At 73.3% G+C, this 46,290-nt stretch carries 44 protein-coding genes and 1 pseudogene; 17 read left to right on the forward strand and 28 right to left on the reverse strand.

The window, feature by feature from the left end; all coding sequences use genetic code 11:
* Window positions 1–77 precede the first annotated feature (77 nt).
* A complete protein-coding gene (gene clpX / locus ACFO4E_RS15035; RefSeq protein WP_378575032.1) occupies window positions 78–1,382 on the reverse strand; it encodes an ATP-dependent Clp protease ATP-binding subunit ClpX in 1,305 nt (434 codons plus the stop codon).
* A 312-nt stretch (window positions 1,383–1,694) separates the two neighbouring features.
* On the opposite strand from clpX, the gene ACFO4E_RS15040 reads away from it, so the two are divergent.
* Complete coding sequence (locus ACFO4E_RS15040) at window positions 1,695–2,363, forward strand: hypothetical protein (protein ID WP_378575035.1); 669 nt, start codon at window positions 1,695–1,697, stop codon at window positions 2,361–2,363.
* A gap of 26 nt (window positions 2,364–2,389) precedes the next feature.
* Here ACFO4E_RS15040 and ACFO4E_RS15045 read toward each other — a convergent pair whose 3' ends face one another.
* Together ACFO4E_RS15045 and ACFO4E_RS15050 are read right to left on the reverse strand one after the other, a co-directional pair.
* Complete coding sequence (locus ACFO4E_RS15045) at window positions 2,390–2,884, reverse strand: hypothetical protein (RefSeq protein WP_378575037.1); 495 nt, start codon at window positions 2,882–2,884, stop codon at window positions 2,390–2,392.
* A 155-nt stretch (window positions 2,885–3,039) separates the two neighbouring features.
* A pseudogene (locus ACFO4E_RS15050) lies at window positions 3,040–3,378 on the reverse strand (aldehyde dehydrogenase family protein); the annotation flags it as partial.
* Between the two features lie 154 nt (window positions 3,379–3,532).
* On the opposite strand from ACFO4E_RS15050, the gene ACFO4E_RS15055 reads away from it, so the two are divergent.
* On the forward strand, window positions 3,533–4,102 hold the full coding sequence (locus tag ACFO4E_RS15055; RefSeq protein WP_378575040.1) for a carboxymuconolactone decarboxylase family protein: 570 nt from the start codon (window positions 3,533–3,535) through the stop codon (window positions 4,100–4,102).
* Between the two features lie 13 nt (window positions 4,103–4,115).
* Here the strand turns inward: ACFO4E_RS15055 and ACFO4E_RS15060 are convergent, their stop codons facing one another.
* A complete protein-coding gene (locus ACFO4E_RS15060) occupies window positions 4,116–4,682 on the reverse strand; it encodes a Scr1 family TA system antitoxin-like transcriptional regulator (RefSeq protein ID WP_378575042.1) in 567 nt (188 codons plus the stop codon).
* A 498-nt stretch (window positions 4,683–5,180) separates the two neighbouring features.
* Between ACFO4E_RS15060 and ACFO4E_RS15065 the strand changes: the two genes are divergently transcribed.
* On the forward strand, window positions 5,181–5,429 hold the full coding sequence (locus ACFO4E_RS15065; protein WP_378575044.1) for an ATP-binding protein: 249 nt from the start codon (window positions 5,181–5,183) through the stop codon (window positions 5,427–5,429).
* A 296-nt stretch (window positions 5,430–5,725) separates the two neighbouring features.
* Window positions 5,726–6,184 (forward strand): hypothetical protein, encoded by a 459-nt coding sequence (locus ACFO4E_RS15070; protein ID WP_378575045.1) that lies wholly within the window; start codon window positions 5,726–5,728, stop codon window positions 6,182–6,184.
* Between the two features lie 43 nt (window positions 6,185–6,227).
* Here the strand turns inward: ACFO4E_RS15070 and ACFO4E_RS15075 are convergent, their stop codons facing one another.
* The 14 genes from ACFO4E_RS15075 to ACFO4E_RS15140 form a co-directional block, all read right to left on the reverse strand.
* Complete coding sequence (locus tag ACFO4E_RS15075; RefSeq protein ID WP_378575047.1) at window positions 6,228–6,467, reverse strand: hypothetical protein; 240 nt, start codon at window positions 6,465–6,467, stop codon at window positions 6,228–6,230.
* 129 nt (window positions 6,468–6,596) lie between these two features.
* Complete coding sequence (locus tag ACFO4E_RS15080; RefSeq protein ID WP_378575048.1) at window positions 6,597–7,361, reverse strand: crotonase/enoyl-CoA hydratase family protein; 765 nt, start codon at window positions 7,359–7,361, stop codon at window positions 6,597–6,599.
* Window positions 7,362–7,371: 10 nt separating this feature from the next.
* Window positions 7,372–8,145: an SDR family NAD(P)-dependent oxidoreductase gene (locus ACFO4E_RS15085; protein ID WP_378575050.1), complete on the reverse strand. Its 774-nt coding sequence runs from the start codon at window positions 8,143–8,145 to the stop codon at window positions 7,372–7,374.
* Window positions 8,146–8,223: 78 nt separating this feature from the next.
* Window positions 8,224–9,150: a hypothetical protein gene (locus ACFO4E_RS15090; RefSeq protein WP_378575051.1), complete on the reverse strand. Its 927-nt coding sequence runs from the start codon at window positions 9,148–9,150 to the stop codon at window positions 8,224–8,226.
* 151 nt (window positions 9,151–9,301) lie between these two features.
* Window positions 9,302–10,306 carry a Gfo/Idh/MocA family oxidoreductase gene (locus ACFO4E_RS15095; protein ID WP_378575053.1) on the reverse strand — a complete coding sequence of 335 codons (1,005 nt, stop codon included), beginning with the start codon at window positions 10,304–10,306 and terminating at the stop codon, window positions 9,302–9,304.
* On the reverse strand, window positions 10,303–11,124 hold the full coding sequence (locus tag ACFO4E_RS15100) for an ATP-binding cassette domain-containing protein (protein WP_378575055.1): 822 nt from the start codon (window positions 11,122–11,124) through the stop codon (window positions 10,303–10,305). Before ACFO4E_RS15100 ends, ACFO4E_RS15095 begins: the two co-directional genes overlap by 4 nt.
* A 5-nt stretch (window positions 11,125–11,129) precedes the next feature.
* Complete coding sequence (locus ACFO4E_RS15105; RefSeq protein WP_378575057.1) at window positions 11,130–12,203, reverse strand: ABC transporter permease; 1,074 nt, start codon at window positions 12,201–12,203, stop codon at window positions 11,130–11,132.
* Between the two features lie 7 nt (window positions 12,204–12,210).
* Window positions 12,211–13,200, reverse strand: a complete 990-nt coding sequence (locus tag ACFO4E_RS15110; protein WP_378575060.1) for a substrate-binding domain-containing protein — start codon at window positions 13,198–13,200, stop codon at window positions 12,211–12,213.
* 114 nt (window positions 13,201–13,314) lie between these two features.
* The gene (locus ACFO4E_RS15115; RefSeq protein WP_378575063.1) at window positions 13,315–14,226 is read right to left on the reverse strand and encodes a TIM barrel protein; all 912 of its coding nucleotides are present in this window, start codon (window positions 14,224–14,226) and stop codon (window positions 13,315–13,317) included.
* A 34-nt stretch (window positions 14,227–14,260) separates the two neighbouring features.
* Entirely contained in the window at window positions 14,261–16,141 is a 1,881-nt protein-coding gene (iolD, locus tag ACFO4E_RS15120) for a 3D-(3,5/4)-trihydroxycyclohexane-1,2-dione acylhydrolase (decyclizing) (protein ID WP_378575065.1), read from the reverse strand.
* A gap of 5 nt (window positions 16,142–16,146) precedes the next feature.
* A complete protein-coding gene (iolB, locus tag ACFO4E_RS15125; protein ID WP_378575068.1) occupies window positions 16,147–17,067 on the reverse strand; it encodes a 5-deoxy-glucuronate isomerase in 921 nt (306 codons plus the stop codon).
* Window positions 17,064–17,939, reverse strand: a complete 876-nt coding sequence (locus tag ACFO4E_RS15130) for a Cgl0159 family (beta/alpha)8-fold protein (RefSeq protein ID WP_378575070.1) — start codon at window positions 17,937–17,939, stop codon at window positions 17,064–17,066. Before ACFO4E_RS15130 ends, iolB begins: the two co-directional genes overlap by 4 nt.
* A complete protein-coding gene (gene iolC, locus ACFO4E_RS15135; RefSeq protein ID WP_378575073.1) occupies window positions 17,929–18,957 on the reverse strand; it encodes a 5-dehydro-2-deoxygluconokinase in 1,029 nt (342 codons plus the stop codon). Before iolC ends, ACFO4E_RS15130 begins: the two co-directional genes overlap by 11 nt.
* Before the next feature lie 84 nt (window positions 18,958–19,041).
* A complete protein-coding gene (locus tag ACFO4E_RS15140; RefSeq protein ID WP_378575076.1) occupies window positions 19,042–20,055 on the reverse strand; it encodes a Gfo/Idh/MocA family protein in 1,014 nt (337 codons plus the stop codon).
* A 238-nt stretch (window positions 20,056–20,293) separates the two neighbouring features.
* Here ACFO4E_RS15140 and ACFO4E_RS15145 point away from each other — a divergent pair, with 238 nt between their 5' ends.
* The gene (locus tag ACFO4E_RS15145) at window positions 20,294–21,034 is read left to right on the forward strand and encodes a GntR family transcriptional regulator (RefSeq protein ID WP_378575079.1); all 741 of its coding nucleotides are present in this window, start codon (window positions 20,294–20,296) and stop codon (window positions 21,032–21,034) included.
* Here the strand turns inward: ACFO4E_RS15145 and ACFO4E_RS15150 are convergent.
* From ACFO4E_RS15150 to ACFO4E_RS15165, 4 genes are all read right to left on the reverse strand, one after another.
* Window positions 21,018–21,263: a hypothetical protein gene (locus ACFO4E_RS15150; RefSeq protein WP_378575081.1), complete on the reverse strand. Its 246-nt coding sequence runs from the start codon at window positions 21,261–21,263 to the stop codon at window positions 21,018–21,020. The two genes, ACFO4E_RS15145 and ACFO4E_RS15150, sit on opposite strands and share 17 nt — an antisense overlap.
* Window positions 21,264–21,414: 151 nt before the next feature.
* The gene (locus ACFO4E_RS15155) at window positions 21,415–22,476 is read right to left on the reverse strand and encodes an ROK family glucokinase (RefSeq protein ID WP_378575084.1); all 1,062 of its coding nucleotides are present in this window, start codon (window positions 22,474–22,476) and stop codon (window positions 21,415–21,417) included.
* A gap of 34 nt (window positions 22,477–22,510) precedes the next feature.
* Window positions 22,511–23,329: a hypothetical protein gene (locus tag ACFO4E_RS15160; protein ID WP_378575086.1), complete on the reverse strand. Its 819-nt coding sequence runs from the start codon at window positions 23,327–23,329 to the stop codon at window positions 22,511–22,513.
* A 198-nt stretch (window positions 23,330–23,527) separates the two neighbouring features.
* Window positions 23,528–24,904 (reverse strand): KamA family radical SAM protein, encoded by a 1,377-nt coding sequence (locus ACFO4E_RS15165; RefSeq protein WP_378575088.1) that lies wholly within the window; start codon window positions 24,902–24,904, stop codon window positions 23,528–23,530.
* Window positions 24,905–25,274: 370 nt separating this feature from the next.
* Between ACFO4E_RS15165 and plsX the strand changes: the two genes are divergently transcribed.
* From plsX to argS, 3 genes are all read left to right on the forward strand, one after another.
* A complete protein-coding gene (gene plsX / locus ACFO4E_RS15170) occupies window positions 25,275–26,372 on the forward strand; it encodes a phosphate acyltransferase PlsX (protein WP_378575090.1) in 1,098 nt (365 codons plus the stop codon).
* A gap of 134 nt (window positions 26,373–26,506) precedes the next feature.
* Window positions 26,507–27,853 (forward strand): hypothetical protein, encoded by a 1,347-nt coding sequence (locus ACFO4E_RS15175; RefSeq protein WP_378575091.1) that lies wholly within the window; start codon window positions 26,507–26,509, stop codon window positions 27,851–27,853.
* A 4-nt stretch (window positions 27,854–27,857) separates the two neighbouring features.
* Complete coding sequence (gene argS, locus ACFO4E_RS15180; RefSeq protein WP_378575093.1) at window positions 27,858–29,591, forward strand: arginine--tRNA ligase; 1,734 nt, start codon at window positions 27,858–27,860, stop codon at window positions 29,589–29,591.
* A gap of 169 nt (window positions 29,592–29,760) precedes the next feature.
* Here argS and ACFO4E_RS15185 read toward each other — a convergent pair whose 3' ends face one another.
* From ACFO4E_RS15185 to ACFO4E_RS15200, 4 genes are all read right to left on the reverse strand, one after another.
* On the reverse strand, window positions 29,761–30,360 hold the full coding sequence (locus ACFO4E_RS15185) for a hypothetical protein (RefSeq protein WP_378575095.1): 600 nt from the start codon (window positions 30,358–30,360) through the stop codon (window positions 29,761–29,763).
* A gap of 781 nt (window positions 30,361–31,141) precedes the next feature.
* The gene (locus ACFO4E_RS15190) at window positions 31,142–31,795 is read right to left on the reverse strand and encodes a hypothetical protein (RefSeq protein WP_378575097.1); all 654 of its coding nucleotides are present in this window, start codon (window positions 31,793–31,795) and stop codon (window positions 31,142–31,144) included.
* A gap of 149 nt (window positions 31,796–31,944) precedes the next feature.
* Complete coding sequence (gene rbsK / locus ACFO4E_RS15195; RefSeq protein WP_378575100.1) at window positions 31,945–32,856, reverse strand: ribokinase; 912 nt, start codon at window positions 32,854–32,856, stop codon at window positions 31,945–31,947.
* A gap of 64 nt (window positions 32,857–32,920) precedes the next feature.
* Window positions 32,921–33,730, reverse strand: a complete 810-nt coding sequence (locus ACFO4E_RS15200; protein ID WP_378575103.1) for an exodeoxyribonuclease III — start codon at window positions 33,728–33,730, stop codon at window positions 32,921–32,923.
* A gap of 541 nt (window positions 33,731–34,271) precedes the next feature.
* Here ACFO4E_RS15200 and ACFO4E_RS15205 point away from each other — a divergent pair.
* The 5 genes from ACFO4E_RS15205 (at window position 34,272) to ACFO4E_RS15225 (ending at window position 39,658) form a co-directional block, all read left to right on the forward strand.
* On the forward strand, window positions 34,272–34,997 hold the full coding sequence (locus ACFO4E_RS15205; RefSeq protein ID WP_378575105.1) for a response regulator transcription factor: 726 nt from the start codon (window positions 34,272–34,274) through the stop codon (window positions 34,995–34,997).
* Window positions 34,998–36,413, forward strand: a complete 1,416-nt coding sequence (locus ACFO4E_RS15210) for a sensor histidine kinase (protein WP_378575107.1) — start codon at window positions 34,998–35,000, stop codon at window positions 36,411–36,413.
* Between the two features lie 186 nt (window positions 36,414–36,599).
* A complete protein-coding gene (locus ACFO4E_RS15215; protein WP_378575110.1) occupies window positions 36,600–37,184 on the forward strand; it encodes a hypothetical protein in 585 nt (194 codons plus the stop codon).
* Between the two features lie 43 nt (window positions 37,185–37,227).
* Entirely contained in the window at window positions 37,228–38,445 is a 1,218-nt protein-coding gene (locus ACFO4E_RS15220; RefSeq protein WP_378575113.1) for a winged helix-turn-helix domain-containing protein, read from the forward strand.
* A 229-nt stretch (window positions 38,446–38,674) separates the two neighbouring features.
* Window positions 38,675–39,658 carry an ArsR/SmtB family transcription factor gene (locus ACFO4E_RS15225; RefSeq protein WP_378575116.1) on the forward strand — a complete coding sequence of 328 codons (984 nt, stop codon included), beginning with the start codon at window positions 38,675–38,677 and terminating at the stop codon, window positions 39,656–39,658.
* Window positions 39,659–40,061: 403 nt separating this feature from the next.
* Here the strand turns inward: ACFO4E_RS15225 and ACFO4E_RS15230 are convergent, their stop codons facing one another.
* Window positions 40,062–41,204 (reverse strand): acetyl-CoA C-acetyltransferase, encoded by a 1,143-nt coding sequence (locus ACFO4E_RS15230; RefSeq protein ID WP_378575118.1) that lies wholly within the window; start codon window positions 41,202–41,204, stop codon window positions 40,062–40,064.
* 110 nt (window positions 41,205–41,314) lie between these two features.
* Between ACFO4E_RS15230 and ACFO4E_RS15235 the strand changes: the two genes are divergently transcribed.
* The 4 genes from ACFO4E_RS15235 to ACFO4E_RS15250 all read left to right on the forward strand — a co-directional run bounded on the left by ACFO4E_RS15235 (window position 41,315) and on the right by ACFO4E_RS15250 (window position 44,646).
* A complete protein-coding gene (locus ACFO4E_RS15235) occupies window positions 41,315–42,502 on the forward strand; it encodes an ATP-binding cassette domain-containing protein (protein ID WP_378575120.1) in 1,188 nt (395 codons plus the stop codon).
* Window positions 42,499–43,167, forward strand: coding sequence for a hypothetical protein (locus tag ACFO4E_RS15240; RefSeq protein ID WP_378575123.1), 669 nt, complete (start codon window positions 42,499–42,501; stop codon window positions 43,165–43,167). Before ACFO4E_RS15235 ends, ACFO4E_RS15240 begins: the two co-directional genes overlap by 4 nt.
* 184 nt (window positions 43,168–43,351) lie before the next feature.
* Entirely contained in the window at window positions 43,352–43,480 is a 129-nt protein-coding gene (locus ACFO4E_RS15245; protein WP_378575126.1) for a hypothetical protein, read from the forward strand.
* A complete protein-coding gene (locus ACFO4E_RS15250) occupies window positions 43,477–44,646 on the forward strand; it encodes a methyltransferase domain-containing protein (RefSeq protein ID WP_378575128.1) in 1,170 nt (389 codons plus the stop codon). Before ACFO4E_RS15245 ends, ACFO4E_RS15250 begins: the two co-directional genes overlap by 4 nt.
* Before the next feature lie 1,323 nt (window positions 44,647–45,969).
* On the opposite strand, the gene ACFO4E_RS15255 is transcribed toward ACFO4E_RS15250, so the two are convergent.
* On the reverse strand, window positions 45,970–46,290 hold a 321-nt coding region (locus tag ACFO4E_RS15255; RefSeq protein WP_378575131.1), incomplete at its 5' end, for an HNH endonuclease signature motif containing protein.

Below are 46,290 nucleotides of genomic sequence, written 5' to 3' on the forward strand. Positions count from 1 at the left end.
GGATGACAGATGTCATCCGGTCGCCCCCGGGTGCGGGCGCGGGCGCCCGGGCCGGTCCCGGGTCGATCAGGCCGGGGTCAGGCGGACTTGTCGCGGCGGTCGCGGTCGCGGTCGGGGTGCTCGCGCGGTACCAGGGTCGGGTTGACGTTGTCGAGAACGGTGGCGCGGTCGACGACGACGCGTCCGACGTCGTCGCGGCTCGGGACCTCGTACATCACGTTGAGCAGGACCTCTTCGACGATCGCGCGCAGCGCCCGGGCGCCGGTCCGGCGCAGCAGCGCCTGGTCGGCGATCGCGCCGATGGCGTCGTCGGTGAACTCCAGCTCGACCCCGTCGATGTCGAAGAGCCGCTGGTACTGCTTGACCAGCGCGTTGCGCGGCTCGGTGAGGATCCGCATCAGCGCCGCGCGGTCGAGCGGCTGGACGGTCGCCACCACCGGGAGCCGGCCGGTGAACTCCGGGATCAGCCCGAACCGCACCAGGTCGTCGGGCATGACGCCGGCGAAGGGATCGGCCTTCTCGCGTTCGCCCCGCGAGCGGACGGGGGCGCCGAATCCGAGGCCGCCGCTGCCGGTGCGGCGGTCGATGACCTCCTCCAGCCCCGCGAACGCGCCGCCGACGATGAACAGCACGTTGGTGGTGTCGATCGTGAGCAGCTCCTGCTGGGGGTGCTTGCGCCCGCCCTGGGGCGGCACGCTGGCGGAGGTCCCTTCCAGGATCTTCAGCAGCGCCTGCTGGACGCCCTCGCCCGAGACGTCGCGGGTGATCGACGGGCCGGCGTCCTTGCGGGCGATCTTGTCGATCTCGTCGATGTAGACGATCCCGGTCTCGGCCCGCGCGATGTCGTGGTCGGCCGCCTGGATGAGCTTGAGCAGGACGTTCTCGACGTCCTGGCCGACATAGCCGGCCTCGGTCAGCTCGGTGGCGTCGGCGATGGCGAAGGGGACGTCGAGCAGCCGGGCGAGCGTCTGGACGAGGTGGGTCTTCCCGCAGCCGGTGGGTCCGATGAGCAGGATGTTGGACTTGGTGATCTCGACGTCCTGCGATCCGCGCGACCGGTCGGTGTCCGCCCACACCCGCTTGTAGTGGTTGTAGACCGCCACCGACAGGGCCCGCTTGGCGTCGTCCTGCCCGATGACGTACCGCTCGAGGAACGCGTGGATCTCCCGCGGTTTCGGGGTCCGCGGCCGCGGGGCCGCGACGCCGGGCCGGGAGTCCGCGAACTCCTCCTCGATCAGCTCGTTGCAGAGGCCGACGCACTCGTCGCAGATGCACAGGAGGCCCGGTCCGGAGATCAGCTTCTTGACCTCGTGCTGGGTCTTCCCGCAGAACGTACACGTCAGGGGTTCGGCACCGTTCCCGCCGCCTCGGCTGCCGGTCAACAGGGCCTCCAAAACGATTCACAAGAAACGGCCACATCGCGTGGCCGACTGAGTGCACGGTATCCCCGCCGGGGGCCGACGGCAACGCCGTGACAGGGGCTTGCGGCCCGGCTCAGCGGCTCGGCCGTGCGCGGACGCGGCCGCGCGAAAGCGCCGCCCACCGCCCACGCCGAGTGCACCGCCCACCGCCTCCGCGACCCCGGGTCCGACACCGTCGCCCGAAGCCGTACCCGCAATCGGCACCGTCGCACACCGGTCGCGTGCCCGATCACCCGGATGGCCGCGTCCGGCCGCCGCGGTACGGTGTCCGCCATGTCGCGATCGCCGGAGACCAGCTCGTCGTCCGCCCCCGCCCGGCCGCCCGTCACCGCCGACGACGTCGACCTCGCCGTGCGCCTCGCGGTGGACGCCCTGGGCCGGGCGCCCGGCCCGGCGTGGGAGCGGAAGGCCGGCACGCTGGAGTGGGACTGCCGGGAGACCGTCGAGCACCTGGCCGACGACCTGTTCGCCTACGCCGCCCAGCTCGGCCCGCGGACCCCGCCCGTGGACCGCTACGTTCCCGTCGCCACCGGGAGCCGCCGGCCGGGCGGGCCGGCCAACACCATCCACGCCGAACGCGCGGCGGGCCCCGAGGGACTGATGCAGGTGCTGGAGGCCAACGGGGCGCTGCTGGCCGCCATGGTGCGCACGACGCCGCCGCGGGTCCGCGCCTTTCACACCCACGGTGTGTCCGACCCGGAGGGCTTCGCCGCGATGGGGGTCGTGGAGACCCTGGTGCACACCCACGACATCGCCGAGGGCCTCGGCCTCGCCTGGAACCCGCCCGCCGGCCTCTGCTCCCGCGTGCTCGCCCGGCTCTTCCCCGACGCCCCGGCCGGCACCGGCCCGTGGCCCGCCCTCCTCTGGTCCACCGGCCGCACCGACCTCCCCGGCCGCCCCCGCCTCACCGCCTGGACCTGGCACGCGGCCCCGCTCGCCTGACCGGGGTGGCCGCGATCGGTTTCAGATCAGTCGTCGACGGCGGAGGTGCAGTTCAGCTCGCCGCTGATGGTGATCGACGAGCCGTCCTGGTCCGACGTCGCGGGGACATCGGTGAAGGCGACCCGGTCGTCGCCGAGTTCGATGTCGCCGGCCCCGGATTCGCTCTGCCAGCCGGTGCCGACGGAGATGTCGCTGTAGGTGATGCTGCCGACCCCGTCGCCGAGATCGATCACGACGATCACGTCGGCGACGCCGTTCGAGGCCATGCCCATGAACTCCGAGCCGTCGTCCGAGCAGTCGGCGCCGTCGAATTCGTGGCTCTCACCGGAGCCGAGGGTGATCGAACCCCCCTCGCCGCCGGACGCGGCCGCGTCTTCGGAGGCCGCGCCCGGGGCGCCGTCCGCCGCCTCGTCGGACGCGGCGTCACCGCCGGATCCCTGTCCACCCGCGCACGCCGTCAGCGACGCGAGGGAGACGGCGACGGCGGCGACCGCGAGCGGCGGTAGCTTGAGAGCGGCCACGGGAGACCCGATTTCCTGGTGGGGACGGTTTCGCCGGTGCGACGGCCATCGGACCGGCACCGCCTCGCACGCTAGCGCCGGGCGGGACGGCGATCAATGCCGGATCCGGGCCGGTCCCGGCCGCGATGGGCCGGGCCCCGGACGGCCGGTCGCCGTCAGCCGCGGCCGATGTGGCTCATCACGTGCTTGACGCGGGTGTAGTCCTCCAGGCTGTAGAGGGAGAGGTCCTTGCCGTAGCCGCTGTGCTTGAAGCCGCTGTGCGGCATTTCGGCCACCACGGGGATGTGGGTGTTGATCCAGGCGCAGCCGAAGTCCAGGTTGCGGGAGACCCGCAGGGCGCGGGCGTGGTCGCGGGTCCACACGCTCGACGCCAGGCCGTAGCGGACGGAGTTGGCATGGGCCACCGCCTCGTCCTCGTCGCCGAAGCGCTGCACGGTGATGACCGGGCCGAAGATCTCGTCCGTGACCATCTCGTCGCCCCGCCGCTGATCTGCGGTCCCGAGCACTTCGACGAGATCGAGCACATCCCGCGCGACGTGCTGACGCGGGCCTGGGAGCGGGTCGAGTAGCCGGGCGCGGGCGGTCGGAACCACGTAGGGATTCGCGCCCCCGCCCACGGGGAGGGGCCGCGAACGCCATAATCGAGCTGTGCGACACGGCAGAATCCACTGGTACGCGCCCGGCGAGCTGACGGCCGAGCAACAGGCGATCTACGACGGCGTCCTGCGCAAGTACGGCCCCGAACCGGGCTTCGAGCTGGCGGACCCCGAGGGCCGCCTGCACGGGCCCTTCAACGCGATGCTGGCCGCGCCGAGCGTGGGGACCGCGCTCCAAGGGCTCAGCGCCGCGGTGGGCGCGCGGACGTCCTTATCCGTGAGAGTGCGCGAGATCGTGATCCTGGCGGTGGCCACGGCGCGGGCCAGCTCGTTCGAGTGGTCGGCCCACCGGCGGCTGGCCGCGGTGGCGGGGCTGAGCGAGGAGGAGATCAGCGCGCTGGGCGGCTACGGGACCCCGGGCACCTTCGCCGACGACGAGAAGGCCGCGCTCGACTTCGCCCGCGCCCTCCTCCGCGACCGCGACGCCTCCGACGCCTGCCACGCGGCCGCCGAGAAGTACTTCGGAGAGGCGGGGGTGGTCGAGCTGATCACCCTGGTCGGCTACTACGACCTCCTGTCCACGCTCCTCCGCACCCTGAGAGTCCCCCTCCCGGAGAACTGACCGCGCGACGGGGTCAGAAAGCCTCGATGTCCGCCAGCAGGGCCCGCCACTCCCCAGCGGGAAAGGCCAGCGTGGCGAGCGTTCGGTGCCGGGTGTCGCGCATGAATACCTGGGCGGGAGATTCTGCGACCTCGACGCAATCGGCATTGTTCGGGCCGCTGTAGCTGGACTTGTGCCAGATCGGGGAAGGGGGGTTCAGCACGGTTCGCGCATATGCCTCGGTTTGCAGCAGCCCGGGCACCAACAGCGGTTGGTAGGCGCGTATCTGGGCCGCGGCTCGCTCCAACCACACCAGATCCTGCCACTCGCGGGGCAGGTTGTCCGAACTTGAGAATTCGGACCACAGCTGCTGAAGAACACCACCTGTTGCAAGCACCGCATCGAGGGTGACGGCTGTGTCCTGATTCGGGGTACGGGTTCCCAATTCGAGCTTGCCGATCTGCGGTCGGCTGATCAAGGTGATGTCAGCGACTTCTTGCTGCGTCTTCCCGGCCAAACGCCGAAGCCGACGCATTTCACCGCCCCACCAGCCGCCACGTGCTGCTGATCTTCTCTGCCATGGATCCATGTTGTTCCACATGAAGCGACACCGCTACCTATTCTCCAATCCGGATCCGATCAGAAATCTTTCCTCGCAGTTCAGGGCGTCTTCGCGCAAAGATTTGGCCGTAGAACAACAGAAGAAATCATGTCCCTGGTCGAAATACGGATCGACCAGGGACAGAACCCTCGACCTGGCCAGACCCGGGAGGACCGCACCATGAACACCAGCGGCATGCAATCCCGCCGAAGAAAGATTCCGCGGCGCCACGCTCGACGCGTTCGCCCCTATCTGCCCGAAATCGAATACCGGCGCCCACCCATCGGCCCGGGGCGGTGATGGGCATGTCCTATACCCGGGAATTCCCCGGCTGGGCCGACCAGGTCCGCCAGGCGCGGGCGTGGGCCGACCAAGTGCTCGCCGTCCACTCCGCATACGCCGTTCCGGAGGACACCGCCGCCGCGGCCGTTCTATGCCTCTCCGAGGCCGCGACCAATGCCCTGCGCTACACCGCCAGTGGCCGGCGGCGTCTTCAGGGTGACCATCCGGCTCGCCCGGGGCCGCGTCACCGTCGAGGTCGACGACGAAGGGTGTCCCGCCGGCGGGACACCGCCCTTCGTCCGGCCGCTGACCCCCATGGCCCAGCACGGCAGGGGGATCGCCCTCATCGACCACTTCGCCGATACGTGGTCGCCCCTCACCCGCCCGCGCACCGGTGTCACCTTCACCCTCTCCTGGCACACCCATCCCACCACGGCCAGGTCCAGCACGCCGCAAACCGCCTGAAAACGCCGCGCGCCGGCGCCTCCGCCGGGGGAGGGGGAGGCACCGGCGCGCGGCGAATCACGCGGCCGCAATCGGGACATTCACCCCGAAATCAAGCGGCCAATGCGGATTCGAATTCATTCATCTACCGAAATCAATGGACAAACGTCACTCAAATTCTCCATATGAACTCTCGTCGAAATGGAGTTTCAAGCGTGTAGAGTGTCCAGCGCACCCAGAAGAACGGCCCCGATAGGTGCTGGAACACCTAACCGGGGCCTGGCCCCCCGTCCTGCCGAACCAGGAGCAGAAGAGCTGTGACGAACTTTATCATTTTCAGCGCGTGCGGTCTGTGGATCGCCACCGCCTTCATCGTCGCCTTCGGCCTCCACGCACGTATCGCGCGGCAGAGCGAGCCGAGCACACAGGCGCGCCGCCTGCTGCGCGCCATACCGCGCGCGGCCGGTCCCGGGGCCTTTCCGGCCCCGCCCCACCGGCTCACCGTCACGATCCCGGCGCCGTCGCCGTCGCCGGAGGAAGCCGAGGGCGAGATCTCCCGCCCCTACCTCCTCTGGGAGCGGTTCCATCCCCCGGCCACGGCCCCTCAGCGCGACCGCGACGAGCAGGCCGCGCACCTCGTGCGCCCCTACATCATCGGGACGCCCCACCAGCTCGCCGCCGCCAACGAGCACCGCCGGATCCAGGCCCAGAGCCACGTCGCGTCCACCCTCGCGGAACGCACCCTCGCCGGACTCCAAGAGCTCAAAGCCCTCTGACCGCGGTCCGATGGAACCGGCGGCCGGAGGCGCCCTCACCGGTTCAGGCGTGGACCCGGCTCCGTACCCTGCGCCGGATCGCGGCCCCGACCAGGAACGCCACGCCGGCCCCGCCGACCACCAGGTCCACCCACTGCGGCAGGCCGTAGTGATCCGCCTTGCCGAAGTCGACGTCCCACAGCGCTTCGGCGGCGACCGCCCCGAACCCCAGAAAGATCAGAACCGCCCCGGTCATCTTGAGGGCGCTCTGCCATCCGTCCTCGTTCTGCTGATCCGTGGACATGGGCACCCCCCGTCGATGCACACCGGACGTTCCGACGCGCGCAACACATCGTAGTGGCCCGCCTTCGGCGCCCACTTGGCCGTCGACGCCGATCCCAACGCGCCCTTCACCTGATCGGTGGTCGGCCCGTCACTCGCCCCGCCAGACGGGCGGGCGCTTCTCGGCGAAGGCCGCGGCGCCCTCCATCGCGTCGCGGCTGCCGAACACCGGGAGGACGAGGTCGTCCTGCCGCTGCCACGCCTCCCCGGCCGGCCAGGCGGCCGATTCGGCGATGACGCGCTTCGACACCGCGAGCGCCAACGGGGCGTTGGCCGCGATGCGGGCCGCGAGTTCACGGGCCCCGTCCAGCGCGCCGCCGCTGGGGGTCACGGTGTTGACCAGGCCGAGCGCCGCCAACCGCGGCGCGTCGACGAAGTCGCCGGTGAGCGCGAGCTCCATGGCGACGTTGCGGGGGATGCGGGCGGGCAGCCGGAGCAGCCCGCCGCCGCCCGCGACCAGGCCCCGCTTGACCTCGGGGATGCCGAACCGGGCGTCCTCGGCCGCGACGACCAGGTCGCAGGCGAGCACCGCCTCGAAGCCGCCCGCGAGCGCGTAGCCCTCGACGGCGGCGATCAGCGGTTTGCGGGGCGGGCGCTGGGCGAACCCGGCGAACCCGCGCCCGTCCACCACGGGGACCTCGCCGGCCATGAACGCCTTCAGGTCCATCCCGGAGCTGAACGTGCCGCCCGCCCCGGTGAGGATGCCGACGGCGAGGTCGGCGCGGGCGTCGAGGTCGTCGAGCGCGTCGGCGATGCCCTGGGCCACGGCGGCGTTGACCGCGTTGCGGGCCCGGGGCCGGTCGATGGTGATGACGGCGACGCCGTCCTCTGCCGTGTAGTGCACCTCGTCGGACACGCCGCGCTCCTTACTTGGGCTGCATGCGCAGGCCGCCGTCGATCCGGACGACCTCGGCGTTGATGTAGCCGTTCTCCAGCAGTGCCCGCACCAGCTTCGCGAACTCGGCGGGCGTGCCCAGCCGCTTGGGGAAGGGGACGGGCGCGGACAGCCGCTCCTTGAACGCCTCGGCCTCGGGGCCCTGCCCGTAGATGGGGGTGTCGAGGATGCCGGGCGCCACGGTGTTGACCCGCACGCCGATGGCCGCGAGGTCGCGTGCCGCCGGGACGGTCATGCCGATGATGCCGCCCTTGGACGAGGAGTAGGCGATCTGGCCGATCTGCCCCTCGATCCCGGCGAGCGACGCGGTGTTGACGATCGCGCCGCGCTCGCCGTCGGCGTTGACGGGCTCGGTCTCGCCCATCGCGGCGGCGGCCAGCCGCAGCACGTTGAACGTGCCGATGAGGTTGACGTCGATGACCTTCTTGTAGCTCGCGAGGTCGTGCGGGGCGCCGTCGCGGTTGACGGTCCGGGTGGCCCAGCCGATCCCGGCGCAGGAGACCGCGACGCGCAGCGGCTTGCCGGTGTCGACGGCCGCCCGCACGGCGGCCTGGACCTGGTCCTCGTCGGAGACGTCGGTGGCGGCGAAGACGCCCCCGGCCTCCTCCGCGAGCGCCGTGCCGCGCTCGGCGTCGAGGTCGGCGACGACGACGGTCGCGCCGGCCGAGGCCAGTTCCCTGACGGTGGCGGCGCCGAGCCCGCTCGCGCCGCCGGACACAAGGGCGGAAACTCCATTCAGCTCCATGCGCGGCACTTTACCGATTCGCATCCCGTAGGACTAGAACGGGGTTCGGTATTTCGTCGGACTCCTCCGCGTCCGTCCCTACCCGGCGCCGTGGAAGCAGGTCCGAGCGTCCATGCGCAGCGGGCGCCCGGGAGGAAGCGGCGGCTCCAGCGGCTCGTCGACCGGGACGCCCGACCAGTCGATGCGCAGCGGCCCGCCGTCCGGCTCGGCCGGGATCCGCGCCATGAGGTCGTATTCGGCGATCGGCCGGCCGGGGCGGTGGATCTCCAGGGTCAGCCTCAGGTGGTCGTCGAGCTCGTCCCGGTCCAGGCCGTCGATCCCCGAGCCGGTCACCGCATCGGCGTCCGCGCGCGCCTCCGCGACACTGCCGTACACCCAGTGTTCCTCCAGCCACTCGGAATTACCGGTGCGCCCTTCCTCGCGCAGGACCGCGAACCCGTAACGCCGCCGGTTGACGGGGTCGGAGTGCGACGGGTGCTCTCCGGGTCCGGCGCCGAGTTCCTCAAGGAGTTCCCGGGCGGCGATGTCCCACGGGTCGCGCCGCAACGCCTCCTCATAGGCGGCCACGGCGCCGTCGCGGTCACCCGACCAGGCGAGTACGTGGCCCAGGTCGAACGGAACCAGGGGGTCGTCGGGGTCGGCGTCCAAAGCGGCCCGTGCCGCTGCGGCCGCCCGCTCGGCGAACGGCCGACTGACACCGTCCTCGTCGTCCTCGTCCATCCCGCCCAGGGGCGGGCCGTCCTGGTCCCAGTCCCGCGCCGAGTTGTTCAGTTCGAGGTCGTCGATGCACAGCCGCAACTCCAGTACCGCGGCCATCGAGCGCCCGATGGCGACCGTGGCGGCCGTCTCGGCGTCTCCCGGACCGGCACCGCGCTCGACCTCGTCGTAGCCGCGCCGGGCATCGGCGATCGTGTCGGCGTCCCCGCCGTACGGAAACCGCTGGGCGCAGGTTCCCAGCAAGGCCATCGCCCGCACCAGGTGCTCTTCACGTCTGTCGGCCGCCATGCGGCGGGACATTACCAGCCCCGCCGCTCCGCTCACCCGCCGAGTTCTCCGGTGATCCGCTCCGGATCAGCCGGCGGTCAGAGGTCGAGGGCGATCTTCACCGTCGTCTCCTCTCAGGCTGTGCTCGCGTGCGTGGTCCCGCGCGCGGCGCTCACGCGTAGAAGTCCGGGCGGGCCTTGATCCCGGTGCCGACGATGCGGCCCGAGCGCAGGGCCTCGACGGTGGCGTCGCTGATCATCGCGGCGGCGTAGCCGTCCCAGGAGCCGGGGCCGCCGGCGGCCCCGGCCGCCACGGAGTCGACCCATTCCTGGATCTCGACGTCGTAGGCGACGGTGAACCGCTCCTTCCAGTCCTGGAGGACGGGGGTGGCCGACCTCCCCGCCGTGCGCACTGCGGGCTGCGCGGGGTCGGGCAGCCGCACCGTGCCGGTCTCGCCCACCGCCTCGCACTGGATGTCGTAGCCGTACTGGCAGTTCACGAACACCTCGACGTCCACCCGCGCGCCCCCGGCCGTCTCGAAGAGCATGATCTGGGGGTCCTGGAGGTGCTCGAACCGGTGCGCGGTCCGGCGCGGCGTGAGGACCTGCGCCGAGACGATCTCGTCGGAGAGCAGCCAGCGCACCGCGTCGATCTCGTGGATCGCGGTGTCGTGCGCGGCCATGGCGGAGTGGTAGGACTCCGGCACCGTGGCGTTGCGGTGCGCGCAGTGCACCATCAGCGGGGTGCCGATGTCGCCCGCGTCGATGACGCGCTTCATCTCGCGGTAGCCGGGGTCGTAGCGGCGCATGAACCCCACCTGCACCAGGCGCCTGCCGTGGCGCTGCTCGGCGTCCACGATGCGCAGGCAGTCCTCGGCCGTGGTGGCCAGCGGCTTCTCGCAGAACACGGGCTTGCCCGCCGCGACCGCCGCGAGCACCGACTCCGCGTGCGCCGCGCCCCACGAGGCGACCAGCACCGCGTCGACGTCTCCGGCCCCGATCACCTCAGTGTCGCCGGGCAGCGCCCGCGCGCCCACGGAATCGGCCACCGCCGCGGCGCGGGCGGCGTCGATGTCGGTCACGGCCCGCACCCGGGCCCCGCTGACCACCGTGGTCAGGCGGCGTATGTGGTCGGCACCGATCATTCCGGCGCCGATCACGCCGACGTTGACGGTCATGGCTGCTCACCCCTGTCCTGCGCTGCCGCGGCCGACCCGGCGGCCGATCCGTTGTTCAGTTCGTGTTCGAGGGCGTCCAGCTCGGCACCGCCCGCCATGTGGCGGGTCAGGTCCGGGAGCGTCAGCTCGGAGCGGGGGGCGTCGAGCTCCATCCGCCCGAGCTTGATGACGACGAAGTGGTCGCCGACCAGGTAGGCGTGGTTCGGGTTGTGCGTGATGAAGATGACGCCGAGCCCGGCCTCGCGCGCGGCGGCGACGTACTTCAGCACCACCCCCGACTGCTTGACCCCCAGGGCGGCGGTCGGCTCGTCCAGGATCAGCACGCGCGCCCCGAAGTAGACGGCGCGGGCGATGGCCACGACCTGCTGCTGGCCGCCGGACAGGTTGCCCACGGGCGCGTCGATGTCGGGCAGGTCGATGCCCATCCGCTTCAGCTCCTCGTCGGCGACGCGGCGCATCCGCGCGACGTCGAGCATCGTGAAGGGGCCGAACCTCCGGCGCGGCTCCGACCCGAGGAAGAAATTGCGCCATACCGGCATCAGCCGCACCAGAGCGAGGTCCTGGTAGACGGTGGCGATCCCGCGGTCCAGCGCCTCGCGGGGCGAGGCGAAGCGCACGGGTTCGCCGTCGACGCGGTACTCCCCGGCGGTCGGGGCGTGCAGACCCGCGATGATCTTGATGAGGGTCGACTTCCCGGCGCCGTTGTCGCCGAGGATGCAGGTGACCTTCCCGGCCGCCACCGCCAAGTCGATGTCCGAGAGCGCCCGGATGTTGCCGAACGACTTGCCGATGCCGCTGAGTTCGAGCACGGTGTCCACGCGCCTCACCTCATGCTCGTCTGCTTGCGGACCCACATGTTGACCACGACCGCGAGCAGCAGCATCGCTCCGACGAAGAACATGATCCAGTTGTTGTCCCAGCCGGCGTAGACGATCCCCTGCCGGGTCATCCCGTAGATGAACGCGCCGATCACGGCGCCGACGACCGTTCCGTAGCCGCCGGTGAGCAGGCAGCCGCCGACCACCGCGGCCATGATGTAGAGGAGTTCGTTGCCGACCCCCTCGCCCGACTGCTGGACGCCGTTGGCCGCCGTCATCAGGTGCATGCCGCTGAACCAGGCGAAGAACCCCACGGTCACGAACAGCCCGATCTTCACCCTGTCGACCGGCACCCCGACCGCGCGGGCGCCGGCGGCGTCGCCTCCCACGGCGTAGATCCAGTTGCCGATCCGGGTGCGCATCAGCACCCAGGTGGCCAGAGCGGCGAACAGCAGCCACCACAGCACGGTGATGCGGACCTGCACCCCGCCGATGGGGATGCTGGAGGCGAACACCGCGTACGCCGACGCGAACCCGTCCATGTCGGAGACGTTGTCGGTCGCGACCCCGCCGGTGACGAGCTTGGTGACGGCGATGTTGAGCCCCTGCAGCATCAGGAACACCGACAGCGTCACCAGGAAGCTCGGCAGCCCGGTACGGATCAGCAGCCACCCGTTGAGGAAGCCGACCGCCAGGGCGAGCAGCAGCGAGAGCGCGGCGCCGGCCCAGATATTGAGCGAGAACTGGTAGCTGAACGTCGCGGCGGACAGGGCGGCGGTGACCACGGCGACGCCCGCCGACAGGTCGAACTCGCCGCCGATCATCAGCAGCGCGACCGCCACCGCCATGATGCCGATCGTGGAGCTGGCGTAGAGCACCGTGGACAACGATGTGGCCTGCCGGAACGGCGCCGCCACGGTGAAGAACACCGCGAACACGAGCAGGGCGCCGATCAGCGAGCCGACCTCGGGCCGGGCGAGGAAGCGGGTCAGCAGGGAGCGCCGGCCCACCCGGAGCGCCTTCTCCGAGGCGGCGCCGTCCGCCACGGCATCGGCGGCCGGGGTCGGTGTGCGGCTCACGGGCGCATCACCGGGTCCCGTTCTCAGCGAATGCCGCGATCTCGTCGATGTTGTCCCGGTCGATGAAGCTGGGGCCGGTCAGGACGGGCTCGGTGCCGCCGCCGGAGACGTTGCCGTTGGTGTTGTAGAGCCACAGGCCGTCGACGGCGAGGTAGCCCTGGAGGTAGGGCTGCTGGTCGACGGCCCATTCGATCGATCCGTCCTCGATCGGCCCCACCAGGTCGCGGCTGGAGTCGAAGGTGGCCACGCTCGCCTCGCTGCCGGCCTCCTCCACCGCCTCGACCGCGGTCAGCGCGAACGGCGCGCCGAGCGTGACGACGTGGTCGATGTCGGTGTCCTCCTGGAGCTTGGCCCCGATTCCGGACTTGACGTCGGGCATGTTGGCGCCGTCGACGTTGAGCACCTCCGATTCGCCGTCGAAGGTCTCGGCCAGCGACGCGCACCGGGTCTCCAGGCCGACGTGGCCCTGCTCGTGGATGACGCAGAGCGCCTTCTCCGCCCCGGCCTCGTTGAGGCGTTCGCCGAACGCTTCGCCCGCGAGCGTCTCGTCGATGCCGAAGTACTCGGTGAGCCCGGCGTCCTGCCACCGGTCGATGCCGGAGTTGAACCCCACGACCGGGATCCCTGCCTCGGTGGCGGCGTCGATCGCCCCTTGGAGCGCGTCGGGCTTGGCCAGGGTGACCGCGATGCCGTCGACACCGCTGTCCACAGCGGTCTGGATGAGGGTGGCCTGCCGGGAGCCCTCGGGGTCGGAGGAGTACTCCAGGGTGACGCCGCTCTTGTCGGCGGCGTCCTCGGCACCCCGCCGGACGATGTCCCAGAACGTGTCGCCCGGGGCCTGGTGGGTGATCATCGCGATGGTCAGATCGGGGGTCTCGGCCCCGGTGCCGGCCTCCTCCTGGGCACCGCCCTGGGAACTACAGGCGGAGGCCGCGAGCACGGCGGTGCCCACGGCGGCGCCCGCAAGGAGGACGCGGGATCGGCGGAATCGGTTCATGGGGGCCTCGCAGGTTCCTACCGGAGGGTGAGTGGGGGGACGGGGTGCTGGTTCGGCCCTTTCGGGGACGGTACGGGCGGGTGCCGCGCGCGACGTGCGGCGCGGGCCCGGGGATCACGCCCGCTGGTGGCGGGCGCCGAGCCCGCAACCGTTGAGGTAGGCGCGGGTGCGCCGCGCGATGGGCAGCGGGACACCGGGATCGCAGGGGTAGAGGTCCTGCTCCACGATCACGAAGACCCGGGCGTCGACCTCCTCCAGCGCCTCGATGACGGCGGCGGGGGCGGGCTCGCCGGCGGGCGGCTCCACGCACACCCCGCGCTTGACGGCCTCGCCGAAGGACAGCTCCTCCTCGGCGACCTGGCGCAGCACCCCGGGGTCCATCTGCTTGATGTGCACATACCCGATGCGCCCGGCGTAGCGGCGGATGAGGTCGACCGCGTCGCCGCCCCCGTAGGCGACGTGCCCGGTGTCCAGGCACAGCGACACCAGATCGGGGTCGGTGCCGTCGAGGAACCGCTCGATCTCGGGCTGGGTCTGGATGTGGGAGTCGGCGTGGGAGTGCAGGCACAGCCGGATGCCGTAGTCGTCGCGCAGGATCCGGCCCAGCTCGTCGGCGCCCTTGTGCAGCGTGGCCCACGCGTCGGCGTCGAGGGTGGGGGACTCGGTGAACGCGCCGGTCTTCTCGTCGCGGTACATCGGCGGGATGAAGACCAGGTGGTGGGCTCCCACGGCGGCGGTGAGCTCCGCGACCTTGCGGACGGTCGCGAGCATGCCGTCCCAGGCGTCGGCCCGGTGCAGGTTGCCGAACACGGTGCCGCCGGACACCTTCAGGCCGCGGCGCCCGACCTCGTCGGCGAGCCGGGCGGGGTCGGTGGGCAGGTAGCCGTAGGGGCCGAGTTCGAGCCAGTCGTAGCCGGCCTCGGTCAGCTCGTCCAGGAACCGGTTCCAGGGCGTCTGGTGCTCGTCCTGCGGGAACCACACGCCCCAGGAGTCGGGGGCGGATCCGAGGACCAGTTTTTCGGTCATGACCTCGTCCTTCGCTGTAGCCCATTCGGGGGTGTCACAGGTAGTGCCGCTGGTCGCGCTTCTCCTGGGCGTAGGTGGCGGCGGCGGTGCGCGTGCTGCCGAGGTCGGAGACCTCGCTCACGGGCACGTCCCACCAGGCGGTCGAGGGCGGGTTGGGGCCGTGGGGGTCGGTGTCGATGTGCACGACCGTGGTGGTGGCGGCGGCCTTGGCGCGTTCGACGGCGTCGCGGAACCCCTTGATGCCGTCGGCGCGGATCACCCGGGCGCCGAGGCTGGCGGCGTTGGCGGCGAGGTCGACGGGGAGGACCTCGCCGTCGAGCAGCCCGCTGCGGGGGTCGCGGTAGCGGTAGCCGGTGCCGAACCGCTGCGACCCCAGGGATTCGGAGAGCGACCCGATCGAGGCGAAGCCGTGGTTCTGCACCACGACGATGACGACCTTGATCCCCTCGGCGACCATGGTCGCGATCTCCTGGGACATCATCAGGTAGGAGCCGTCGCCGACCAGGACGACCACCTCGCGGTCCGGCGCGGCCAGCTTGACGCCGGTGCCGGCCGCGACCTCGTAGCCCATGCAGGAGTACGCGTACTCGACGTGGTAGCTCTTGGGGTCGCGGGCCCGCCAGAGCATCTGGAGGTCGCCGGGCATGCTCCCGGCGGCGTTGATCACGACGTCGCGGTCGTCGAGGGTGTCGTTGAGGGCGCCGAGCACCGCCGTCTGGGCAGGCAGCGGCCCGTGGTCGACCGTGCGGCAGGCGTCGGCCGCCGCGGCCCAATCGGCGGCCAGCGCGCGGGTGCGCCGCCGGTGCCCGGGTTCGACCCGCCATCCGGCGAGCCCGGCGGTGAGCGCCGCCAGCCCGGCGCGGGCGTCGGCGACCACCTGGACCGCGGAGTGCTTGGCGGCGTCGAGGCGGGCGATGTTGAGGTTGACGAACCGCACCCCGGGGTCGGCGAAGACCGTGTGGCTGGCGGTGGTGAAGTCGCTGTAGCGGGTGCCGGCCCCGAGCACGACGTCGGCTTCGCGGGCGAGGGTGTTGGCGGCCGAAGTGCCCGTGGAGCCGATCCCGCCGACGGCGCACGGGTGGTCCCAGGCCAGCGCCCCCTTGCCGGCGTGGGTGTCGGCGACGGGGATCCCGGTGGCGTCGGCGAGCGCGCGCAGCTCCGCCATCGCCCCGGAGTACACGACCCCGCCGCCCGCCACGATCAGCGGCCGGGCGGCCCCGCGCAGCGCCTCGACCGCGCGCGCCACGGCGGCGGGGTCGGGCTGTGGCCGGTCGATGTGCCAGACCCGGCGGCGGAGGAACGCGGCCGGCCAGTCGTGGGCCTCGGCCTGCACGTCCTGGGGCAGGCAGAGGGTGACGGCGCCGGTCTCGGCGGGGTCGGTGAGCACCCGCATCGCGGCCAGCGCGGCCGGGATCAGCTGCTCGGGGCGGGTGATCCGGTCGAAGTACTTCGACACCGGCCGGAAGGCGTCGTTGACGGTGACGTCGCCGCCGCGCGCGTCCTCCAGCTGCTGGAGGACGGGGTCGGGGGCGCGGGTGGCGAACATGTCGCTGGGCAGCAGCAGCACGGGGACGCGGTTGCTCGTGGCCAGGGCCGCGCCGGTGACCATGTTGGTGGACCCCGGCCCGGTGGAGGCGGTGCAGGCGAACGTCTGGAGCCGGTCGCGGGCCTTGGCGAAGGCCGCCGCGGTGTGCACCATGCCCTGCTCGTTGCGGGCGAGGTGGTAGGGCAGGTCGGCGTCGCCGGTGGTGGCGGCCTGGAGGAGCGCCTGCCCGATCCCGGCGACGTTGCCGTGGCCGAAGATGCCCCACATCGCGGGGATCAGCCGCTGCTCGGTGCCGTCGCGCTCGGAGTACTGCGCCGCCAGGAAGCGGACCAGCGCCTGCGCGGTGGTCAGCCGGACGGTATCGGTCACCGCGCTCACCTGTCCTGTCCGTGGTCGGCCCGCCGGTGGCCCGCGCGCCGGCCCTGTGCCGTGTAGAGGGGCAGGCGGGGGTCGGTGTCCTGGCCGGCCCAGGTGTCGCGGATCCAGCCGTGGGCGGGGTCGTCGCAGATGAGCCAGGCGCGCTCGGCGCCGGGTCCGGCCATGACGTTGAGGTAGTAGAGGTCGTGGCCGGGCGCGGCCATGGAGGGGCCGTGCCAGCCGTGCGGGATGAGCACGACGTCCTCGCTGCGGACCTCGGCGAAGACGTCGATCGGGCGGCCGGGGCTGCCGTAGACGCGCTGGTAGCCGACGCCGGGGCCCGCGGGCCCCGGTGCGACCTCGAAGTAGTAGATCTCCTCCAGCTCGCATTCGGTCGCCGTGGCCTGGTCGTGCTTGTGGGGCGGGTAGGACGACCAGTTGGCGCCGGGGGTGAGCACCTCGCAGGCGATCAGCCGGTCGGCGTCGAAGGTCTCGGGGGTGCAGAAGTTGTTCACCTGGCGGCTGCACTGCCCGGCACCCCTCAGCTCCACCGGGACGTCGCCGGCCGGCCCGTAGCGGGCGGGCAGCCGGCGTTCGCAGCGGGCCGACGGCAGGGCGAACCGGCCGCCGGCCGCGCTGCGCACGGTGGCGCGGGCGTCGCGCGGCAGGTACACGAAGTCGGTGACGCGGGAGAACACGTCGTCGCGGCCGGCGACGTCGAACTCCGCGCCCTCGCACGTGACGGTGCACCCGCCCGACAGCGGCAGCACCAGGGTCTCGGAGTCGCCGGTGGCGATCTCGGCGGCGCCGCCGGGGGCGAGGTCGAGGACCCGCAGGCCGGAGTAGGCCCACCCGGCGGATTCAGGGGTGACGACGGTGCGGTAGGCGCCGTCGGCGGTGCCGCCGGCGGGGAGGTGGTAGGTGGGTGTGGCGGTCACATCAGCCCCACAGCGGTGTCGACGGCGCCGACGACGTCGTCGTCGGCCGGGTAGAGCAGGGACCGGCCCACGGCCAGCCCCTTCACGCCCGGGAGTTTCAGTGCCGCACCCCAGCGGGCGTAGGTGTCCTCGGGGTCGGCGGCGAGCTCGCCGCCGAGCAGCAGGGTGGGCAGGGTCGTGGCGGCCATGACGCGCTCCATGCCGTCGACCACGGGCACCTTCAGCCAGGTCCGGGCGGAGGCCCGGCCCAGGCCCGAGGCGATGGCGACCGACGTGATGACCGCTTCGGTGGACAGGTCGTTGCGCACCGTGCCGTCGACCCGGCATGAGATGAACGGTTCGACCATGGCCGTGACCCGGGCGTCGTTCAGCTCGTTGACGGCGTGTGCGCAGCTTTCGAGGGTGCGGGCGGTGGCGGGGTCGGCGTAGTCGACGCGCAGCAGCATCTTGCCGCCGTCGAAGCCCATGGCCGCGATGGCGGCGGCGTCGTAGCCGGTGAACCGGTCGTCGATCTCCCACGCGGCTCCGGCGAGCCCGCCGCGGTTCATCGACCCGAAGACGTTCTTGCCGTCGAGCGCGCCCAGGAGCAGCAGGTCGTCGAGGATGTCGGCGCTGCCCAGGACGCCGGTGACACCGGGCCGCTCCAGCGCGGCGCAGACGCGGCCGAGCAGGTCGGCGCGGTCGGCCATGGCCATGGGCCGGTCGCCGGAGCGCAGGGCGCCGCGCGCGGTGTGGTCGGCGGCGACGATCATCGCCATGCCGTTGGGGCCGACGAGCGAGGGCGCGGGCGTCCGGCGCGCGGCGGCCTCGGCGACGGCGCCCGGGTCGTGCACCCGGGTCTCGACGATGTCGCGGAGCCGGTCAGCCAGCACGGTGCACCCCGTCCATGGCGGCCTCGACCTCGTCGGCGGTGGGCATGGCGGCCGAGCAGGGGATGCGGGAGGCCACGATCGCGCCCGCGGCGTTGGCGAACCGCATGACGCGCTCGGTGTCCCACCCGCTGAGCAGGCCGTGGCAGAGCGCGCCGCCGAAGGCGTCGCCGGCGCCGAGGCCGTTGACGACGTCGACCGGCACCGGCGGGACCTCGACGGGGCCGCCGTCGTCGACCGCGAGCACGCCCTTGGGGCCCTGTTTCACGACGGCGAGGCCGACGCCCAGGCGGCGGGCCGCCGCGGCGGCCTCGTGGGGGTCGGCGGTGCCGACGGCCGTGCTCCACTCGTCGAGGTTGCCCGCGACGACGGAGGCGTGCGGCAGCGCCTCGCGCACCCATCGGCGGGCCTCGTCGCGGGACTCCCAGAACATCGGCCGGTAGTCGAGGTCGAGCACGGTGAGGGTGCCGGGGTCGCGCGCCCTGAGCGCGTCGAGGGTGGCCGAGCGGCTGGGCTCCTGGCACAGGCCGGTGCCGGTGGCCCAGAAGACGCGGGCGGCGCGGATGGCGGGGAGGTCGAGCTCGGACCCGTGGATCTCCAGGTCGGGGGCTTTGGGGTCGCGGCCGTAGAAGTAGAGGGGGAAGTCGTCGGGCGGGAAGATCTCGCAGAAGGCCACCGGGGTCAGCCGGCCGGGGACGGGGGTGACGTACCGATCGTCGACGCCGAAGCCCTCCAGCGCCTGGTGCACGTACCGGCCGAAGGCGTCATCCCCGGTCCGGGTGATCAGCGCCGCCCGGCGGCCGTAGCGGGCGGCGGCCACCGCCACGTTGGTCGCGGTGCCGCCGAGGTACTTGCCGAAGGACGACACCCGGTCCAGCCCGACCCCGATCTGGTCGGGGTAGATGTCGACGCCGACCCGGCCCATCGTGATGACGTCGTCGGGTGTGTCGGGGCCGCGCGGCGCGGTGGCCGCGCGGTCCTCCTTGCGGGGCGCGGGCGGGAAGGGGGCGGGGGCTGCCATCGGCTCCTCTTTCGGATCACCGCTCGGGGCGGACACGCTGCCGGGGACCGGGGGGCTCCTCCTGTTCTCGGGTCGTCGGCCGGGTCATCGGCCGGGCAGGACGCTGTCGACCCGCACGGGCCGCCCCTCGCGCATGGAGCGGTCGGCGGCCTCGGCGACCAGCACGGCTTCGAGGGCGTCGGCGACGGTGCAGGGGCTGCGGCCGTCGCCGTCGGCGACCATGCGCAGGAACGCGTCGATCTCGGCTTCGTAGGCGGGGGTGAACCGGGACCAGAACTCCGGCCAGGGGCGCTCGCGGGGGAAGTCGGTGTCCCGTTCGGCGGAGGTCATGGGCGCCCGGTCGTCCAGGCCGACGACGATCGTGCCGGCGGTCCCGGCGAGCTCCATGCGGACGTCGTAGCCGCCGCCGTTGTAGCGGGAGCCCTGGAGGGTGGCGAGGGTGCCGTCGTCCAGGAGCAGCACCGCCGCGGTGGTGTCGACGTCGCCGGCCGCGGCGAAGTAGTCGGCGCCGCGGTTGGCCCCGTAGGCGTGTACCTCGACGGCTTCGCGGCCGGTGATCCAGCGCAGGATGTCGAAGTCGTGCACGTGGCAGTCGCGGAAGATGCCGCCCGATGCGGGCAGGTAGCCGGCCGGCGGGGGCGCGGCGTCGGCGGTGACGGCGTGGACCCGGTGGAGGTCGCCGATCTCGCCGTCGCGCAGCGCCTGGCGGGCGCGCAGGTAGCCGGGGTCGAAGCGGCGCATGAAGCCGATGTGCACGGGGACGCCGCGCTCGTCGACCTCGCGCAGCACCTCGACGGTCGCGGCGATGTCGGGGGCGACCGGCTTCTCGCAGAACACGGGGGTCCCCGCGCGCACGCCGGCGAGGATGAGGTCGGGGTGGGCCGCGGTCGCCGCGGCGATGACCAGGCCGTCGACCGCCCCTGGGGCGAACAGCAGGCCGACGTCGTCGGCGGCGCGCGCGCCGATGCGGCCGGCGACCTCGCGGGCGCGGGCGCCGTCGGTGTCGGCCACCACCAGCTCGGTGACCTCGGGGCGCGCCGCGATGGCGGCGGCATGCGACGCCCCGATCCTGCCGGCGCCGACGAGACCGATCCGCATGGCGGTCCTCCTCCGCTTTGACCTGCGTCTCACCCATGTGTTCCGTGGGTCACACCACTGGAGACGTTTGTACGCTTCCCGCGGCGGCACTGTCAAGACTTTGTCTAGACATATGGACGTAGTAATATGCGGTCAATAAGAGGAGGTCCGTAGTATGGGGAGCGCCTGGGAGCGGCCGTCCCGGCCCGCAGCGGGGATCCCGCCACCGCACCGCGCCCCTTCCGCAGAACGGAGACACGTGACCGAGTCACCGCTGTCGATGACCCTCGACCGGAACAGCCCGGTCCCTCTGTACTTCCAGGTCGCGCAGGAGATGGAGCAGCGCATCCGCACGGGCGCGCTGCCCGCCGGGACCCGGCTGGAGAACGAGATCGTCCTCGCCGACCGCCTCGGCCTGTCGCGGCCCACCCTGCGCCGCGCGATCGAATACCTCGTCGACCGCGGGATGCTGGTGCGCAAGCGGGGGGTGGGGACGCAGGTCGTGACCCCGCGCGTGCGCCGCCCCGTCGAGCTGTCGAGCCTCTACGACGACCTCGCGCGCGCCGGGCAGCGCCCCCGCACGGAGGTCCTGGACCTCAGAGTGGAGCCCGCGTCCGACGCCGTCGCGGCGGCGCTGGAGGTCGCACCGGACACCGAGGTCTACACCTTGGAACGGCTGCGCTACGCGGGCGAGGAACCACTGGCGATCATGCACAACCACCTGCCGCTGGGCCTGGTGGAGCTGTCGGCGGACGCGCTCGCCGGGACCGGCCTCTACAACCTGATCCGGGCGGCCGGCGCCAACCTGAAGATCGCCTCCCAGGCCATCGGCGCCCGCGGCGCCACCGCCGGCGAGGCGCGCATGCTGGGCGAGACCCGCGGGGCTCCGCTGCTCACCATGGACCGCACGGTCTACGACGACACCGGCCGCGTCGTGGAGGCCGGCTCCCACGTGTACCGCGCCTCGCTCTACACCTTCGAACTCACCCTGACCGCCTGAACGGGACCCGGGCGTCGTGGTCGCCGTTCTCCAGGTCGTTCAGCCCCAGGCGGATCTCCTCGGCGATGCCCAGGTAGCTCGCCGGGCACGCCTTGACGGCGGCGTCGATCCCGCCGAGCGGCGGCCACCCGGCGCCCAGGACCGGCTCCCGCAGCGCCGGGAGGACCGCGGCGATCGCGTCCCAGTCGAGCTCCAGGCCGTCGGGCCCCGATCCGGCGAACTCCTCCAAGGCGTCGCCGTCCTCGACCGCCTCGTTCAGCCGGCCGAGCTCCGCAGAGGCGGCGTCGTCCCCCGCAGCCGCCGCCTTCCCCCGCCGTTTCCAGGACGATCGCCCCGATCCGACCGCAAACCTACCGGCGACCGCCGGCGGTCCCGCCCGGTCAGCGCCCCCGGCGCCCGTTGCAGTCGCTCAGCCCCCTCTGCCGGCGCCCCTGGCGGCGGCGCGGGAGGGCTTCGCGGGCCAGGTCGGCGACGCCGATGAGCCCCGCCTCGTTGCCGAGTTCGGCGGCGGCGATCCGGGCCTCGGGGCGGTAGCCGCGCCCGGTGAGGGCGCGGCGGAAGGACCGGCGCGCGGGCTCCAGCAGCAGGTCGCCGCACTCGGAGACCCCGCCGCCGATGACGAACAGCTCGGGGTCGAACGCCGCGGCGAGGTTGGCCAGCCCCACGCCGAGCCAGGTCCCGGCGTCCTCCAGCAGCTCGACGCAGGCGCGGTCGCCCTTCGCGGCCAGCTCGCTGACGAGGGTCCCGGTGATGAGCGACGCGTCGCCGCCCACCGCCTGGACCAGGGTCCGCGCCACCGGGGAGTCCGCTGCCACCAGTTCGCGGGCCTCGCGGGTGACCGAGTGCCCGCTGGCGTACTGCTCCCAGCACCCGCGGTTGCCGCACTCGCAGCGGTGGCCGTTGGGCACGACCGTCATGTGCCCGAACTCCCCCGCGATCCCGTGGCGGCCCCGGTAGAGCCGGCCGTCGATGACGACGGCCCCGCCGATGCCGGTGCCGAGGTTGACCACGACGACGTCGCGGACGTCGCGCCCGGCGCCGACGCACACCTCGGCCCACGCCGAGGCGTTGGCGTCGTTCTCCACCACGACCGGCAGGCCCAGGCGGGTCCGCAGCGCGTCGCGCAGGGGCTCGTGCCGCCAGGCCAGGTGCGGCGCGAACAGCACGCTGGCGCGGCGCTCGTCGACGAACCCGGCCGCGGCCACGCCCACCGCGCTCACGGAGCAGTCGGCGCGCAGCTCCTCGACGAGCCCGGCGATGGTGTCCTCGACCACCTTGGGACTCTTGCTCTTGTCCGGGGTCTCGGTGCGGCGCCGCGCGAGGACCCGGCCGGTCGGGGTGACCACCCCGGCCGCCACCTTGGTGCCGCCGATGTCGATGCCGATGGCGAGCCCGCGCGGCTGCCGTGCGGTCGCTGTCGTGTTCGTCAGGTGCGCTGCCATAGCCCGCCCACTGTAATCGAGCGCTCTCAGCGCATCACGGGGCGGCCGGGGATCTGAGGGCCGGGGCGGGCGCGGGGTCGGCCGCCGCGGCGTCGAGGTCGTGCCGGCCGGCGATGGCCTCCTGGAACCGGATCTTCGCGCGGATCAGCGGGCGGCGCACCCGCTCGTCGCGCCATTGCGCCTGGCGCAGCTTGGCCGACCCCTCGGGGTAGTACCAGCGGGCCCACGGCGATCCGGGGACCGCCAGCCGCAGCGCCGCGATCACCGAGATGGCGGGGACGAACACCCCCGTGATACCGGTCCAGATCTTGCCCTTGAGCAGGCTGAGGACCGATCCGGCCAGGTTGACGAGGGCCAGGGCGACCAGGCCGAGCTGCACCGGGGTGCCGCCCGGGCCGGCCGCGCGCACCTCGTCCCAGCCGAACGGCCGGAACCCGGTGAGCAGCAGTCCGGTGAGAGCGATCGCCACGAACACGGCGTCGACGGAGGTGCGCCCCTGCTCGGTCCAGTAGACGTCGCGCAGGTGCAGGATCAGCGCGAACTCGTCCAGGACGAGGGCCGCGCCCAGCCCGAACAGTGCGGCGGCCAGCACGATCGGGGCGCCGTCGCGATCGGTGATCAGCAGCGCGGAGACCCCGCCGAGCAGCATGAACGCCACGCCGAAGACGACGTGGTGGATGTGCAGGCCGCCGGGGCGCACGTTGCCGGGCCACCAGCGGACGCGGGCGCGGATCAGCCGGACGCTGACCCGGATGAGCAGGAACCCCGCGACGAACGCGACGAAGAAGCTGAACAGGGGGAGGCGGTCCGCGTCGACGACGTACAACCCGAACCAGTCGTGCCAGCCGTCCATAGGCGTATCCCCATTTCGCGTCCATGGGTGAACCGCCGCGACGGCGGCCGACCGAACCGTGGGCAAGGGCACGATTATGGCCCCGTGCGCACTGAGACGCGGTTCCGAAGCCGGAAATTCCCGTCCCGGGCACCCCATGTGCGCGCCCCCGGCGCCTTGAAGCGGCCGGGGGCTTGAACGGGTCGGATCGTCCGACCGCTACGGGGACGGGACGGGGACCGCCGGAGCGGCCAGGCCGGCCGCGGGTTCCGGCGGGGCCTGCTCATAGGGGAAGCGGGTGGCGCCCAGGGCCGGTTCGAGGTCGAAGAGCCACGCCGCCTTCTCGTCGTACTTGGCGAAGAAGGGCTTGCCGACCAGTTCCGGGTCGCGCGCCTGGATGAAGCGGAGGACGAAGACCTTCTCCCCCGCGATCTCGGCGGTGCCGTCGACACAGACCTTGCCCGGGGTGGCCGACATCGACGGCCCGCGCACGGTGCGGGCCAGGCCGGACACCCTGGTGTAGGCGCCGCGGAAGATCTCGTAGGCCCGGGCCAGCGGGACCGCGAAGTAGTCCTGCGGGCCGGTGTCGCGCTCGACGAACATGTAGTACGGCACCATGCCGTGGCGCACGTGGGTGCGCCACATGCTCTCCCAGGTCGCCGAGTCGTCGTTGATGGTGCGGATGAGCGGTGCCTGTGTGCGGATGATCGCGCCCGTGCCGCGGATGCGGCGCACCGCGTCGTGGACGAGGGTGGGCGCCATCTCGTTGGGATGCGAGAAGTGCGCCATGAACGCGAGGTTCTTGCCGGATTCCACGACCCGTTCGAACAGCCGCAGGGTGTCGTCGGCGTCGGGGTCGGTGGTGAAGCGCTGCGGCCAGTAGGCGAGCGACTTGGTGCCGATCCGGATGGACTCCAGGGTGTCCACCTGGAGGAGCGGTTCGATGTAGCGCGAGAGGACGCCCTCGCCCATGATCATCGGGTCGCCGCCCGTGATCAGGACGCTGGTGACCTCGGGGTGCGCGTGGAGGTAGCGGACGAGGTGGTCGATCTCACTGGAGGCGAACTTGAGGTCGGGCTCGCCCACGAACTGCGCCCACCGGAAGCAGTAGGTGCAGTAGGCGTGGCAGGTCTGACCCTGCTTGGGGAAGAAGAGTACGGTCTCGGCGTACTTGTGCTGCATGCCCTCAAGCGGGTCGTTCTCGCCGATCTTGGGGACGTTCAGATCCATCTGGCCCGCCGGGTGCGGGTTGAGTTTCGCCCGGACCCGGTTGGCGGCGGCGTTGAGTTCCTTGCGCGGCGCGTCCCGGCGCAGCAGGTCGGCGATCCCGGCGACATCGTCGTGCGGCAGCATGTCGGCCTGCGGGAAGACGAGCCGGTAGATCGGGTCGTCGGGGGCGGCGTCCCAGTCGATCAGCTCGTCGATGACGTAGCTGTTGACCCGGAACGGAAGCACCGATGCGACCGCGCGCACCGCAAGGCGCTCATCGGCACCGAGACCGGCCCGAGCGGTCAGCTCGTCCAAGTGCTTGGTCGTGTAGGCACGAAACCGGCGCCCGGTGGACGGGGTCGGTGCCGCGTCGTGCGTCAAGCTCACGCGTCTCCCTTCATGAAGTCGACGGGCCGCCCGACGGGGTGGTGCGGGCAGCCCTGACCCGGCGGATCCGGCGTGTTTCACACGCCGAACGCCCGCCTCTGACGTGAACAATGCGGTTATGCCGCCGGAACGGAGAGTGGTCTCCGCCCCGGCCAGCAGACGGATGTACCCGATCTGCTTCATTTCTATCCAAATCACCCGAAGCATGTCGTGACCAGGCATCTCGCCCGCCGGGCCATGATCGCCCCAGGGCATGGACGCTGGCAAGAGACCGGCTCGAGGAGGCATAGCCTGGCCGAAGGGCGGGAAGTCGGAACGGCGCGGCTCGGCACGCACCCCCCGGGCACACCTTCGAGAGCGAGGACACCACGTGAGCGGCGCACCCCAGGCGAAGAACCGGCCGGCGGCGGCCGCCGCGCCGGTGATCGCGCTCGACGCCATGGGCGGCGACAACGCCCCCGGGGAGGTCGTCAAGGGCGCCGTGCTCGCCGTCCGCGAGCACGGCCTGCGCCCCGTCCTCATCGGCCGGTCCCCCGAGGTCACCGCCCTGCTGGCCGAGGAGGACGCCACCGGCCTGATCCCGGTCGTCCACGCCGAGGACGCCCTCGCCATGCACGAGGGCGCCCTGACCAGCTGGCGGCGCCCCCGCTCCAGCGTCGCCATGGCGTGCAAGCTGATCCGGCAGGGCGACGCCGCCGCCCTGGTATCGGCCGGCTCCACCGGGGGCGTGGTGGCCACCTCGACCGTGCGCCTGCGCACCCAGCCCGGTGTGCTCCGGGCCGCCCTCGCCGTGGTGCTGCCCACCCACCCGCGCCCCACGATCCTGCTCGACGCCGGCGCCAACGCCGACGCCAAGCCCGAGATGCTCGTGCAGTTCGCCCACCTGGGCGCCGCGTACGCGCAGACGGCCCACGGCGCGGCGGCGCCGCGCGTGGGGATCCTCACCATCGGCGCGGAGCCGGGCAAGGGCAACCGCCTGGCGCGCAAGGCGGCCGAGCTGCTCACCGCGACATCGGCCGAGCCCGGCACGCCGCCGCTGGACTTCCGCGGCAACATCGAGGGCCACGACCTGCTCGCGGGCGAGGTGGACGTGGTGGTCACCGACGGCTTCACCGGCAACGTCGCGCTCAAGTCGGTCGAGGGCGCGGTGCGGTTCGCGTTCGAGGCGGTCACCGACGCGCTCACCTCCAGCCGGATCGCCAAGGCGGGCGCGCTGCTCCAGCGCAGGTCACTGCGTGAGCTGCGGACCCGCCTCGACAGCGAGACCTACGGCGGCGCGGTGCTGCTCGGGCTCAACGGCACCGTGGTGATCGCCCACGGGTCCAGCAGCGCCAACGGGATCGCGCGCGCCTGCCTGCTCGCCCACGAGCTCGCCGGCGGCCGGATCGTGGAGCAGGTCCGCCGCCGGCTCGGGGCCACCGCACGCTCGTCCGGCTGGCTGCACCGCCTCAGCCAGAGCGACGAGTAGCGCGGGCGGCGCGGCGGGAGTTCACCGGTGGTGAGGTAGCGGTCGGCGTGGCCGGTGACGCACGCGCCGCCCGGTCCCACCCCCGCCCGCGGGACGACGGCCCCGGGGCCGATGCGGGTCCCCATAATGGATCGATGATCCGCCCTCCCCTCGGTCCCGGCCGGACGCCCCGGCGGCACCGGATCGCCGCTCTCCTGCTGGTGCTCGTCGCCACCGCCGCGACCGTCCTGGCGGGCGTCACCACCGCGCGCTCGTTCACCCCCTCCCCACTCGACCGCGACGGCCCGGCGGTCGCCGCCGACGCGCTGCCCCGGCTGGCGTTCGTGCGGGCGCGGCTGGACGACGGCGCCGGGGAGCGCATGCAGGCGCTGTTCCCGGAGGGGTACCTGTTCACCCACGTCCTCTACGGCCTCACCCGGGTGAACACCGGGGTGCTCGACCCCGCTCTGCGCGACGACGCCCTCGCCGAGGCCCGCTGGGCGCTGGAGCGCGCCGAATCCGGTGCGGGCCGGGCCCCCTTCCCCGCCGATGCCGCCCCCGCCCACGGTGTCTTCCACGCGGGGTGGACCGCCTGGCTGCGCGGGCGGATCGTGGAGCTGGCGGGCGGCCCCGGCGCCGCCCCCGAGGAGGCGCGGGAGCTCGCCGCCGACACCGAGGAGCTGCGCGCCGCCTTCGACGCCGCCCTCGACGACGGCACCCCCTACCTCATGGCCTATCCCGGCGCCGCCTGGCCGGTCGACAGCGTGGTGGGGGTCGCCGCGCTGCGCCTCGACGACCGGCTGCGCGGCGCCGGCGCCCACGCCGCCACGATCGACCGCTGGAGCGCGGCGGTGCGCAAGCGGCTCGACCCCGCCACCGGCCTGGTACCGCACAGCGCCGATCCCGCCACCGGCGCCCCGCTGCAAGGGGCCCGCGGCAGCTCGCAGGCGCTCCTGCTGCGCTTCCTCGCCGAGATCGACCCCGAGTGGGCCGCCGCCGACCACCGCGAGTTCCGCCGGACGTTCGCGTCCGGGGCGGCGATGGTGCCCGGGACGCGCGAGTTCCCGCGGGGCGACGACTCACCCGGCGACGTCGACTCCGGCCCGCTCGTCCTGGGGCTGTCGGCGTCGGCGAGCACGGTGGCACTGGGCGACGCCGTCCTGTTCGGCGACGTCGCGGCCGCCCGGGCGCTGACCGGGATGGCCGAGGCGAGCGGCGTCGCGGTCGAGGCGGGCGGGCAGCGGCGCTATCTCGGGGGTGTGCTGCCGGTGGGCGACGCGTTCCTGGCGTGGTCGCTGACCGCCGGCGGCGAGGGCGCCGCCCGCGCCGCGCAGGCCGCCGGGCAGGGCGGCGGGCAGGGGCCGTCGCCCGCGTGGCGGGTGCCGTGGTTCCTGCCGGCCGGCGCGGTGCCGGCGCTGCTGTGGTGGCCCGCGGTCCTCGCGGTGCAGCGCCTGCGGCATCGCAGCTCAGGCACCGTCGGTGGGGAGGTGTCGGTAGGCTGAGGCAATGGCCGACCCGCAGGAAATTCTCTCGCAACGGGTCCAGTCCGCGCTCGGCGCCGCCTTCGGTGCCGACCACGCCGAGACCGACCCCGTCATCCGCCCCTCCCAATTCGCCGACTACCAGGCCAACGTGGCGCTCCCGCTGGCCAAGCGGCTCGGCCGAAAGCCGCGCGACGTCGCCGCCGAGGTCGTCGCGCGCCTGGATCTGGCGGACGTGTGCCGAGAGGTCGAGATCAGCGGCCCCGGCTTCATCAACATGACGCTGCGCGAGGACTGGGTCGCCGCGCAGGCCCAGGCCGTGCTCGCCGACCCCCGGCTCGGGGTCCCCCGGCCGCCGTCGCAGACCATCCCCATCGACTACTCCGCGCCCAACGTCGCCAAGGAGATGCACGTCGGCCACCTGCGCACCACGGTCGTGGGCGACGCCCTGGCGCGCACCCTGGAGTTCCTCGGGCACGACGTCATCCGGCAGAACCACATCGGCGACTGGGGGACCCCCTTCGGGATGCTCATCGAGCACCTGCTGGAGGTGGGCGAGGACTCCCCCGACGCCGAGTTGCTGAAGACCGACCCCAACGCCTTCTACCAGGCCGCCAAGGCCAAGTTCGACGCGTCGGAGGAGTTCGCGGCGCGGGCCCGCAAGCGCGTGGTGGCCCTCCAGGGCGGCGACCCCGGCACCCTGCGCCTGTGGCAGGAGCTGATCGACCTCTCCAAGATCTACTTCAACAAGGTCTACTCCAGGCTCGACGTCACCCTCACCGACGCCGACCTGGCCGGCGAGAGCACCTACAACGACGACCTCGCCGGGGTCTGCGACGCCCTGGAGGACGCCGGCATCGCCGTGCTGAGCGAGGGCGCGCTGTGCGTGTTCCTCGACGGCTTCACCGGGCGCGAGGGCAAGCCGGTGCCGCTCATCATCCGCAAGAGCGACGGCGGCTACAACTACGGCACCACCGACCTCGCCACCGTCCGCCACCGGGTCGACGACCTCGGCGCCGACCGCATCATCTACGTCGTGGGTGCGCCGCAGGCCACCCACTTCCAGATGATGTGGGCCACGGCGCGCAAGGCGGGGTGGCTGCCGCCCGAGGTCGAGACCGTCCACGTCCAGATCGGCAACGTCCTGGGCTCCGACGGCAAGATCCTGCGCACGCGCAGCGGGCAGCCGATCCGGCTGATGGCGCTGCTCGACGAGGCGGTCGAGCGGGCGCGGAAGGTGGTCGACACCAGCCGCCCCGACCTCGACGACGCCACGCGCGCCGCGATCGCCCGCGAGGTCGGCATCGGCGCGGTGAAGTACGCCGACCTGTCGGTGTCGCACGACACCGAGTACGTCTTCGACTTCGACCGCATGCTCGCGCTGACCGGCAACACCGGCCCCTACCTCCAGTACGCCACGGCGCGGATCAAGTCGATCTTCCGCACCGGCGGGCTCGACCCGCGCGACGCGGCCGGCCCGATCACGGTCACCGAGCCCGCCGAGCGGACCCTCGCCCTGGCGCTGCTGGGGTTCGGCCCCACGGTGGCACAGGTGGGCGAGGTCCTGGAGCCGCACCGGCTGTGCGGGTACCTGTTCGACCTGGCCCAGGCGTTCACGGCGTTCTACGAGCACTGCCCGGTGCTCGCCGCCGGCGACCCCGAGGTGCGCGCGTCCCGCCTGGCGCTGACCGCGGCGACCCTGCACACCCTGGTGCAGGGCCTGGACCTGCTGGGGGTGCGCTCGCCCGACCAGATGTGACACGGTCCCGGTGCCCGCCGCGGCGCGGGTACCGGGGACACGCGGAAGGGGCGCTCCGGCGGCCGCCGCCTCACGAAGTAAGGGTAGGCGCGGGCGGAACGGTGGAGCTGCACGCGGAAGGGGCGCTCCCTCGCGGGGCACCCCTTCGCGCGCTCCGGCGGCCGCCGCCTCAGGGAGTAGGGGTAGGCGCGGGCGAGGCGGTGGAGCTGCGCGGTCCCCACCCCCCGCCGCCGTGGTCATCGTCGTCGGTGGGATCGGTGGGGTCCGGGTCGGGCCCCGGGTCGGGGTCGCTCGGATCGGGCCCGGTGGGCTCGGGGTCGGGCGGCTCGACGGTCGGCCGCCCCGTGGGCCGGGGATCGTCGCCGGGGTCGTCACCGCCCGGATCGTCCGGCTCCTCGGGCCCGGGCTCCGGAGCCGGGGCACCGGCCCCGCCGTCGTCCGCGGGCGGTTGCTGTCCGGGCGCCGCCGGGGGAGCCCCGGGACGCACCTCGGCGGCACCGCTGGCGCCGGGTTCGGGCGGCACCGGCGACGCCCCGCCACTGTCGGCGCTGGGCGTCGCGCCCTGCCAATCGGCGGCGGGCGGGTCACCGACCCGTACGTCGTCGGCGCCCCCGGCCAGGTCCATGCCGACCAGGGTGACTCCGCCGACCACGGCGAGCCCGGCGACCAGGCCGCCTACGACCATGGTCCGCCGGCGCTTGCGCAGCCGCTCCTGTTTTCGCCGGTCGCGCCGTGATAAGCCGTCCGGCCGTCGTTGGTCTCCGCTCATTCGGATCGCTGACTACTCGTGGGGTCGACCCGGTCCGCGCGGCTCCGTGCGGGGCCGGTGGGGTGCGGCCGGGTCGTCGGTCGGACGTCCGTGGTGGGGGGCGGCACGGCGGACGTATCTCAGCTGAACGGTAGATGACGGTGCGTTCCGTGACACCCCGGCGGTAGGGGGCCGATCGCCGCCAACCCCCGGAGAGCAGGGAATCCGGGCAGGCGAATGTGACGCACTCAACACTGAAAGGCGCCCGAAAGCCTCTTTTCACCGGCTTCGCGATAGGCGTCGGTGATCACCGTTGCGTTCGCGGGCGGCGGGAAAGGGAAGACGTGCCATCGGTTGCAGGGATGGCACGGAGGCCGAGATCAGGGGCGGAACGCAGGGTGGGGCGCGGTGCGGCGGACGTATCTCAGCTGAACGGTAGATGACGGTGCGTTCCGTGACACCCCGGCGGTAGGGGGCCGATCGCCGCCAACCCCCGGAGAGCAGGGAATCCGGGCAGGCGAATGTGACGCACTCAACACTGAAAGGCGCCCGAAAGCCTCTTTTCACCGGCTTCGCGATAGGCGTCGGTGATCACCGTTGCGTTCGCGGGCGGCGGGAAAGGGAAGACGTGCCATCGGTTGCAGGGATGGCACGGAGGCCGAGATCAGGGGCGGAACGCAGGGTGGGGCGCGGTGCGGCGGGCCGCCGCCGCGCTGGAAGCGGTGGCAGGGGGCCGGACCGCGGTGCCGGATCGGAACCGGTGCTGGATCGGAAACGGTGGCGGATCAGGAGCGGTGGCGGATCAGGCGGGGCAGAAGATCCACCAGCAGTCGTCGTCCTCCGGGGGCTGCTCCTCTCCGGGGGACTCGGGGGACTCGGGGGCACTGGGCGGCGTATCCGTCTCCGGGTCCTCGGGCGTCTCCCCTCCGCCGGGGCTCTCGGGCTGCTCCGACCTCGGCGGCGCCGTGGCCTCCTCCTCGGCCGGCTCGGGGTCGGCCTCGGGCGTGTCCTCGGGGACGGCGGCCGACTCGACCGGCTCGATCGAGGGCAGCTCCGAGGGGGAGGGCCGCGCCGACGGCGACGCGTTGAGCGACGGCGAGGCGGATGCCGAGGGGGAGGATTCGGGGATGTCGGGGCGCTCGACCGCTTCCGGGGGATCCGGGCGCTCGGCCGCCTCGAACGGGCCGGTGCCCTGGGCGAAGGAGGTGATCACGACCGCGAGGGCGACGACCGCGCCCAGACCCGCGAACACGATCACCGCCATCCGGCCGCGCTTCTTGGCCCGCTCCTCGCGCCGGCGGGCCGTCCGGGACTGGCCGTCGTCGTTCGGGCCCTCCTCATGGTCGTAGTCGTCGTCGTACGTATCGCCGTGCTTGTCGTCCGCGAGGAACTCGTGCTCGGCGGTCTCATCGCGAAGCTGATCCTCGTGGATCTCTTCCGGTGGCTCGTCCTTCATCGGGGATGTCCTTCAGCGGGCAGGACGCCACAGGGGTACGCGTTCACTAGGGGCGTCCCGGCTCTCATGGTCGGTGAACCCTGACACCCCATACCGGACGGGCCGCCGTGTCAAACGCGAAACACCGCCAATGGGCATGAATCCCGAGATCAGCCCTTTGCGATCGCCTTTTCGATATCGGCCCGCCTCGGCATCGAGGAGCTGGCGCCCAGGCGCTGCACGGAGAGCGCCGAGGCCGCGGCGGCGAAGCGCAGGGCGTCCTCGGGGGCACGGCCCTCGGCGCGCGCGACAGCGAACGCGCCGCAGAAGGTGTCGCCCGCCGCCGTGGTGTCGACGGCCTCGACGCGGAGGGCGGGCACGTGGACGGGGTCCGCGCCCCGGCGGCCGTAGAGCGACCCCTCCTCGCCGAGGGTGACGATCGCCTCGGGCACCAGGCCCAGCAGCGCCGCCAGCGCGGCGCGGGGCTCGCGCTCGCCGGTGATCGCCGCGGCCTCGTGCTGGTTGGGGACGAGCAGGTCGACCAGGCCGATCAGCTCGGCGGGCAGCTCGCGCGCCGGCGCCGGGGTCAGCACGGTCGGCACGCCCGCCTCGCGGCCGGCCCGCGCCGCGGCGATGACGCCCTCCATCGGCAGTTCGAGCTGAAGCAGCAGCGCCGCGCTGCCCTCCAGCAGCCGGCGGTCGCGCTCGCTCACGTCCGTCATCGCGGCGTTGGCGCCGGCGATGAAGATGATGGAGTTCGCCCCGGTGGCCTCGACCACGATGTGCGCCACGCCGGAGGAGCCCGGGACGGTGCGCATCTCCGACACCTCGATCCCGGTCTCGACGAGGTTGCTCCGCAACTGCGTGCCGAAGGCGTCGTCGCCCACTGCGCCGAAGAAGGAGACGTCGCCGCCGGCCCGCGCCGCGGCCACCGCCTGGTTGGCGCCCTTGCCGCCGGGGATCTGCGCGAAGCGGTTGCCCGAAACGGTCTCGCCGCTCGCGGGGGCGGTGTCGACGTAGGCGACGAGGTCCATGTTGATGCTGCCGAATACCGCGATGCGCGGCGCCGTTGTCGAAGTCACGTGCCGAGGGTATCGATGCCGGGCGGCCGGGCGCCGTGCGGCGCCCCGCGCGGGTCCGGGAAGCTCACTCCCCCGCCGGCGCGGCCCCGTCGAGGTCGACGATGACCGGCGCGTGGTCGGAGGCGCCCTTGCCCTTGCGCTCCTGGCGGTCGATCATCGCACCCGACACCCGCGAGGCGAGCGCGGGCGAGGCGAGGACGAAGTCGATCCGCATGCCCTTCTTCTTCGGGAAGGAGAGCTGCTGGTAGTCCCAGAAGGTGTAGACGCCAGGGCCGGGGGTGTAGGGGCGGGCGACATCGGCGAACCCGGCGTCGACCACGGCGGCGAACGCCTCGCGCTCGGCCTTGGTCACGTGGGTCTTGCCCTCGAAGACCGCCATGTCCCAGACGTCGTCGTCCTGCGGGGCGACGTTGAAGTCGCCGCACAGCGCGACCTGCGCGGCCGGATCGGCGGCGAGGCGGCCGGCGCCGTAGGCGCGCAGCCGGTCGAGCCAGCGGAGCTTGTAGCCGTAGTGCGGGGCGTCGATCTCACGGCCGTTGGGCACGTACAGGCTCCAGACCTCGACCCCGCCGCAGACGGCGCCGATGGCACGGGCCTCGGGCTCCTCGGGGTCGCCGAAGCCGGGCTGGTCGGGGAAGCCCACGCGGACGTCCTCCAGGCCGACCCGGGAGAGCAGCGCCACACCGTTCCACTGCGAGAGCCCGTGATGGGCGACCTCGTAGCCGAGGTCCGTGAACAGCTCCGTGGGGAACTGGTCGTCGCGGGCCTTGGTCTCCTGGACGGCGACGACGTCGACGTCGCTGCGCTCCACCCAGGCGGAGACGCGCTCGGCGCGCGCCCGGACACTGTTCACATTCCACGTCGCGATTCGCACGGTGCCAGGCTATCCCCCCGCCCGGCCCGCCGGGAGCCGGAGGACACCGGATCCCGCACGTCGCGGCCCGTTCCCCGCTCCATCCGGCGGCGGTGCGTGAGCCGGGGCGCGTCGGGGGTAGAACTATGTCCGTGAGCGGGGTCTCGGTGTGGCCGTCCTCCACACCGAGACTCCGTCACGCTCCCTGGCGTTCGGCCCCGGACTCAGCGATTTCTCAGCGGATGCTCGGTGTCGTCCCAGCTTGAACCGGCATCGTGGGCTTTGGACCGCGCACGGCGGTCGTCTCGCCCCTCCTCGGGGGCGACGCCGCGACGTGCGCCGTCCGGGCCGCGCCGGGTGGGGGCGGATCCGGACACACGGCACCGCACGCGCCGCGCTCTAGTGCGCCGAGCCGCGGCGGTGCCGAAGGGACGGCGGGCATGGGGCGCTCCGCCGTCCCTTGTCATTCCCCCACCGCCACCGGCGCGCGGGCCTTCCGGCGGTCTACGGCATCATGGGAGGCCCCGGCCAGGCGGCCCCTGGATCCCGACCGAGGTGAGAGATGACCGAGACCGCGACACGCCCCCATGTGCTCGTGATCGACGACGAACCCAACATCCGGGATCTGGTGCAGGCCGCGCTGCGCTTCCACGGTTTCGGCGTGACCACCGCCGAGACCGGCGGCGAAGGCCTCGGGCTCGCCCGCGAGCGCCGCCCCGACCTCATCCTGCTCGATGTGCTGCTCCCGGACATCACGGGCTTCGACGTCTGCCGACGGCTGCGCGATTCCGGCAACGACGTACCGGTGATCTACCTCACCGCTCGCGACACCCCCTCCGACACCGTCACGGGGCTGTCGCTGGGCGGCGACGACTATGTCACCAAGCCGTTCTCCGTCGAGGCGCTGATCGCCCGCATCCACGCGCTCCTGCGCCGTGCGCGCCGCGACGAGCACGCGGCCGATTCGGCCCGCGACGAGCACGGGGTGCTGCGCGTCGCCGACCTGGAGCTCAACGAGCGCACGTGGACGGTGCGCCGCGGAGGCGTGCCGATCGAGCTGTCCCCGACCGAGTTCCGGCTGCTGGCCTACCTGATGAGCAACGCCGGGCAGGTGCTGACCCGCGCCCAGCTGCTGGAGAACGTGTGGGGCTGGGACTACGCCGGCCAGTCGCAGATCGTCGAGACCTACGTCAGCTACCTGCGGCGCAAGCTCGACCCCCTCGGCCCCGCGCTGATCCACACGCAGCGGGGAGTGGGCTACGCCCTCCGGATCCGGGACAGCGCCTAGATGCTCCACGGCCGGCTGCGCTCGCGCCTCCTCATCGGCCTGCTCGCGGTGACCGGGGCGGGTCTGCTGGTCACCTGTGTCGTGGGGTTCGTGACGCTGCGCACCTTCATCACCGACCGCATCGACGCCCAGCTGGTCCTGGCCGCCGAGCGCGCGATGGTCCGGCTCGACAACGACACCCCGCCGGTGGGCGTCGACGCCCCGAGCCCCTCCCCGTACTTCGTGGTGCTGCTCGACCCGTCCAACGGCACGGTCGCGCAGGTGTACGGCGACACCGACCGCGAGGACGTGGTCCTGGAGCGGCTGGCGGCGCTGCCGCTCACCGAACTGGAGGCGTACGGGCGCACCGGCGAGATCTTCGAGCTGGACGGGCCCGAGGACGGCGTGTCCCCGCACCGGACGACGGTACGGCTGCGCCCCGAGGCCATCATGGTCACCGGTGTGCCGGCCAGCGACCGCGAGCAGTACTCCTGGCAGCTCGTCCTCACCCAGCTCATCACCGCCGGCCTCCTGCTGGGCGGGCTGACCCTGGCCGGGCGCTGGCTGATCGTGCGGGGGCTGGAGCCCCTGGGGCGGATGGCGACCGCGGCCAACCGCATCAGCTCGGGCTCCGACATGTCGGTGCGCATGCCCGGCCCGGAGTCGCACAGCGAGGTGGGGCGGCTGGCGTCCGCCATCAACACGATGCTGCGCCGGATCGAACTCGCCTTCGCCGCCCAGCGGGAGTCGGAGGAGCGGGTCCGCGCGTTCGCCGCCGACGCCTCCCACGAGCTGCGGACGCCGCTGACCACCATCCGCGGCTACGCGGAGCTGTACCGGCAGGGGGCCATCCCCGACGACGAGCTGCCCGAGGCGATGCGCCGCATCGAGAACGAGGCCGAGCGGATGAGCCGGCTCGTCGCCGAGCTGCTCGAACTCGCCCGCCTGGACCGCAACGGGTCCCTGCAGTTCGCCGACGCCGACCTGGCCCTGGTGGTGCGCGAGATGGTGGCCGACGCCCGCGCCGTCGAGCCGGGCCGCCCCATCGCGCTCGAAGCACCCGGGCGGCTGCCGTGCCGCGCCGACGAGGCGCGGTTCCGGCAGATCCTGGCGAACCTGCTCGCCAATGTCGGCGAGCACACCCCTGAGGGCACGTCGGCCACGGTGCGGCTGCGCGCCGACGACGGCTCGGCGGTACTGGAGGTGGCCGATGACGGGCCGGGCATGGGCGCGGAGGACCTGCGGCGCGCCTTCGACCGCTTCCACCGGGGCAACCGCGCCCCGGGCGGCGGCAGCGGGTTGGGCCTGGCCATCGTCCACGCGATCGCGACCGCGCACGGCGGGGCGGTGGGCATCGAGTCCGCGCCTGGAGTGGGCACCACGGTGACCGTGCGGCTCCCGCGGGGCCCCGCCGACCCCTCTGTCGCCGGACCGTGACCGGCGCCGGTGCGCCTCCCCCGGTCCGGGCGCCGCATCGGGAAGGATGAAAGGGTTGTTACCCGCCACAGGGCACCACTAGTATGCCTGGAATCACGCCGCGTCATGTTCTTTCGCCCCCGCGTGCGCCATTTGCGCGCATCGCGCGGACCGCGGCCGATCCCTCCCTTCCGAGGAGACCCCCTCGTGCATCCCCACACCTCGGCCGGCAACGGTCGTGAGGGCACTGAACCGGTCGCGCCCGCCCCTTCGAGCCCCGAGCCCGCCCCCTCCGCCCCGCTCACCGACTTCACCATCCCGCGCGGCGCCGAGATCGTCCCCGGGCCCGGCCCGGAGCCCCGGCCCGGACGACGCCGCGCGCTGCTGGCCGTCGCGGGCGCCGCCCTCGTCGGCGCCGTGGGCTGGGGGGTGATCGCGGCCACCGGTGGCGGCGCGCCCGCCGCCGAGACCGAATCCGGCGCCGAGGATCTCCAGTCGTCCGTTGTCACCGACCCCTCGCCCACGGCCGAGGAGCCCGGCCGGCCCGAGAAGCCGGAGCCCGAGCCCGAGCAGCCGCCCGCGCCGCCGCCGGCCGCGGAGCTGCCGCCCGACACCATCGCGCCGCCGACCGCCTCCCCGCCCCCGGAGCCGCCCGCGCCCGAGCCGGAGGCCCCCGAGGAGACCGCCCCCGAGTCCGGGGACCCCGCCGAGGAGATCACCGAGGAGCAGATCCGCGAGGCGTGGGAGGAATGGCTGCGGCAGAACCAGAACCAGCCGCCCCCGGGCGGCTGACCCGGATTGGCGCACGCGCTCCACCGCGGATAGATTCAAACTCATGTACGAATCAGCGCCGCCACCTCCCCACCCCCGGCGCGACTCCACGCTCTCCTCGGCGCAGGCGCGCCGGATCGCGCTGGCGGCGCAGGGGTTCGCCGACCGCGCCCCTTCGGGGCCGGTCACAGCCCGCCACCTGCAACGCGTCGTCGACCGCGTCGGCATCATCCAGATCGACAGCGTGAACGTCCTCTCCCGCAGCCAGTACCTGCCGGTCTTCGCCCGCCTCGGCGCCTACGACACCGCGCTGCTGGACCGCGCGGCCACGCGGCGCGGCGGGCGGCTGGTGGAGTACTGGGCGCACGAGGCCAGCCTGATCCCGCCCGCCACCCACCGGCTGCTGCGCTGGCGCATGGCGCGCGCCCGCGACGAGTCCGGCGGGCAGCGGCGGCGGATCGCCGTGGAGCGCCCCGACCTCGTCGCGGCCGTGTTCGCCGAGGTCGGGCGGAGCGGTCCGGCCACCGCGCGCGAGATCGAGGTCGCCCTCGAACACGACGCCCCCCGCACCAAGGAGCACTGGGGGTGGAACTGGTCGCTGGTCAAGCAGGCCCTGGAGTTCCTGTTCTGGGCCGGCGACATCACGACCGACGGCCGCAACCGGCAGTTCGAGCGCCGCTACGACCTCACGGAGCGCGTCCTGCCCCCGCAGGTGCACGGCGCCCCCGATCCCCGCCCCGACGACGCCCACCGCGAACTCATGGCGATCGCCGCCCAAGCGCACGGCGTCGGCACCGAGCAGTGCCTGCGCGACTACTTCCGGCTCGGTCCCGCCCCCGCCCGGCAGGCCCTCGGCGAACTCGTCGACAGCGGCGAACTGGTGCCCGTGACCGTCGAGGGCTGGGACCGCCCCGCCTACCTGCACCGCGACGCGCGCGTCCCGCGGCGCGTGGCGGCGCGCGCCCTGCTGAGCCCGTTCGACTCCCTCATCTGGGAACGCGACCGCACCGAGGCGCTGTTCGGGTTCCGCTACCGGCTGGAGATCTACGTCCCGGCCCCCAAACGCGTCCACGGGTACTACGTGCTGCCGTTCCTGCACGGCGACCGCCTCGTGGCCCGGGTGGACCTCAAGTCCGACCGCGCCACCGGGCGGCTGCTCGTCCAGCGGACCACCCTGGAGGACACCGCGCCCGCCGACACCCTCGACGCCCTCGGCGAGGAGCTGCGGGCCATGGCGGCGTGGCTCGGGCTGCCGGCCGGCGTCCACACCCCGCGCCCGTAGCAGCGGGCCGAAAGAACGCGGTCGCGGACGCGGTCCGGCGCGAATGTGCGGTGATCGCCGTCGGCGCCCACCGCATGAAGCGAACCGGGGCCCGCGTGGAAGCGGATTGTAAGCAGTCCGCCAGTAGGCTTGATCACGCCCCCAGTCACCAGGCAGCGTCGCTCCCCCATCCTTCCGCTGTCGACTCCGCGATGCATGTGACCCATCGCCGTCACCGACGGGAATCAGCGTGCTGAGAATCCACTTCACTCGGCAGACCCCCGAAAGGCTCCACATCGCCCGCGAACCCGATGCGATGTGGGAGACCCTGCTGAGCCTGCACCTCCTCCAGGACCCCAACCCCGACCCGCTCGACGGCTGGCGGCGGCGCGTCGGCGACCTCCTGACGCCGCGGATGCGCCTGCTGGCCGAGGTCGCCCCGCCCTGGGGGTACTCCCCCGACTTCCTCACGCCGCTGGCCGGCCCCGGTTCCCTCGACGAGGGCCTCGACGCGGTGCTGTCGACCCCGCCGGCGCGCATGCGCGGCGAGCTGGCGATCGTCCAGCGGCAGCAGGCGGTCTCCCCCGCGATCCGCGACCTCGCCGCGGGCGGCAAGGACGGGCTGGTCCCGCTGACCGAGGCCGTGCGCGAGTACGCCGAGCTCGCGCTGCGCCCCGAGTGGGACAACGTCGCCGCCGCCGTCGAGTCCGGCCTGGTGCTGTCCGACCCCGCGCCCGGCATGCCGGGGCGACACCCCCGCCTGCCCGCGGGGCTGCACCATCTGGCGCGCTGGCGCGGCTCGGTCCTGGAGATCGCCTACCCCTACGACCGCGAGATCCGCCTCGCAGGCCGCGAACTGCGGCTGATCCCCTCGTACTTCTGCAGGAGGCACCCCATCGCCCTGCGAGACCCACGGCTCCCGCCGATCGTCGTGTACCCCGTCACCCCGCCGCAGACGCCCCCGGGCGTGAAGGAGCGCGAACCCGGGTCGCGCAAGGCCCTGGCCAAGCTCCTCGGCAGCACGCGCGCCGCCGCGCTGGAGGTCATCGCCGGGGGCTGCACCACCAGCGAGCTGTCCGAGCGCCTGGGGATCTCCAACGCCTCGGCCAGCGAGCACGCGTCGGTCCTGCGCAGCGCGGGCCTCACCTACAGCAACCGGACGCGCAACACGGTCCACCACACGGCGACCCAGCTCGGCCGGCACCTGCTGCACGGGAGCGGCGTGCTGCTCTGAACGCCGCCTGTCCGGCGTTTTTCGGCCACAGCCGAAAGTCGTTGCCAGGGTTGACGGGACCGAAGTACCTTCTTCCCCGGAACCAGCGCAGGACCAGCGCAGACCCGGTGCACACCGGAACCGGACGCGGGGAGTCCGGTGCGCGGTCCAGCGGGGTCCTCGGCCGGCGCGGGAGCGGCGCCACCGAGGGCGCCGCGACCCACTGAGCCGGCCCGGCGACGCCGGGCCACCGGCCACGTCCCCCGCGTATTCGTTCCGGAGCGGCCCCCGGGTGGCCGTCCGGACGGACCCGCCGACGGTGCGGCCGGCGGGTGATGGTCACCCGGAACTGGATGGGGGCGTTCCGGCACCGTGGGGGGTGCCGGAACGCCCTTCCCCTTGCCCCGTTCCCGTCGGACCGTCCTCAGACGCGCTCGATGACGGTGACGTTGGCCTGGCCGCCGCCCTCGCACATCGTCTGCAGGCCGTAGCGGCCGCCCGACCGGTGCAGTTCGTGGACGAGCTTGGTCATCAGGATGGCGCCGGTGGCCCCCAGGGGGTGCCCGAGCGCGATCGCGCCGCCGTTGGGGTTGGTCGTGGCGGGGTCGGCGCCCAGCTCCTCGATCCAGGCGAGCGGCACGGGCGCGAACGCCTCGTTGATCTCGGTGACGTCGATGTCGCCGATGCCCAGGCCGGCCTTTTCCAGCGCCCTGCGGGTCGCCGGGATGGGCGCGGTGAGCATGTAGACGGGGTCGTCGCCGACAAGGGACAGCTGGACGATGCGGGCCAACGGGGTCAGCCCGTGGTCCCGGACCGCGCGCTCGGAGGCGATGAGGACCGCGCCGGCGCCGATCGAGATCTGGCTCGCCACGGCCGCGGTGAGGGCCCAGCCCTCCCGCAGGGGCGCCAGCCCGGCCATCTTCTCCAGCGTGGTGTCGGCGCGCACGCCCTCGTCCCGGGACACGCCCGCGATGGGGGCGATCTCCTTGTCGAAGTACCCGGCGTCGCGTGCGGCGGCGGCCCGCTGGTGGCTCTGGAGCGCGTAGCGCTCCAGGTCCTCGCGGCTGTAGCCCCATTTCTCGGCCATGAGCTGGGCGCCGCGGAACTGGGAGATCTCCTGGGTCCCGTACCGCTCCACCCAGCCGTCGCCGAACAGCGAGAGCCCGTTGTCGATGGCGAACTGGACGTTGGCCCCCATCGGGACCATCCCCATGTTCTCCACCCCGGAGGCCATGACGAGGTCCTGGGTGCCGGACAGCACGCCCTGCGCCGCGAAGTGCACGGCCTGCTGGGAGGAGCCGCACTGCCGGTCGATGGTGACCCCGGGCGTGGTCTCGGGCAGCCCCGCGGACAGCCAGGCGGTGCGCGCGAGGTCGAGCGCCTGCGGGCCGGCCTGGCTCACACAGCCCATGATGACGTCCTCGACGGCGGCGGGGTCCACCCCCGTCCGCTCGACGACCTCCTTGAGCACGTGCGCCCCCAGGTCCGCCGGATGCACGGCGGCCAGCGCGCCCTTTCTGGTTCCGACCGGGGTGCGAACAGCCCCGACGATGAATGCCTCAGCCACGGTGTCCTCCTGGAGGGGCCGGGAAAACGAACGAACCTTGTGAACCGAACCATATTCGGTTTGCTTCGGGAGACAAGACAGCGGAACGCCTTTGGGCCAGAATCGGCCCCATGCTTCTGGAGAGCGTCGGCAAGCGCTACGACCGCCACGGCCCCTGGATCATCCGCGACGTGCACTTGGCGGTCCCGGAGTCGGCGGTGATCCGGATCGAGGGCGCCAACGGGCGGGGCAAGTCGACCCTGCTCAGGGTCCTCGCCGGGATCAGCCGCCCCACCGCGGGAAGGGTCACCGGCCGCCCGCCCACCGCGTACGTACCCGAGCGCTTCCCGCCCGACCTGCCGTTCCACGCGGCCGGCTACCTGCGCCACGTCGGCCGGATCCACGGGCTGACGCGCGCCGAGTCCGCCCGCCGCGCCGCGCTGTGGATCGACCGCCTCGGTCTGTCCGGGCATGCGCGCGTCCCGCTGAAGCGGCTCTCCAAGGGCACGTCACAGAAGGTCGCGGTGGCCCAGGCGCTCATGGCCCGGCCCGGGCTGCTGGTCCTGGACGAGGCGTGGACCGGCCTCGACGCCGACACCCGGTCGCGGCTGGACGACGCGGTCCTGGACCTGGCCCGCGACGGCGGCCGGGTGGTCTTCGTCGACCACGACCCCACGAGGATGGCCGGCCGGGTGACGGCGGTCCACCGGCTGACCGACGGACACCTGATGCCGGCAGAGGACACGATGGCCGACCGCGCCACAGCGGCCCACCAGCTGACCGACGAACACCCGATCCCAGCAGAAGACACAGAGGCCGACCGCGCCACAGCGGCCCACCAGCTGACCGACGAACACCCGATCCCAGCAGAAGACACAGAGGCCGACCGCGCCACAGCGGCCCACCGGCTAACCGACGAACGCCTGATTCCGGCAGAAGGCACGGCGCCGGACGCCGGGAACACCGGACCGCACGGCCGCATCGAAGCCGACCCGGCGAACGGAACGCACCCGCCGTCCGGCCGCCCTGGGATACCCGCGACCGCGCGAGCCGGGGATGTCGTGCGGGCGGCGGGGAACACCGGACCACACGTGCACATCGAAGTCGACACGGTGCCCGACACGCCCCTGCCGTCCGGCCTGCCCGGGACGCCCTCGGTCGCGACCACGGCCCCGGGCCGCGCCCGCCTCACCGTCGCCGCACGGCACTCCGACGCGCTGCTGCGTCACCTGCTCGACCTGCGCCCCCCGGTGCACATCCACTCGTTGTCCGAACCGGTCCCCGCACAGGGGACCGGCGGCGAAGGAGACCCCGCATGACCGCGCTCGTGGCCTACCGCCTGGGGCTGCTGTTCCGCTCGGCCCGCTGGCTGCCGCCGTTCCTGCTGTGGGTGGTCGTCCTGGGCATGGGCAGCGCCCCCGGCCAGCCCTTCGCCCAGACGATCGCCTACAACTGCATGGCGCTGGTACCCGCCTGCGCCTGGATCGCCCGCGTCCTCCTACTCGCCGAGCCCGATGCCGCGCGCGCGATCGCGGTCGCCGCGCGCGGACCGGTCCGGGTCCACCTGGGGGCACTGGCGGCGGCCGTGGTCGTCGGAGCCGCGCTCGCCCTCCTGGGGATCGGCGCGGCAGCGGCCACCATCGGCTTCGCCGACCCGTCGCTGGCCTCGGCCACCGAGTGGGCCGCCCTCCTGGCGGCCGGCGCGGTGACCGGCCTGGTGTGCGTCCTGGTCGGGGTCGCCATCGGCGCCGCCTGCACCACGCCGCTGGAGGGCCGCCCGGGCGTGGCGATCCCCGCGACCGGGATCGTCGCCGTGCTCGCGCTGGTCGCCTCCGGCTCCCCCGCGCAGGCGGCCGTGACCGGCGTCGCCGGAGCGCCGAGCCCCGAGGCGAGCACCGCGCTGCTCATCGCCCTCGCCGCCGCCGTCGTCCTCGCCACCGCCACCGCGGCGGCGACCGCGTGGTGGACCCGCTCCCGCAGCTGATGGGCCCGCGTCCGAGCCGGTCAGGGCCGGTCAGGGCCGCGTCCGACTCGGCGGGACCGGCCCCCGAGCCGGTCGAGCCGCGGGTATGCGCGGCTGACCGATTCGGGCCAAGGGCGGTTGCGGATCGTGACGAGGGAATGACCGTGATCACGACGGCATTTCCGCTTCGAAGGGGGTCAGCGACGTGGGGCGACACGGCGACCAGGACAAGGGCGAAGACCAGGGTGCCGGAACGCCGGCGGAATGGGACGGCCAGTCCGGCGCCGACCACGGGGGCGGCGGTGAGAAGGTCGGCAGGGACGACGGCAAGTGACCTCACCTGAAGAACGCTCGGCCGCGCTCGCACGGCGGCTGCGCGAGCGGGGCATCCTCACCGACGCCTGGGAGCAGGCGTTCGCCAAGGTGCCCCGCCACGCCTTCCTCCCCGATGAGATCTGGGCCCCTGAGGCGGGCGCTCCGGGCCGGATGGTCCCGGTCGGCCGGGACGACCCGTACTGGCTCGACAACGCGTACGACGACGTCGCCGTGGCCACCCAGGTGGACGACGGCCGCCCCTCGGGCCGGCACGGGCGCGGGCGCACGGTGACCAGCTCGGTGAGCCAGCCGTCGCTGGTTCTGACGATGCTCGACGCCGCCGACCTCGCCGACGGGGCCCGGGTGCTGGAGATCGGGACGGGGTCGGGGTACAACGCGGCGCTGCTGGCGGCGCGGCTCGGCTCGCGGAACGTCACCTCCATCGAAATCGATCCGCACGTGGCCTGGCACGCCCGCGTGCGCCTGCTCGCCGCCGGGAGGTTCCCCCGCGTGGTGACGGGCGACGGCACCCGCGGCGTCCCGGAGGACGCCCCATTCGACCGGGTCCTCGCGACGGTCGCCGCGAACACCATCCCCTACGCCTGGGTGGAGCAGACCGTTCCGGGCGGGTTGGTGGTGGCGCCGTGGGGCACCCCGTACTCGAGCGCGGGCCTGCTGCGGCTGGCCGTGCGCGACGACGGCACCGCCGAGGGGCGGGTGTCGGGCCGCGCCGGGTTCATGCTCCTGCGCGGCCAGCGCGCACCGCTGGGCGGCTGGCGCCGCCACGTGAACACCGGTACACCCGCCACCACCGCGGAGTCGACCACCACGGTGGATCTGGGGGACCTGGTCGGCCTCGACGGCCCGGCCCGCTACGCGATCGGCGTCCTGGTCCCCGACCTGTACCAGGTGGAACGGCACGCCGACGACGGATCGGGTGAGTACACGCTCTGGCTGTTCGACGCCCGCGGCTCCTGGGCCGCCGCCGACCACACCCCGGGCGCCCCGTCCGCCCGCGTCTCCCAGCACGGCCCCCGTTCCCTATGGACCGAGGTGGAGAGGGCCTACCACTGGTGGACCCACAACAACCGCCCCACCCGCGACCGCTTCGGCCTCACCGTCACCCCGGAGGGCCAAACCCCCTGGCTCGACACCCCGGACACCCCCGTCACCCTCGCCCCTTGACCCCTCTCCGGGCAGGGGCCCCGGCGCCTGCCCGCAGGAACCGATGCAGGGACCGATGCAGCGACCGCACCCGGCACGGACGGTGGTGGGTCGGGTCTAAGACAGGCATACCCCTTGGCCGCGCGCAGCCGACCCGGGCCGCCGGCACCGGCGGTGGGAGGGGTAGGGCGGCCGTACGCACATCCTCAAGTGATCGTTTCGTCGTTGAGCCAGGGCTCAAACGGGCAGCGACGCAAGCGAAGGGCAGGTCGAGCGGGAAGCCTCCGGCGGTCGCGGAGCCGGTGTCCAGACGGGCAGCGACCGCCGGTAGTGGAGCAGGCCGAGGGGAGGGGTGCAGGGAACCTCGTAACGCTTCAGGCGGACACCGACACCGATGAGGGGGTGGAGGGTGGGCCCGTGCGCGGCTCCTCGGTGACCGAGAGACCGGGGTTCAGCCAAGCATTGAGGGCCGGTGATGAGGCCGTGAACGCCGATGCGGGCGGTGCTCGGTTGGAATTCCGGCGGGCGTCGTCGGCGGAGCTGGGTGGGAATCCACGGTTCGGCGCGGGGTGGGTTCGACCGAGCAACTAGGGCCCGTAGCGCAGAAGGCAGCTCGGACGGCTGCGCCATGATGGCTGCGCTTCAAGCGGGCGGCAACGGCAGTGAGGGGCCGGGCACGATCCCTCAGGCTGTCACAGCGTGGGGTTCCAACGGGCAGCGACGGCCGGCGGTGGGGACAGGTCCCGCGGCCAGTGCGGGAGGCGCCGCGCCGAGGTCCAAGCGGGCAGCGAGGGCGGGTGGTGAGGCCGTGTCGGATCCGGGCGGAGTCGGGTTCGGGTTCAAGCAGGCGGCGACGGCGGCGAGGGGCCGGGCCGAGCGCAATCCCTCGGGCCGCCACAGGGTGGGGTTCAAGCGGGCGGCGACGGCGGCGAGGGGTGGGGCCGGACAGGCGTCCCCGGGCGGTCGCGGGGCCTGGTTCAGACAGGCGGCGACGGCGGTGAGGGGTGGGCCGGGGGGATCCTCAGGTGGTCGCGGGGCGTGGGCCAGAGTTCGGCGGTGCGCTGGGGACTGGGGGGCGTGGGCGGGTGCCGGGTGGTGTGTGGTGGCGGTCCCGGCTACCGGGGTCCTTCTGGTACCTGGGGCGCCGCCGGGTGGATGCCGTCGCCGGTCGCCGGTCGCCGTGTGCTGCGGGGTGGACGGGGGCGGGGCGACCCCCTCCCACACGTGGGGCCACCCCGCCTGGGCGCGTTCGGTGCCCCTGTCCGTGGCCGGTGTCCGTCTCGGTTGTCCGTCTCGGTGGCCGGTGTGGTCCCGGCCCGGGTCCCCCGGGCTCCTGCCGCGGGTTCATGGGCCGGGGTAGGGGTCGGGGACGGTGGTGTGGGTGCGGTGGTGCGGGGTCCGCCATACCAGGGTGCCGGGAGAGGGCTGGGACAGCTTCCAGCCGGGGTGTTGCTTGAGGCGGTGGTGGCGTCGGCACAGCGCGGCCAGGTTGGCGGCACTGGTCGGGCCTCCGAGGTGGTGGGGGACGGTGTGGTCGGCGTCGCACTCCACCGCCGGGCGGTTGCAGTGGGGGAAGCGGCAGGTGCGGTCGCGGGAGTCGATGTGGGACCGCAGCCGGGGCGGGGGCCGGTAGCGGGTGGTGCCCTCGGCCACCGGGGTTCCCTC

The organism is Nocardiopsis mangrovi (genome assembly GCF_042653925.1).
Lineage (GTDB): Bacteria > Actinomycetota > Actinomycetes > Streptosporangiales > Streptosporangiaceae > Nocardiopsis_B > Nocardiopsis_B mangrovi.

Bases quoted from the DNA above. Each gene is read 5' to 3' on its own strand.
- ACFO4E_RS15040 (WP_378575035.1), top strand. From the start codon at position 1,695: ATGTCGCGATCGCCGGAGACCAGCTCGTCGTCCGCCCCCGCCCGGCCG.
- ACFO4E_RS15060 (WP_378575042.1), bottom strand. From the start codon at position 4,682: ATGTGGAACAACATGGATCCATGGCAGAGAAGATCAGCAGCACGTGGC.
- ACFO4E_RS15075 (WP_378575047.1), bottom strand. From the start codon at position 6,467: ATGTCCACGGATCAGCAGAACGAGGACGGATGGCAGAGCGCCCTCAAG.
- ACFO4E_RS15085 (WP_378575050.1), bottom strand. From the start codon at position 8,145: ATGGAGCTGAATGGAGTTTCCGCCCTTGTGTCCGGCGGCGCGAGCGGG.
- ACFO4E_RS15090 (WP_378575051.1), bottom strand. From the start codon at position 9,150: ATGGCGGCCGACAGACGTGAAGAGCACCTGGTGCGGGCGATGGCCTTG.
- ACFO4E_RS15095 (WP_378575053.1), bottom strand. From the start codon at position 10,306: ATGACCGTCAACGTCGGCGTGATCGGCGCCGGAATGATCGGTGCCGAC.
- ACFO4E_RS15110 (WP_378575060.1), bottom strand. From the start codon at position 13,200: ATGAACCGATTCCGCCGATCCCGCGTCCTCCTTGCGGGCGCCGCCGTG.
- ACFO4E_RS15115 (WP_378575063.1), bottom strand. From the start codon at position 14,226: ATGACCGAAAAACTGGTCCTCGGATCCGCCCCCGACTCCTGGGGCGTG.
- iolC (WP_378575073.1), bottom strand. From the start codon at position 18,957: ATGGCAGCCCCCGCCCCCTTCCCGCCCGCGCCCCGCAAGGAGGACCGC.
- ACFO4E_RS15140 (WP_378575076.1), bottom strand. From the start codon at position 20,055: ATGCGGATCGGTCTCGTCGGCGCCGGCAGGATCGGGGCGTCGCATGCC.
- ACFO4E_RS15155 (WP_378575084.1), bottom strand. From the start codon at position 22,476: ATGGCAGCGCACCTGACGAACACGACAGCGACCGCACGGCAGCCGCGC.
- ACFO4E_RS15160 (WP_378575086.1), bottom strand. From the start codon at position 23,329: ATGGACGGCTGGCACGACTGGTTCGGGTTGTACGTCGTCGACGCGGAC.
- ACFO4E_RS15175 (WP_378575091.1), top strand. From the start codon at position 26,507: ATGATCCGCCCTCCCCTCGGTCCCGGCCGGACGCCCCGGCGGCACCGG.
- argS (WP_378575093.1), top strand. From the start codon at position 27,858: ATGGCCGACCCGCAGGAAATTCTCTCGCAACGGGTCCAGTCCGCGCTC.
- ACFO4E_RS15185 (WP_378575095.1), bottom strand. From the start codon at position 30,360: ATGAGCGGAGACCAACGACGGCCGGACGGCTTATCACGGCGCGACCGG.
- ACFO4E_RS15190 (WP_378575097.1), bottom strand. From the start codon at position 31,795: ATGAAGGACGAGCCACCGGAAGAGATCCACGAGGATCAGCTTCGCGAT.
- ACFO4E_RS15205 (WP_378575105.1), top strand. From the start codon at position 34,272: ATGACCGAGACCGCGACACGCCCCCATGTGCTCGTGATCGACGACGAA.
- ACFO4E_RS15210 (WP_378575107.1), top strand. From the start codon at position 34,998: ATGCTCCACGGCCGGCTGCGCTCGCGCCTCCTCATCGGCCTGCTCGCG.
- ACFO4E_RS15220 (WP_378575113.1), top strand. From the start codon at position 37,228: ATGTACGAATCAGCGCCGCCACCTCCCCACCCCCGGCGCGACTCCACG.
- ACFO4E_RS15235 (WP_378575120.1), top strand. From the start codon at position 41,315: ATGCTTCTGGAGAGCGTCGGCAAGCGCTACGACCGCCACGGCCCCTGG.
- ACFO4E_RS15240 (WP_378575123.1), top strand. From the start codon at position 42,499: ATGACCGCGCTCGTGGCCTACCGCCTGGGGCTGCTGTTCCGCTCGGCC.